This window comes from Motiliproteus sp. SC1-56 (genome assembly GCF_017309075.1).
Taxonomy (GTDB): Bacteria; Pseudomonadota; Gammaproteobacteria; order Pseudomonadales; family Balneatricaceae; genus Motiliproteus.
The window spans coordinates 1-56725 of record NZ_JAEMGS010000007.1 but is presented as its reverse complement, the minus strand read 5'-3'; the positions used below and the strand labels follow the sequence as shown (position 1 = coordinate 56725).

At 62.7% G+C, this 56725-nt stretch carries 52 protein-coding genes and 5 tRNA genes (1 of these 57 cut by a window edge); 18 read left to right on the top strand and 39 right to left on the bottom strand.

The window, feature by feature from the left end:
* Together JGZ97_RS09150 and JGZ97_RS09145 are read left to right on the top strand one after the other, a co-directional pair.
* Positions 1–1797, top strand: the 3' portion of a protein-coding gene (locus JGZ97_RS09150) for a bifunctional diguanylate cyclase/phosphodiesterase (protein WP_207062322.1). It extends 267 nt beyond the left edge of the window; 1797 of the gene's 2064 nt are visible here — the last part of the coding sequence; its start codon lies beyond the left edge, outside the window; its stop codon occupies positions 1795–1797.
* A gap of 185 nt (positions 1798–1982) precedes the next feature.
* Entirely contained in the window at positions 1983–2480 is a 498-nt protein-coding gene (locus JGZ97_RS09145) for a TIGR02281 family clan AA aspartic protease (RefSeq protein WP_207062321.1), read from the top strand.
* A 150-nt stretch (positions 2481–2630) separates the two neighbouring features.
* Here the strand turns inward: JGZ97_RS09145 and JGZ97_RS09140 are convergent, their stop codons facing one another.
* The 26 genes from JGZ97_RS09140 to JGZ97_RS09015 form a co-directional block, all read right to left on the bottom strand.
* Positions 2631–3398, bottom strand: coding sequence for a hypothetical protein (locus tag JGZ97_RS09140; RefSeq protein WP_207062320.1), 768 nt, complete (start codon positions 3396–3398; stop codon positions 2631–2633).
* Positions 3399–3746: 348 nt separating this feature from the next.
* Positions 3747–4973 (bottom strand): elongation factor Tu, encoded by a 1227-nt coding sequence (gene tuf / locus JGZ97_RS09135; RefSeq protein ID WP_207062319.1) that lies wholly within the window; start codon positions 4971–4973, stop codon positions 3747–3749.
* 32 nt (positions 4974–5005) lie between these two features.
* The gene (gene fusA / locus JGZ97_RS09130; protein ID WP_207062318.1) at positions 5006–7102 is read right to left on the bottom strand and encodes an elongation factor G; all 2097 of its coding nucleotides are present in this window, start codon (positions 7100–7102) and stop codon (positions 5006–5008) included.
* 15 nt (positions 7103–7117) lie between these two features.
* Positions 7118–7588 carry a 30S ribosomal protein S7 gene (gene rpsG, locus JGZ97_RS09125; RefSeq protein WP_207062317.1) on the bottom strand — a complete coding sequence of 157 codons (471 nt, stop codon included), beginning with the start codon at positions 7586–7588 and terminating at the stop codon, positions 7118–7120.
* 131 nt (positions 7589–7719) lie between these two features.
* Entirely contained in the window at positions 7720–8091 is a 372-nt protein-coding gene (rpsL, locus tag JGZ97_RS09120; RefSeq protein WP_207062316.1) for a 30S ribosomal protein S12, read from the bottom strand.
* 143 nt (positions 8092–8234) lie between these two features.
* Positions 8235–12476: a DNA-directed RNA polymerase subunit beta' gene (rpoC, locus tag JGZ97_RS09115; protein ID WP_207062315.1), complete on the bottom strand. Its 4242-nt coding sequence runs from the start codon at positions 12474–12476 to the stop codon at positions 8235–8237.
* 66 nt (positions 12477–12542) lie between these two features.
* Positions 12543–16622 (bottom strand): DNA-directed RNA polymerase subunit beta, encoded by a 4080-nt coding sequence (gene rpoB, locus JGZ97_RS09110; protein ID WP_207062314.1) that lies wholly within the window; start codon positions 16620–16622, stop codon positions 12543–12545.
* A 179-nt stretch (positions 16623–16801) separates the two neighbouring features.
* Positions 16802–17173, bottom strand: a complete 372-nt coding sequence (gene rplL / locus JGZ97_RS09105; protein ID WP_207062313.1) for a 50S ribosomal protein L7/L12 — start codon at positions 17171–17173, stop codon at positions 16802–16804.
* Positions 17174–17236: 63 nt separating this feature from the next.
* The gene (rplJ, locus tag JGZ97_RS09100) at positions 17237–17731 is read right to left on the bottom strand and encodes a 50S ribosomal protein L10 (RefSeq protein WP_207062312.1); all 495 of its coding nucleotides are present in this window, start codon (positions 17729–17731) and stop codon (positions 17237–17239) included.
* Positions 17732–17988: 257 nt separating this feature from the next.
* Entirely contained in the window at positions 17989–18684 is a 696-nt protein-coding gene (gene rplA, locus JGZ97_RS09095) for a 50S ribosomal protein L1 (protein WP_207062311.1), read from the bottom strand.
* Positions 18684–19118: a 50S ribosomal protein L11 gene (gene rplK, locus JGZ97_RS09090; RefSeq protein WP_207062310.1), complete on the bottom strand. Its 435-nt coding sequence runs from the start codon at positions 19116–19118 to the stop codon at positions 18684–18686. Before rplK ends, rplA begins: the two co-directional genes overlap by 1 nt.
* A gap of 95 nt (positions 19119–19213) precedes the next feature.
* A complete protein-coding gene (nusG, locus tag JGZ97_RS09085; protein ID WP_207062309.1) occupies positions 19214–19756 on the bottom strand; it encodes a transcription termination/antitermination protein NusG in 543 nt (180 codons plus the stop codon).
* A gap of 11 nt (positions 19757–19767) precedes the next feature.
* On the bottom strand, positions 19768–20136 hold the full coding sequence (secE, locus tag JGZ97_RS09080; protein WP_207062308.1) for a preprotein translocase subunit SecE: 369 nt from the start codon (positions 20134–20136) through the stop codon (positions 19768–19770).
* Positions 20137–20216: 80 nt separating this feature from the next.
* Positions 20217–20292: transfer RNA gene (locus tag JGZ97_RS09075), tRNA-Trp, on the bottom strand.
* A 52-nt stretch (positions 20293–20344) separates the two neighbouring features.
* Positions 20345–21571, bottom strand: a complete 1227-nt coding sequence (tuf, locus tag JGZ97_RS09070) for an elongation factor Tu (protein WP_207062307.1) — start codon at positions 21569–21571, stop codon at positions 20345–20347.
* 95 nt (positions 21572–21666) lie between these two features.
* Positions 21667–21741 (bottom strand) — tRNA-Thr (locus tag JGZ97_RS09065).
* Positions 21742–21762: 21 nt separating this feature from the next.
* A tRNA-Gly gene (locus tag JGZ97_RS09060) sits at positions 21763–21837 on the bottom strand.
* 22 nt (positions 21838–21859) lie between these two features.
* Positions 21860–21943: transfer RNA gene (locus JGZ97_RS09055), tRNA-Tyr, on the bottom strand.
* A 43-nt stretch (positions 21944–21986) separates the two neighbouring features.
* Positions 21987–22062, bottom strand: a tRNA-Thr gene (locus JGZ97_RS09050).
* A gap of 29 nt (positions 22063–22091) precedes the next feature.
* Positions 22092–22805, bottom strand: coding sequence for a hypothetical protein (locus tag JGZ97_RS09045; protein ID WP_207062306.1), 714 nt, complete (start codon positions 22803–22805; stop codon positions 22092–22094).
* Positions 22806–22814: 9 nt separating this feature from the next.
* Complete coding sequence (locus JGZ97_RS09040; protein ID WP_207062305.1) at positions 22815–23531, bottom strand: type III pantothenate kinase; 717 nt, start codon at positions 23529–23531, stop codon at positions 22815–22817.
* On the bottom strand, positions 23528–24502 hold the full coding sequence (gene birA, locus JGZ97_RS09035; RefSeq protein ID WP_207062304.1) for a bifunctional biotin--[acetyl-CoA-carboxylase] ligase/biotin operon repressor BirA: 975 nt from the start codon (positions 24500–24502) through the stop codon (positions 23528–23530). The genes JGZ97_RS09040 and birA overlap by 4 nt, the downstream gene beginning before the upstream one ends.
* 4 nt (positions 24503–24506) lie before the next feature.
* Positions 24507–25013 carry a dihydrofolate reductase gene (locus tag JGZ97_RS09030; RefSeq protein ID WP_207062303.1) on the bottom strand — a complete coding sequence of 169 codons (507 nt, stop codon included), beginning with the start codon at positions 25011–25013 and terminating at the stop codon, positions 24507–24509.
* A gap of 91 nt (positions 25014–25104) precedes the next feature.
* Complete coding sequence (locus tag JGZ97_RS09025; protein ID WP_207062302.1) at positions 25105–25899, bottom strand: thymidylate synthase; 795 nt, start codon at positions 25897–25899, stop codon at positions 25105–25107.
* Positions 25896–26702, bottom strand: coding sequence for a prolipoprotein diacylglyceryl transferase (lgt, locus tag JGZ97_RS09020; RefSeq protein WP_207062301.1), 807 nt, complete (start codon positions 26700–26702; stop codon positions 25896–25898). Before lgt ends, JGZ97_RS09025 begins: the two co-directional genes overlap by 4 nt.
* Positions 26703–26717: 15 nt before the next feature.
* A complete protein-coding gene (locus JGZ97_RS09015; protein ID WP_207062300.1) occupies positions 26718–27506 on the bottom strand; it encodes a sulfite exporter TauE/SafE family protein in 789 nt (262 codons plus the stop codon).
* Positions 27507–27606: 100 nt separating this feature from the next.
* On the opposite strand from JGZ97_RS09015, the gene JGZ97_RS09010 reads away from it, so the two are divergent.
* Positions 27607–28377, top strand: coding sequence for an NRDE family protein (locus JGZ97_RS09010; protein WP_207062299.1), 771 nt, complete (start codon positions 27607–27609; stop codon positions 28375–28377).
* A 48-nt stretch (positions 28378–28425) separates the two neighbouring features.
* On the opposite strand, the gene ptsP is transcribed toward JGZ97_RS09010, so the two are convergent.
* Both ptsP and rppH read right to left on the bottom strand, forming a co-directional pair.
* Positions 28426–30708, bottom strand: coding sequence for a phosphoenolpyruvate--protein phosphotransferase (gene ptsP / locus JGZ97_RS09005; protein ID WP_207062298.1), 2283 nt, complete (start codon positions 30706–30708; stop codon positions 28426–28428).
* 5 nt (positions 30709–30713) lie between these two features.
* Positions 30714–31217, bottom strand: a complete 504-nt coding sequence (gene rppH / locus JGZ97_RS09000) for an RNA pyrophosphohydrolase (protein ID WP_207062297.1) — start codon at positions 31215–31217, stop codon at positions 30714–30716.
* A gap of 144 nt (positions 31218–31361) precedes the next feature.
* Here rppH and JGZ97_RS08995 point away from each other — a divergent pair, with 144 nt between their 5' ends.
* On the top strand, positions 31362–32021 hold the full coding sequence (locus tag JGZ97_RS08995) for an HAD family hydrolase (protein WP_207062296.1): 660 nt from the start codon (positions 31362–31364) through the stop codon (positions 32019–32021).
* Between the two features lie 226 nt (positions 32022–32247).
* Here the strand turns inward: JGZ97_RS08995 and JGZ97_RS08990 are convergent, their stop codons facing one another.
* Together JGZ97_RS08990 and JGZ97_RS08985 are read right to left on the bottom strand one after the other, a co-directional pair.
* Positions 32248–32901, bottom strand: a complete 654-nt coding sequence (locus tag JGZ97_RS08990) for a ChrR family anti-sigma-E factor (protein WP_207062295.1) — start codon at positions 32899–32901, stop codon at positions 32248–32250.
* The gene (locus tag JGZ97_RS08985; protein ID WP_242521650.1) at positions 32898–33485 is read right to left on the bottom strand and encodes a sigma-70 family RNA polymerase sigma factor; all 588 of its coding nucleotides are present in this window, start codon (positions 33483–33485) and stop codon (positions 32898–32900) included. Before JGZ97_RS08985 ends, JGZ97_RS08990 begins: the two co-directional genes overlap by 4 nt.
* Before the next feature lie 147 nt (positions 33486–33632).
* Here JGZ97_RS08985 and JGZ97_RS08980 point away from each other — a divergent pair, with 147 nt between their 5' ends.
* Genes JGZ97_RS08980 through JGZ97_RS08940 form a run of 9 tightly spaced genes read left to right on the top strand, consistent with a single transcriptional unit; the run spans position 33633 to position 41272 of the window.
* Entirely contained in the window at positions 33633–34988 is a 1356-nt protein-coding gene (locus JGZ97_RS08980) for an NAD(P)/FAD-dependent oxidoreductase (protein WP_207062294.1), read from the top strand.
* Positions 34988–35761 carry a DUF1365 domain-containing protein gene (locus JGZ97_RS08975; RefSeq protein WP_207062293.1) on the top strand — a complete coding sequence of 258 codons (774 nt, stop codon included), beginning with the start codon at positions 34988–34990 and terminating at the stop codon, positions 35759–35761. The genes JGZ97_RS08980 and JGZ97_RS08975 overlap by 1 nt, the downstream gene beginning before the upstream one ends.
* A 1-nt stretch (position 35762) precedes the next feature.
* Positions 35763–37004: a cyclopropane-fatty-acyl-phospholipid synthase family protein gene (locus tag JGZ97_RS08970; protein WP_207062292.1), complete on the top strand. Its 1242-nt coding sequence runs from the start codon at positions 35763–35765 to the stop codon at positions 37002–37004.
* The gene (locus tag JGZ97_RS08965; RefSeq protein WP_207062291.1) at positions 36970–38295 is read left to right on the top strand and encodes an MFS transporter; all 1326 of its coding nucleotides are present in this window, start codon (positions 36970–36972) and stop codon (positions 38293–38295) included. The genes JGZ97_RS08970 and JGZ97_RS08965 overlap by 35 nt, the downstream gene beginning before the upstream one ends.
* A 50-nt stretch (positions 38296–38345) precedes the next feature.
* A complete protein-coding gene (locus tag JGZ97_RS08960; RefSeq protein WP_207062290.1) occupies positions 38346–38825 on the top strand; it encodes a DUF3833 domain-containing protein in 480 nt (159 codons plus the stop codon).
* A complete protein-coding gene (locus tag JGZ97_RS08955) occupies positions 38822–39514 on the top strand; it encodes a DUF6134 family protein (RefSeq protein ID WP_207062289.1) in 693 nt (230 codons plus the stop codon). The genes JGZ97_RS08960 and JGZ97_RS08955 overlap by 4 nt, the downstream gene beginning before the upstream one ends.
* Before the next feature lie 28 nt (positions 39515–39542).
* Entirely contained in the window at positions 39543–40322 is a 780-nt protein-coding gene (locus JGZ97_RS08950; RefSeq protein ID WP_207062288.1) for an SDR family oxidoreductase, read from the top strand.
* Between the two features lie 2 nt (positions 40323–40324).
* On the top strand, positions 40325–40753 hold the full coding sequence (locus JGZ97_RS08945) for a nuclear transport factor 2 family protein (RefSeq protein WP_207062287.1): 429 nt from the start codon (positions 40325–40327) through the stop codon (positions 40751–40753).
* Positions 40754–40771: 18 nt separating this feature from the next.
* A complete protein-coding gene (locus JGZ97_RS08940; RefSeq protein ID WP_207062286.1) occupies positions 40772–41272 on the top strand; it encodes a pyrimidine dimer DNA glycosylase/endonuclease V in 501 nt (166 codons plus the stop codon).
* Here JGZ97_RS08940 and JGZ97_RS08935 read toward each other — a convergent pair.
* From JGZ97_RS08935 to JGZ97_RS08925, 3 genes are all read right to left on the bottom strand, one after another.
* Positions 41253–41624 (bottom strand): hypothetical protein, encoded by a 372-nt coding sequence (locus JGZ97_RS08935; RefSeq protein WP_207062285.1) that lies wholly within the window; start codon positions 41622–41624, stop codon positions 41253–41255. The two genes, JGZ97_RS08940 and JGZ97_RS08935, sit on opposite strands and share 20 nt — an antisense overlap.
* A gap of 142 nt (positions 41625–41766) precedes the next feature.
* Positions 41767–42327: a hypothetical protein gene (locus tag JGZ97_RS08930; RefSeq protein WP_207062284.1), complete on the bottom strand. Its 561-nt coding sequence runs from the start codon at positions 42325–42327 to the stop codon at positions 41767–41769.
* A gap of 44 nt (positions 42328–42371) precedes the next feature.
* Entirely contained in the window at positions 42372–43367 is a 996-nt protein-coding gene (locus JGZ97_RS08925) for a DUF523 and DUF1722 domain-containing protein (RefSeq protein ID WP_207062283.1), read from the bottom strand.
* Positions 43368–43687: 320 nt separating this feature from the next.
* Between JGZ97_RS08925 and JGZ97_RS08920 the strand changes: the two genes are divergently transcribed.
* The 3 genes from JGZ97_RS08920 to JGZ97_RS08910 are packed head-to-tail and all read left to right on the top strand — an operon-like array spanning position 43688 to position 47200.
* Positions 43688–44890, top strand: a complete 1203-nt coding sequence (locus JGZ97_RS08920; protein ID WP_207062282.1) for a CaiB/BaiF CoA-transferase family protein — start codon at positions 43688–43690, stop codon at positions 44888–44890.
* 27 nt (positions 44891–44917) lie between these two features.
* Positions 44918–46378, top strand: coding sequence for an NAD-dependent succinate-semialdehyde dehydrogenase (locus tag JGZ97_RS08915; protein ID WP_242521649.1), 1461 nt, complete (start codon positions 44918–44920; stop codon positions 46376–46378).
* 42 nt (positions 46379–46420) lie between these two features.
* Positions 46421–47200: a TSUP family transporter gene (locus JGZ97_RS08910; RefSeq protein ID WP_207062280.1), complete on the top strand. Its 780-nt coding sequence runs from the start codon at positions 46421–46423 to the stop codon at positions 47198–47200.
* A gap of 12 nt (positions 47201–47212) precedes the next feature.
* Here JGZ97_RS08910 and JGZ97_RS08905 read toward each other — a convergent pair whose 3' ends face one another.
* The 6 genes from JGZ97_RS08905 to dapB form a co-directional block, all read right to left on the bottom strand.
* Positions 47213–47488: a hypothetical protein gene (locus JGZ97_RS08905; RefSeq protein ID WP_207062279.1), complete on the bottom strand. Its 276-nt coding sequence runs from the start codon at positions 47486–47488 to the stop codon at positions 47213–47215.
* Between the two features lie 388 nt (positions 47489–47876).
* Entirely contained in the window at positions 47877–48353 is a 477-nt protein-coding gene (greA, locus tag JGZ97_RS08900) for a transcription elongation factor GreA (RefSeq protein ID WP_207062278.1), read from the bottom strand.
* Positions 48350–51571: a carbamoyl-phosphate synthase large subunit gene (gene carB, locus JGZ97_RS08895; protein WP_207062277.1), complete on the bottom strand. Its 3222-nt coding sequence runs from the start codon at positions 51569–51571 to the stop codon at positions 48350–48352. The genes greA and carB overlap by 4 nt, the downstream gene beginning before the upstream one ends.
* Before the next feature lie 77 nt (positions 51572–51648).
* Positions 51649–52779 carry a glutamine-hydrolyzing carbamoyl-phosphate synthase small subunit gene (gene carA / locus JGZ97_RS08890; RefSeq protein WP_207062276.1) on the bottom strand — a complete coding sequence of 377 codons (1131 nt, stop codon included), beginning with the start codon at positions 52777–52779 and terminating at the stop codon, positions 51649–51651.
* 263 nt (positions 52780–53042) lie between these two features.
* Positions 53043–53894, bottom strand: a complete 852-nt coding sequence (locus JGZ97_RS08885; RefSeq protein WP_207062275.1) for an OmpA family protein — start codon at positions 53892–53894, stop codon at positions 53043–53045.
* Between the two features lie 225 nt (positions 53895–54119).
* Positions 54120–54923, bottom strand: coding sequence for a 4-hydroxy-tetrahydrodipicolinate reductase (gene dapB / locus JGZ97_RS08880; RefSeq protein ID WP_207062274.1), 804 nt, complete (start codon positions 54921–54923; stop codon positions 54120–54122).
* 174 nt (positions 54924–55097) lie between these two features.
* Here dapB and JGZ97_RS08875 point away from each other — a divergent pair, with 174 nt between their 5' ends.
* Positions 55098–55463, top strand: a complete 366-nt coding sequence (locus tag JGZ97_RS08875) for a PA2779 family protein (RefSeq protein ID WP_207062273.1) — start codon at positions 55098–55100, stop codon at positions 55461–55463.
* Positions 55447–56463, top strand: a complete 1017-nt coding sequence (locus tag JGZ97_RS08870) for a PA2778 family cysteine peptidase (protein WP_207062272.1) — start codon at positions 55447–55449, stop codon at positions 56461–56463. Before JGZ97_RS08875 ends, JGZ97_RS08870 begins: the two co-directional genes overlap by 17 nt.
* Positions 56464–56725: the final 262 nt, after the last annotated feature.

Genomic DNA, 56725 nt, shown 5'->3' with positions numbered 1-56725 from the left:
GCCGACGTAGAGCACCGCCTGGAAGGCATGAAGAACCGCGCCAGCGCCGTGGTCCCCTTTGACCAGAAGGAGCTTCTAACCCTGGTGATCCGCCGGGAACTCTACCACCTGAAGAACCGCCGTCGCCGGCGTCAGGCCGAATTCCACCTGGTCGAATCCGAGAAGCGCCTACGCGAGCTGCTGCACTCCTCCAGCGAGGCCATTGCCTTCGTCAACAAGGAGCACGAGCTGATTTACCTGAACCCGGCCTTCATGGAAATGACCGGTTTTGAGGACAGCAAGGAGCTCCTTGGCAGCCCCCTGGAACAACTCGCCGACGGCGAAGAAAAACAGAAACTGAGCCAGGGGCTGGACGATTTTCGCAGCGACAGCGACGTTGAACAGGATCTGGACCTGCTGATCCGTCGCAAAGACAACAGCCGCTTCAATGCCAGCCTGAACCTGCACCGCTCCCGGTTCGAGCGGACCGCCTGCATCCAGGTCACCATGCACACCCCCCACCAGGACGCGGTGATGGAGTCCCTCGCCGAGCAGGACCTAGTGACCGGCCTCAAGAACCAGGTGTTTCTCGCCAAGAAGCTGGACCAGGCGGTGCAGTCGGCAGTCAGGGCTGGGCAAGGGCTACACCTGTTCTACATCACCCTCGACAATTTCAACAGCCTCAAAGCGGAGGTGGGGGTCAACGGGGCTGACACCATCGTCCGTGACGTGGCCAACACCCTGAAAAAACTGGTCAACCGGGCCCATGTCCTGACCCGTTACAACCTTGACGCCTTCGCCCTGATTTACGGCGATCCAGACTCCAGCAAGGCCATGGAGGTCGCAGAGCGGATCCGCGCTGCGGTGGAGAGCAACCTCTCCACCGTTGCCGGCCAGAGCATCCAGACCACCTGCAGCATCGGCGTCACCCCCATTACCGCCGACTCGCCCAGCTCCCAGGAAGTACTGCGTCTGGCACAGGCCGCCTCCGAGGGGGTGAGCAGCGAAAGTCAGCGCGGCAACGGCGTCAACCTGCTGGTTCCGGAGGAGCAGGAGGAAGACGAAGGCCTCTCGGTCAAAAAGCTCCGCGCCGCCATCAAGGACAATAGCTTCAAGCTCCTGTTCCAGCCGGTGGTCAGCCTTCGCGGCGACCACCAGAGCCTGTACGAAGTACTGCTGCGCCTGATCGACAAGGACGATAACGAAGTCTCCCCCAACATGTTCCTCACCATGCTGGATCACGCGGAGCTGAGCGTGGAGCTCGACCGCTGGGTGATCCAGGAGAGCATTCGCCAGCTGGCCGAGGAGCACCGAGAGGGCAAGCGCAACCGCCTGTTTATCAACCTGACCGGGCGTTCCCTGGAGGACCCGCGGCTGCTGCAGTGGATTGCGGAGCAGCTCAAGGCGTTCGAAGTGCCAGGCGACTCGCTGATTTTCCAGTTCAGCGAAGCCGACGCCTCCTCCTACCTCAAGTACGCCAACATCTTCGCCCAGGGGCTGGTGCAACTCCATGCCAGCGCCTGCATCAAGCACTACGGCAGCTCCATCGACTCGGAAAATGTGCTGCGCCACGTCCCGGCCGAGTACGTGAAGCTGGACGGCTCCTTTGTCCAGGAGCTGGAAGACCCGGCCAAGCACGAGGCGTTCGACAAGCTGATCGAGCCCTTGCGCCTCGGTGAAAAAACCGTGGTCGCCCCCCTGGTGGAAGGGACCAACGTTATGACCAAGCTGTACCGGGCCGGGGTCCACTATATCCAGGGCTACTACCTCCAGGCGCCGCGATCCCGCATGGATTACGACTTTTTCAGTGGCGCCTGAGCAGGCTGTTTTTTGATCAAAACGGGCGTTTGCCTGACATCCGTCAATGCCCACCTGTGGGAAACTCGCTACTCTAGCCGGTACAGATTGAGCGGTGACCTACCGCATGCCAGAGGATGGCCAAACGGGCAAGCGCAGTCGCCTAAGGCGTGCCCAGAGACTCAGCTACCGTGAGATTTTCTACGATGAAGAAACTGCTGCCCCTCTTTGCCCTCCTGGGTCCCCTGACCTTCTCCGCCGCGAACGCCAACGAAGCGAGCAATACCATTCCCATGTGGCAAGGGAATGCGACCACCTTCTACGTTCAGGCAGAGGTCGGCGAGATGGGTGCAATGGATTTCATGGTCGACACAGGCTCGGGCTACATGACCATCAACGAAACCACCCTGGCGGGGCTGAAAGAGAGCGGTCAGGCCGAGTACCAGCGCGAGCTGCGAGGAGTGCTGGCCAACGGCTCGGAGATCGTGGTCCCGGTTTACGAACTGGCCGAGATGAACATCGGCAACTGCAGGCTCACCAACGTCGAAGCCGCGGTGTTCCCGGGCAAGACACGCCAGATTCTCGGGCTTAATGCCCTCAAGCAGGCCGGCAACTTCACCTTCTCCTTCAACCCGCCCCAGCTCGCCCTCTCCGGGTGCCAGGGCGCCGAAATCCTGGCCGACGCTTCGGACCAGCAGCAATAAGACCCGCCGGCTGGCGGCGCACAATCGCCGCTAGCCGCAACTTCCCGGCTTTCCCCTCTCCTTTTATTTCTGCCCTGCTACCTGGGTACCTCCTCGCGGCGTAGCGCTGATCGCGCACCGATACGCCACAAGCCTCAAAGAACGCCCAGCCTAAGGCTGCGTCGGACTGCCGGGCTTGATCACCCAGCCGTGGTTACTGCGGATGGCGCGGTTCGAGGTGCCACAGGTCGATTCCACCGTGATCTCGACAAATCCGGAGCGAAAGCCCCGCAGCAGCGACGAGGGTAACTCCAGCGAAAGCTGCTTGGAGGAGTTCCCCACACGACTGGTCGTCCGGTAGACCCGCGTCTGAGTGCCGTCCCGCCCGACCATCACCACTTTCATGTCCCAATAGGCGAAACCACAGGGATGCTCGCTCACCACGCTGCCACCAAGCAGCACACCGCCTGAGCGCTGCCCGAGGGTCAGCCCCCGGAAATCCAGGCTGGGCAGCTGGTGGCCGTGGATATCGCAACAGGTAGGATCGGGCTCCACCACCTCAACCGGTTGCGGCTTCTCGGGAAGCGGCGTTACCGGTTCACTCTCCGTCTCATCCGGCGGCGTCTCGCTCCCGGGCTCCGGCTCGTCGCCATTCTCCGATGTCTCTTCGACCTCTTCAGGCTGCTGCGACTCATCGCAGGCGCGGATAATTCTTGTGCGCAGCACCTGCAGATCCCGGTAGGCCTGGGTTTCTGCACCGGTCATACCGCTGATCGCCGTATCCTGCGCAATCCTGAGCAGCAGGCGATTCAGGAGGTTGATGAGATAGGCACAGGTAATATCCGGCGCTGCGGCCGCCACAGACGCCGCCTCCCCGAACGGGGCCGCGGCCGTCGCCACCTCCTCAAGCCACATCTGCAGTTCTTCCTGGGTCGGCATAAAGGCCTCCTTCAACTGGTTTGGAAAAAGCGATTGAGGACAGGACTGCCGATAACGGGCCAAACAGCCGATTAAGGCGATGCGAGGGAACGCGGCCTGGCTAGATACATACGTAGCAGACCGGCCAATAAGGCTGCTGGTTAACTTCTTCGATGCCAACTCACTGGCCCGCGTATGAAACTATAGCGCAGGCAGCCAGCGGGTGACCTGAGGGAGACCTAGGCCTTTGTGCGCAGGATGGCGGCAGGGACGTCTTGATGTCCCTAGGCAATAAAAAAGCCGCGCCTCCTGGGAGACGCGGCTTTTCGAGAAGGCGGTGAAGGGCGAGCCCCTCACCTGCCACCAAGATTACTCGATGATCTTGGATACAACGCCGGCACCGACGGTACGGCCGCCTTCGCGGATCGCGAAGCGCAGACCTTCGTCCATGGCGATCGGAGCGATCAGCTCGACAGACATCTGGATGTTGTCGCCAGGCATAACCATCTCAACGCCTTCAGGCAGTTCACAAGAACCGGTGACGTCAGTGGTACGGAAGTAGAACTGGGGACGGTAGCCCTTGAAGAAAGGCGTGTGACGACCACCTTCGTCCTTGCTCAGTACGTAGACTTCGCCTTCGAACTTGGTGTGAGGAGTGATAGAACCGGGCTTAGCCAGTACCTGACCACGCTCAACGTCGTCACGCTTGGTACCACGCAGCAGAACACCAACGTTCTCACCGGCACGGCCTTCGTCCAGCAGCTTGCGGAACATCTCGACACCAGTACAGGTAGTCTTGGTGGTTTCCTTGATGCCGACGATCTCAACTTCTTCGCCAACCTTGATGATACCGCGCTCAACACGACCGGTAACAACGGTACCACGGCCCTGGATGGAGAATACGTCCTCGATGGGCATGATGAAGGCGCCGTCGATGGCACGCTCAGGCTCGGGGATGTAAGAGTCCAGAGTTTCTACCAGCTTCTTAACAGCGGTAGTACCCATTTCGTTGTCGTCTTCGCCGTTCAGCGCCATCAGGGCAGAACCGGGGATGATCGGGGTGTCGTCGCCGGGGAAGTCGTACTCGGACAGCAGGTCACGCAGTTCCATTTCGACCAGTTCCAGCATCTCTGCGTACTCTTCGCTGTCAGCGCCGCCACAGTCGTCAGCCAGCAGGTCAGCCTTGTTCAGGAACACGACGATGTAAGGAACACCCACCTGACGGGACAGCAGGATGTGCTCACGGGTCTGGGGCATGGGGCCGTCGGTGGCGCCGCAAACCAGGATCGCGCCGTCCATCTGGGCAGCACCGGTGATCATGTTCTTGACGTAGTCGGCGTGGCCGGGGCAGTCAACGTGAGCGTAGTGACGCTCGGGAGAGTCGTACTCTACGTGAGAGGTAGCGATGGTGATACCACGCTCACGCTCTTCGGGCGCGTTATCGATCTGGTCGAAAGCGCGCAGCTCACCGGTGCCCCATACTTCGGCGCAAACGCGGGTCAGAGCGGCGGTCAGAGTGGTCTTGCCGTGGTCAACGTGGCCGATGGTACCAACGTTGACGTGGGGCTTGTTACGTTCAAAAGTTTGCTTAGACACGGTATATAACCTCTTAGTCTCGTAATCAGTGATTAAGATTCAGCGTTGATAACAGCTTCGGCGATGTTCTGCGGCGCCTCGGCGTATTTCTCAAACTCCATGGCGTAGGTCGCACGACCCTGGGTCGCAGAGCGCAGGTCGGTTGCATAACCGAACATTTCACCCAGCGGCACCTCGGCCCGGATAACCTTACCGGAGGGGGTATCCTCCATGCCCTGAACGATACCGCGGCGACGGTTCAGGTCGCCCATGACGTCGCCCATGTAATCCTCAGGGGTGACCACCTCGACCTTCATCATCGGCTCGAGCAGGCAGGGATTCGCTTGCGCGGCGTACTTCTTCAGTGCCTGAGAGGCAGCGATCTTGAACGCCATCTCGTTGGAGTCCACCTCGTGGAAGGAGCCGTCGTACAGACGCGCTTTCAGGCCCAGCAGCGGGTAGCCCGCGATGACGCCGTTCTGCATCTGCTCGGTGATCCCCTTCTCGATCGCGGGAATGTATTCCTTGGGAATAACACCACCGACGATCTCGTTGACGAACTCCAGACCGTCCTCCTCGGAGGGAGAGAACTCGATGACCACGTGACCGTACTGGCCGCGACCACCGGACTGACGGGCAAACTTGTGGTTGGCGTCGACAGAGCTGCGGATCTTCTCGCGGTAGGCCACGCGGGGCTTGCCGATGTTGGCCTCTACCTTGAACTCGCGCTTCATGCGGTCGACGATGATGTCCAGGTGCAGCTCACCCATACCGGAAATGATGGTCTGTCCGGATTCCTCGTCGGTCTCGACACGGAAGGAGGGGTCTTCCTGGGCCAGCTTGCCCAGCGCGATACCCATCTTCTCCTGGTCGGCCTTGGACTTGGGTTCAACGGCTACGGAGATTACCGGATCGGGGAACTCCATGCGCTCGAGAACGATCTTGTTGTCGATATCGCACAGGGTGTCACCGGTGGTAACGTCCTTCAGGCCGATGGTGGCGGCGATGTCGCCGGCCAGCACTTCCTTGATCTCCTCGCGGTTGTTGGAGTGCATCTGCACCATACGGCCGACGCGCTCTTTCTTCTGCTTGACGGAGTTGTAAACCGCATCACCGGACTTGAGGGTACCGGAGTAGACCCGGATAAAGGTCAGGGTACCGACGAAGGGGTCGGTGGCGATCTTGAACGCCAGGGCGGCGAAGGGCGCCTTGTCGTCGGCCTCACGGGTAGCCACGGTGCCTTCGGCGTCGTCCAGGGTACCTTCGATCGCCTTAACGTCCAGGGGCGAGGGCATCAGCTCGATAACCGCATCCAGCATGGCCTGCACACCCTTGTTCTTGAACGCGGAGCCTGCCAGCATGGGCACGATCTCGTTCGCCAGGGTGCGGGCACGGATACCGGCCTTGATCTCGTCGTTGGTCAGGTCGCCCTCTTCGAGGTACTTCTCCATCAGCTCTTCGGAGCCTTCGGCGGCGGCTTCGACCAGCTGCTCGCGCAGTTCTTCGGCCTTGGCCTGCAGGTCGGCGGGGATGTCCGCCTCTTCGTAGGTCATGCCCTGGTCTTCTTCGTTCCAGAGAATCGCCTTCATCTTGACCAGGTCGACCACGCCCTTGAACTCGTCCTCGGCACCGATCGGGAAGTTGATCGGCACGGCGACGGCGCCCAGACGGCTTTTCAGCTGCTCAACAACCATGTCGAAGTCAGCGCCGGCACGGTCCATCTTGTTGACGAACACCATGCGGGGCACTTCGTACTTGTTGGCCTGACGCCAGACGGTCTCGGTCTGGGGCTGTACGCCGGAGGAGGCACAGAGCACGACCACAGCGCCGTCGAGAACCCGCAGGGAACGCTCAACTTCGATAGTGAAGTCAACGTGCCCGGGGGTGTCGATGATGTTGACGCGGTGCTGGTCGAACTGCTGGTTCATACCAGCCCAGAAACAGGTCGTCGCGGCGGAGGTGATGGTGATACCCCGCTCCTGCTCCTGCTCCATCCAGTCCATGGTAGCGGCGCCGTCGTGTACCTCACCGATCTTGTGGGACAGACCGGTGTAGAACAGGACGCGCTCGGTAGTGGTGGTCTTACCGGCGTCAACGTGGGCACAGATGCCGATGTTGCGGTACCGGTTAAGCGGTGTTTTACGAGCCACGGAATTGTCCTCTGTTTAGAAGCGGTAGTGGGAGAAAGCCTTGTTGGCTTCCGCCATGCGGTGTACGTCTTCACGCTTCTTGACGGCGGCGCCACGGCCTTCGGCGGCATCGCCGATCTCGCCGGCCAGACGCAGTGCCATGGACTTCTCGCCACGCTTACGGGCTGCGTCTACCAGCCAGCGCATGGCCAGGGCAGAGCGGCGTGAGGGGCGCACTTCTACGGGGACCTGGTAGGTGGCACCACCAACGCGGCGGGACTTAACCTCAACCATCGGCTGCACGGCTTCCAGGGCCTTGGTGAATACTTCAACGGGATCGCTGGCACCACGCTCCTGGAGCTTGTCCAGGGCGCCGTATACGATTTTCTCGGCGACGGATTTCTTACCGCTGACCATGACGTGGTTCATGAACTTGGCCAGGGTCTGGTTGCCGAACTTGGGATCCGGCAGGATTTCGCGCTTAGCGACAACGCGTCTTCTAGGCATGATAAGCCCTCTAAATTAGGTCTTCAGGTTAGTCCGGGCACCTACACGTAGCATAAAGGCCCGACCTTACTCTTATCGTCAACAATGTCCGGGTAGCGTAGCCGCTACATCAGGCAGGGTTTCCGAACGTCTTACTTGGGACGCTTGGCACCGTACTTGGAACGGGCTTGCTTACGATCGGCAACACCGGAGGTATCCAGGGCGCCGCGAACAGTGTGGTAACGCACACCGGGCAGGTCCTTAACACGACCGCCACGGATCAGCACAACACTGTGCTCTTGCAGGTTGTGACCTTCACCACCGATGTAGGAAGACACTTCATAGCCGTTGGTCAGGCGCACACGACATACCTTCCGCAGGGCCGAGTTCGGCTTCTTCGGGGTAGTGGTGTAAACGCGAGTGCAAACGCCACGACGCTGAGGACAGGCCTCGAGGGCACGTACGTCACTCGGAGCGACCTTGCGCTTGCGCGGCTTACGAACCAATTGGTTAATAGTAGCCATTCAGCTTAACTCCACGCTTTTGAATAAAAAGCACCATACAAAAAGACAGGATCTGCGACCCTGCCACGAAGGGGCGAAATTTTAATCATCTCGCCCGCCTGAGTCAATAAGGGCCCGAACCCAAGGGTTCAGGCCCTTACCGATCAATTTTCCGAGTTCAGGGCCTCGGCCAGAGCCGCTTGGATCTCCTCGGCGCTCACCGTGCTGGTGCCGCTGGCCTGAGCCGCTTCCTCACGCTGACGCTTGCGCTCGGCGTGGTAAGCAAGCCCGGTACCGGCAGGGATCAGACGGCCCACCACCACGTTCTCCTTCAGACCACGCAGGGAGTCGGACTTGCCGGTCACCGCGCCTTCGGTCAGCACCCGGGTAGTCTCCTGGAAGGAGGCTGCGGAAATGAAGGACTCGGTGGCCAGGGACGCTTTGGTGATACCCAGTAGCACCCGCTCGAACTGAGCCTGAGCCTTGCCTTCGGCCTCCGCCTTCTCGTTGGCCTCCAGCAGCTGGTTGTACTCCACCTGGTCGCCCTTGATCAGGCTGGTGTCACCACCGCCGAGGATCTCGACCTTACGCAGCATCTGACGCACGATCACTTCGATGTGCTTGTCGTTGATGCCAACACCCTGCAGGCGGTAAACGTCCTGAATCTCTGAGGTGATGTAGTTGGCCAGCGCCTCGACGCCCAGGATCCGCAGAATGTCGTGCGGGTTGGAGGGACCGTCGGAGATCACCTCGCCCTTCTCCACCTGCTCGCCTTCGAACACGTTCAGGGTACGCCACTTGTGGATCAGCACCTCGTAGGGCTCGCCCTCGTTGGGGGTGATCACCAGACGCTTCTTGCCCTTGGTCTCCTTGCCGAAGCTGACCACACCGGAGATCTCCGCCAGGATGGAGGACTCCTTGGGCTTACGGGCTTCGAACAGGTCGGCAACCCGGGGCAGACCACCGGTGATGTCCTTGGTCTTGCCGCTTTCCTGGGGAATACGGGCAATAACGTCACCCACTTCCAGGGGCGCGCCGTTGTCAATGTTCAGCCAGGCGCCACCGGGCATCATGTACTGCACCGGGCTGCCGCTGGCGGGGTGGATCAGCTCGTTGCCGGCGTCGTCCACCAGGGTGATCATCGGCCGCAGGTCCTTACCGGAGGTAGGACGGTCCTTGGGATCCAGCACCTCGATGGCGGTCAGACCGGTGAGCTCATCGGTCTTACGGGTGATGGTGAGCCCCTCCTCCATGCCGGAGAAGGCCACCTTACCGGCCACTTCCGCGACGATCGGGTGGGTGTGGGGGTCCCAGTTGGCAACCACGTCGCCCGCTTCCACCTTCTCGCCGTCCTTGACCTTAATCAGGGCGCCGTAAGGCACCTTGTAACGCTCGCGCTCACGACCGTGGGCATCGGTGACACCCAGTTCGCCTGAACGGGAGGTGGCAACCAGGTTACCGTCCTGCTTGGAGACGTACTTGAGGTTGTGCAGGCGGATTTCGCCGCCGTTCTTAACCTGAATGCTGTCCACCGCTGCGGCACGGGAGGCCGCACCACCGATGTGGAAGGTCCGCATGGTGAGCTGGGTTCCCGGCTCACCGATGGACTGGGCAGCGATAACGCCGACCGCCTCGCCCTGGTTGACCAGGTGACCACGACCCAGGTCACGGCCGTAACACTGGGCACAGACACCGTGACGGGTCTCACAGGTGATGGCAGAACGTACCTTGATCTCGTCGATGGAGGAGAGCTTCTCGTCGGTCTCCAGGCGCAAGACCCAGGCTTCGTCGATCAGTTCGCCGGCGGGGATCAGGGTCTCCTGGGTGCCGGGGTCGATCACGTCGGTAGCGACCACTCGGCCCAGCACGCGCTGACCCAGAGGCACCACCACGTCACCGCCTTCGATCAGAGGCGCCATGGTCAGCCCGCTCTCGGTGCCACAGTCACGCTCGGTGATCACCAGGTCCTGGGCGACGTCCACCAGACGACGGGTCAGGTAACCGGAGTTAGCGGTCTTCAGAGCCGTATCGGCCAGACCCTTACGGGCACCGTGGGTGGAGATGAAGTACTGGAGTACGTTCAGACCTTCACGGAAGTTGGCCACGATGGGGGTCTCGATGATGGAGCCGTCGGGCTTGGCCATCAGGCCCCGCATACCGCCCAGCTGACGCATCTGCGCCACGCTACCCCGGGCGCCGGAGTCGGCCATCATGTAGACGGAGTTAAAGGACTCCTGCTGCTTGGGGTTACCCTCTTCGTCCAGCACCGGGTTGCCATCAGCATCCAGTACGTCATCAACTTTGAGGTCCGCCATCATCGCTTCGGTGACCTTCTCGTTGGCACGGGACCAGAGGTCGATCACCTTGTTGTACTTCTCGCCGGCGGTGACCAGACCGTCGGCGTACTGCATTTCGATCTCCTTCACCTCGGCTTCGGCGTCGCCGATGATGTCCTTCTTCAGGGCCGGAATAACGAAGTCGTTCACACCCACGGACGCGCCGGAACGGGTGGCGAAGGCGAAACCCATGTACATCAGCTGGTCGGCGAAGATGACGGTATCCTTCAGGCCGCAGCGACGGTAAGCCTCGTTCAGTATCTTGGAGATGGCCTTCTTCTTCATCGGCTGGTTGACCATTTCGAAGGGCAGCCCCGCGGGAACGATCTCGAACAGCAGCGCACGGCCGACGGTGGTGTCGACGATGCGTGTCGCTTCGCTGACGTTACCCTCGATGTCGCGCACGGTTTCCTTGATGCGCACCTTGACCTTGGCCTGCAGCTCAACCTGCTTGCCGTGATAGGCGCGATGCACCTCCTCGTGGTCGGCAAAGGCCATGCCTTCACCCTTGGCGTTGATCTTTTCCCGGGTCATGAAGTACAGACCCAGCACCACGTCCTGGGAAGGCACGATGATCGGTTCGCCGTTGGCCGGAGAGAGGATGTTGTTGGTGGACATCATCAGGGCACGGGCTTCGAGCTGGGCTTCCAGGGTCAGCGGCACGTGGACCGCCATCTGGTCGCCGTCGAAGTCGGCGTTGTAGGCGGCACAGACCAGCGGGTGCAGCTGGATCGCCTTACCCTCGATCAGGACCGGTTCGAACGCCTGAATACCCAGACGGTGCAGAGTCGGCGCCCGGTTCAGCATGACAGGGTGCTCGCGAATGACCTCGGCGAGGATATCCCACACCTCGGGGGTCTCGCGCTCGACCATCTTCTTGGCCGCCTTGATGGTGGTGGCTAGGCCGCGCAGCTCCAGCTTGGAGAAGATAAACGGCTTGAACAGCTCCAGGGCCATCTTCTTGGGCAGGCCGCACTGGTGCAGGCGCAGGTAGGGGCCAACCACGATAACGGAACGGCCGGAGTAGTCGACCCGCTTACCCAGCAGGTTCTGACGGAAGCGACCCTGCTTACCCTTGATCATGTCGGCCAGGGACTTCAGCGGACGCTTGTTGGAGCCGGTGATGGCACGGCCGCGACGGCCGTTGTCCAGCAGCGCGTCCACGGACTCCTGCAGCATACGCTTCTCGTTACGCACGATGATGTCGGGCGCGGAGAGCTCCAGCAGGCGCTTGAGGCGGTTGTTACGGTTGATTACCCGACGGTACAGATCGTTCAGGTCGGAGGTGGCGAAACGGCCACCGTCCAGGGGCACCAGCGGACGCAGATCCGGCGGCAGAACCGGCAGCACCTTGAGAATCATCCACTCGGGCTTGTTGCCGGACGCCACGAAGGCCTCCATCAGCTTCAGCCGCTTGGAGATCTTCTTGATCTTGGTCTCGGAGTTGGTGCTGGGAATCTCCTCGCGCATCTGGGCGATTTCGCCCTCCATGTCGAGGGAAGCCAGCAGGGCCTGGATCGCCTCGGCACCCATCTTGGCCTCGAACTCGTCGCCGTACTCCTCGAGCTTCTCGAAGTACTCCTCGTCGTTGAGCAGCTGACCTTTTTCCAGGTCGGTCATGCCGGGCTCGGTCACCACGAAGGATTCGAAGTAGAGCACCCGCTCGATGTCACGGAGGGTCATGTCCAGCAGCAGGCCGATGCGGGACGGCAGCGACTTGAGGAACCAGATGTGGGCCACGGGGCTGGCCAGCTCGATGTGGCCCATGCGCTCACGACGCACTTTGGCCAGGGCGACTTCAACGCCGCACTTCTCACAGATCACACCACGGTGCTTGAGCCGCTTGTACTTGCCGCACAGGCACTCGTAGTCCTTGACCGGGCCAAAGATCTTGGCGCAGAACAGACCTTCACGCTCGGGCTTGAAGGTACGGTAGTTGATAGTTTCCGGCTTCTTGACCTCACCATAGGACCAGGAGCGGATCATCTCGGGCGAAGCCAGGGAGATTCGAATGGAATCGAACTCGTTACTCTGGCCTTGCGATTTCAACAGGTTAAGCAAATCTTTCATCGGCGGCTCCTAACGGAGTTATCGGTTGTGAGGGGCGAAGCCCCTCACCTCGTTGATAACTGCGGCTTATTCGTTTTCCAGTTCGATGTCGATACCCAAGGAACGGATTTCCTTGACCAGCACGTTGAAGGACTCGGGCATGCCCGGCTCCATGTGGTGGTCGCCGTCCACGATGTTCTTGTACATCTTGGTCCGGCCGTTGACGTCATCGGACTTGACGGTGAGCATTTCCTGCAGGGTGTAGGCGGCGCCGTAGGCCTCCAGGGCCCAGACCTCCATCTCACCGAAGCGCTGGCCACCGAACTGGGCCTTACCACCCAGCGGCTGCTGGGTAACCAGGCTGTAGGAGCCAGTGGAACGGGCATGCATCTTGTCGTCGACCAGGTGGTTGAGCTTGAGCATGTACATGTAGCCCACGGTCACCGGACGATCGAAGGGCTCGCCGGTGCGGCCGTCCATCAGCATCCGCTGACCGCTGGTGTCCAGTCCGGCCAGTTCCAGCATGCTCTTGATCTCGGTCTCGTTGGCGCCGTCAAATACCGGTGTCGCAAAGGGCACACCCTCGCGCAGGTTGCGGGCCAGTTCCAGCACCTCGTCGTCGCTGAGGCCGTCGATGTCCTCTTTGATCAGCCCGCCGACCTGGTTGTAGATCTCAACCAGCAGCTCGCGGATCTTGGCGATTTTCTCCTGCGCCTCGAGCATGGCGTTGATGCGATCCCCGAGCCCCTTGGCGGCAGCGCCGAAGTGGGTTTCCAGCACCTGGCCCACGTTCATACGCGAGGGAACACCCAGCGGATTCAGCACGATGTCAACCGGCTCGCCGTTCTCGTCGTAAGGCATGTCTTCCACCGGCATGATGGCGGAGATAACACCCTTGTTACCGTGACGACCGGCCATCTTGTCACCGGGCTGGATGCGACGCTTAACGGCCACGTAGACCTTGACGATCTTCAGTACGCCCGGCGCCAGGTCATCGCCCTGCTGCAGCTTGCGCTTCTTGTCTTCGTAGCGGTCTTCCAGCATCTGGCGACGCTCGGCCAGCTGCTCCTGGGCACGCTCCAGGGTCTGCACCAGCTCCTCGTCGTCGACGCGGATCTTGAACCAGTCGGAACGCGGCAGGCCGGACAGGTACTCCTCGGTCAGGGTGTCGCCTTTCTTCAGGTTGGGACCGCCGTTGACCTTGGCGCCGACCAAGGCACGCTGCAGACGCTCAAAGGTCGCCCCTTCAACGATACGGAACTCGTCGTTAAGGTCCTTGCGAATGCTGGTCAGCTGCTCTTCTTCGATCTGCACCGCGCGCTTGTCCTTCTCCACGCCGTCACGGGTGAAGACCTGCACGTCGATAACGGTGCCCTTGGTGCCGGTCTTGACCCGCAGGGAGGTGTCCTTCACGTCGGACGCTTTCTCACCGAAGATGGCACGCAGCAGCTTCTCTTCCGGTGTCAGCTGGGTCTCGCCCTTGGGCGTGACCTTGCCCACCAGGATGTCACCGGGGCCGACCTCGGCTCCGATATAGACAATACCGGACTCATCCAGTTTCCCGAGCGCGCTCTCACCGACGTTGGGAATATCGGAGGTGATCTCCTCCGGCCCCAGCTTGGTGTCACGGGCGACACAGGTCAGCTCCTGGATGTGGATGGTGGTGAAACGGTCTTCCTGGGCCACCCGCTCGGAGATCAGGATGGAGTCCTCGAAGTTGTAACCGTTCCAGGGCATGAAGGCGATACGCATGTTCTGACCCAGGGCCAGCTCACCCATATCGGTGGAGGGGCCGTCGGCCATGATGTCGCCACGGGCAACCTTCTCACCGGTGCGCACCAGCGGACGCTGGTTGATGCAGGTGTTCTGGTTGGAGCGGACGTACTTGGTCAGGTTGTAGATGTCCACACCCGCCTCGCCTGCGACCACCTCGTCGTCGTTGACCCGGACCACGATACGGCCGGCGTCGACGGACTCGATCTCACCGCCGCGACGGGCGACCACGCAGACCCCGGAGTCACGGGCGACGTTGCGCTCCATGCCGGTGCCGACAATGGGCTTCTGAGATTTCAGGGTCGGCACGGCCTGCCGCTGCATGTTCGATCCCATCAGGGCCCGGTTGGCGTCGTCGTGCTCAAGGAACGGAATCAGAGAGGCGGCCACGGAAACCACCTGACGCGGGGAGACGTCCATGAACTGGACCTTCTCCGGGGGCATCACGCTGAATTCGTTCATGTGACGGACGGAAACCAGATCCTCGGCCAGACGGCTGTCATCATCCAGCTTGGCGTTGGACTGGGCGATCACGTACTGGGCTTCATCAATGGCCGACAGGTACTCGATCTCGTCGCTGACCACGCCGTCCACCACCTTACGGTAGGGGCTCTCCAGGAAGCCGTAGCTGTTGGTGCGGGCGTAGGTGGAGAGCGAGTTGATCAGGCCGATGTTCGGACCTTCAGGGGTCTCGATGGGACATACACGGCCGTAGTGGGTCGGGTGCACGTCGCGCACTTCAAAGCCTGCGCGCTCACGGGTCAGACCGCCCGGGCCCAACGCGGAAACACGGCGCTTATGAGTCACCTCGGACAGCGGGTTGTTCTGGTCCATGAACTGGGACAGCTGGCTGGAACCGAAGAACTCCTTGATCGCCGCGGCGACAGGCTTGGCGTTAATCAGGTCCTGAGGCATCAGGCCGTCGCTTTCCGCCATGGAAAGGCGCTCGCGCACAGCGCGTTCAACGCGGACCAGGCCGACGCGGAACTGGTTCTCGGCCATCTCCCCAACGGAACGCACACGGCGGTTACCCAGGTGGTCGATGTCGTCGACGATGCCCTTGCCGTTACGGATGTCCACCAGGGTCTTGAGGACCTCGATGATGTCATCCTTGTCCAGAGTGCCTTCGCCGGTGACTTCTTCACGGCCCAGGCGACGGTTGAACTTCATCCGGCCCACTTCAGAGAGGTCGTAGCGGTCCAGGGTGAAGAACAGGTTCTCAAACAGGGCCTCGGCAGACTCCTTGGTGGGGGGCTCGCCGGGGCGCATCATGCGGTAGATCTCAACCAGGGCTTCCAACTGGTTGCGGGTCGGATCGATGCGCAGGGTGTCGGAAACGAAAGGACCGCAGTCCAGGTCGTTGATGTACAGGGTTTCCAGGGTGTCGATGCCCGCATCCTGAACGGCGTCCAGAATGTCCTGGGTAATCAGGGCGTTGGCCTCGGCCAGCACCTCACCGGTGGAAGGATGAACCAGGTCGTGAGCCAGCACCTTGTCGATCAGGTAATCGCGGGGAACGTCCAGCTCGGTCAGCCCGGCCTTTTCCAGGTTGCGGATATGACGGGCGGTAATCCGGCGGCCTTCCTCAACCAGCACGTTGCCGTCGGCATCCTTGAGGTCAAAGGTGGCGGTTTCACCACGCAGACGGGAGGCCACCAGCGCCAGCTTCACCTGGTCACCCTTCAGGCTGAAGCTATCGGTATCAAAGAAGAGATCCAGCATCTCTTCGCTGCCCAGGCCCAGGGCCCGCAGCAGGATGGTCGCCGGCAGTTTGCGGCGACGGTCGATCCGCACGAACACGTTGTCCTTGGGATCGAATTCGAAATCAAGCCAGGAGCCACGGTAAGGAATCACCCGCGCGGAGTAAAGCAGCTTACCGGAGGAGTGCGTCTTACCCTTGTCGTGGTCGAAGAACACACCCGGGGAACGGTGCAACTGGGAAACGATAACGCGCTCGGTACCGTTAATGACGAAGGTACCGTTTTCAGTCATCAGGGGCATTTCGCCCATGTAGACTTCCTGCTCCTTGATATCCTTGACCGCCTTGGTCGAAGAATCGCGGTCATAAATGATCAGGCGAACCTTGACGCGCAGGGGGGCTGAATAGGTAACGCCGCGGAGCTGACACTCCTTGACGTCGAAAGCCGGCTCACCCAGCTTGTAACCAACATATTCCAACGCTGCGTTTCCGGAGTAGGAAACGATTGGAAACACGGACTTAAACGCAGCGTGCAAACCTACATCTTTCTTGTCTTCTGCTGATGCCGCACCGGTCTGTAAAAACTTGCGGTACGAATCGATCTGAATGGCCAGCAGGTAAGGCACATCCATGACATGAGGCAATTTAGAGAAATCCTTGCGGATACGTTTTTTCTCTGTGAACGTGTAAGCCATCAGCATTCCCCAGCTTGTGCACCGAAACAAAGGACAGAGCGCGACCGGCGGTCACCTCCGTCAAGAGCCGTCAAGACGCAATGTCTTGTTATAACGGCAAAAAGGCCGGTGGCTTCTAGCCACCGGCCATATGCGCATCTTGCGATTACGCAGTAGCCAACGCGCAAGGCGTTTCGCTATTACTTGACTTCAACAGAAGCGCCGGCTTCTTCCAGAGCCTTCTTGAGCTCTTCGGCTTCGTCCTTGCTGACGCCTTCCTTAACAGGCGCAGGCGCACCGTCAACAACCGCCTTGGCTTCTTTCAGGCCCAGGCCGGTAGCAGCACGTACGGCCTTGATGACGTTAACCTTCTTGTCGCCAGCGGCAGTCAGAATGACGTCGAACTCAGTCTGCTCTTCAGCAGCGGCGCCACCCTCGGCACCGGGGGCAACGGCAACGGCAGCCGCGGCAGAAACGCCGAACTTCTCTTCCATGGCGGAAACCAGCTCAGCAACGTCCATGACGGACATTTCGGCGATGGCGTTGATGATATCTTCTTTAGTCAGAGACATGGTACAAATCCTGATTTATCTAGAGCAATTGCTCGTTAAAGTCGTTACAGGCAGAAGCGGCGCTTAGGCGGCTTCCTGCTCTTTCTGATCGCGAACGGCCGCAAGGGTGCGGACCAGCTTGCCAGCGGAAGCTTCTTTCATGACGCTCATCAGCTTGGCGATGGCTTCGTCGTATGTCGGCAGGCTTGCCAGAACACCGATCTCTACCTTTTCGCCTTCGAAGGCGGCAGCTTTCAGCTCGAGCTTGTCGTTTTCCTTGGCGAACGCTTTGAGGATGCGCGCGCCGGCACCCGGGTGTTCGGTAGAAAACGCGATGATGCTCGGGCCAACCAGGGTGTCGGTCAGACACTCATAGCTGGTACCTTCGAGCGCACGACGGGCCAGGGTGTTGCGCACGACGCGCAGCCAGACTCCGTTTTCGCGCGCTTGCTTGCGCAGCTCTGTCATTTTACCTACGGTCACGCCGCGGGAATCCGCAACTACCGCAGACAGAGCTCCCTGAGCAGCTTCCTGGACTTCAGCGACGATCGCTTTTTTGTCTTCGAGTCCTAGTGCCACTAGTTTTACTCCTGGATTCAAGCCAGCCCCGTGGGCGCTGACTTCGTTACTCTTCCCTCCCCGAGGGGAGAAACTAAGTACGGTGCAGGATCCAGTATCAATTCTGAATCGGGTCACCATCTGCGCAGGCTGAGTATTAAGGAGGACCTCTTAGAGAGACACTTCCGCCTGCGGTCTTTGACGGCCCCCGCCAGCGCAACGCTGGCGAAGACCCCAAAGTTCGTCGGCCGACCCGAGCCCGGGCCAGCCTAAATGCCTTAGATGTCCAGGCTACCCTGGTCCAGGGTCAGACCCGGGCCCATGGTCGTGGACAGGGTAACCTTCTTCAGGTAAACACCCTTGGCAGAAGCGGGCTTGACCTTCTTCAGGTCAGCGATCAGCGCTTCGAGATTCTGCTTAACGGCAGCGGCTTCAAAGCCCACCTTACCCAGCGGGGCGTGGATGATGCCGTTCTTGTCGGTGCGGTAACGCACCTGGCCGGCCTTGGCGTTCTTGACCGCAGTCTCGACGTCAGGCGTGACGGTGCCCACCTTGGGGTTGGGCATCAGGCCGCGGGGACCGAGGATCTGGCCCAGCTGACCCACGACGCGCATGGCGTCGGGAGTCGCGATGACAACGTCAAAATCCAGCTCGCCACCCTTGACCTTCTCGGCCAGGTCTTCAAAACCAACCACGTCAGCACCGGCCGCGGTCGCCTTCTCTGCGTTGGCGCCCTGGGCAAAAACCGCAACGCGGACATCCTTGCCAGTACCGTTGGGCAGCACAGTTGCGCTACGCACTACCTGGTCAGATTTACGCGGATCGACACCCAGGTTCACAGCCACGTCGAAGGATTCGGTGAACTTGACGGTGGACAGCTCAGCCAGCAGGCTGACCGCTTCGTCGATTGCGTACTGCTTGCCAGAGTCGACCTTCTCGGCGATCACCTTGGCACGTTTTGTCAGCTTAGCCATTACTCTACCCCCTCCACGTTCAGACCCATGCTGCGCGCACTGCCTGCGATGGTGCGTACGGCGGCATCCATATCAGCAGCGGTCAGGTCGGGCATCTTGGCGGTGGCGATCTCTTCCAGCTGCGCACGGTTAACCGTGCCTACCTTTTCAGTGTTGGGGCGAGCAGAGCCGCTCTTGAGGCCGGCCGCTTTCTTCAGCAGTACAGACGCAGGAGGCGTCTTGGTAACAAAGGTAAAGCTGCGGTCGGCGTAAACGGTAATGACCACCGGCGTCGGCAGACCCGGCTCAACGTTCTGCGTCGCCGCGTTAAAGGCCTTACAGAACTCCATGATGTTAACGCCGTGCTGACCCAAAGCAGGACCAACAGGGGGGCTGGGGTTAGCTTTACCCGCTGCAACCTGCAGCTTGATATAAGCTTCGACTTTCTTAGCCATGGTTTCTCTCCAAATGGGTAGTAGCGCCTTTCGGCTCCCCGGTTACAACAAGACAGCGGGCCCGCACCGCAGACCCACTGCCTCTCGAATTTTGTTTAGTCTTTCTCGACTTGACCGAACTCCAGCTCCACAGGGGTAGAGCGACCGAAGATCAGCACCGCGACCTGGACGCGACTCTTCTCGTAATTGACCTCTTCCACCACACCGCTGAAGTCGGCGAAAGGACCGTCGGTAACCCGCACCATCTCGCCGGGCTCGAAGATCGTCTTGGGCCGCGGCTTGTCCACACCGGCCTCTACACGCTGCAGGATGGCATCGGCTTCTTTTTCAGTGATGGGAGAGACCTTGCCCGGATTCTTGGGATCCTCTCCGATAAAGCCCATCACGCGGGGCGTGCCCTTGACCAGGTGCCAGGACGCCTCGGTCAGCTCCATCTGCACCAGCACGTAGCCGGGATAGAATTTACGCTCAGACTTGCGCTTCTGCCCGGACCGCATCTCGACCACTTCCTCGGTCGGAACCAGAATCTCACCGAAGAGGTCCTGCATACTCTGCAGCTCGATACGCTCTTTCAAAGATTGCATCACACGCTTTTCATAGCCTGAATAAGCATGCACAACATACCAACGCTTCGCCACGCGAGAACCCCTTAACCGATAACGCCGGACACGATCCAGCTCAACAGCGAGTCGATCGCCCAGAGCAGCAGCCCGACCAGCAAAACGAACACCACCACGATCGCAGTGGTCTGCAAGGTCTCCTGCCGCGTCGGCCAGACCACCTTGCGAATCTCTAGCTTGGCCTCCTTGAACAGATCAAAGAACGCCTTCCCCTTGGCGGTCTGCAGGGCAACAAAACCCGCGACCAGCGCCAGCGCCAGCAACGCCAGCACCCGATACAGCAGGGACTGATCGGAATAATACGAATTGCCGGCAACACCTACTGCTACCAGCAGCACAACCACAATCCACTTCAAAGAATCAAGCTTGGATTCACCAGAATCAGCTTTCGCACTCATGCGCTGGAGCCTCTATACAGACAGGACCGAACTTGAACGCCGGTTCAGGGACACTTGCCATTCCTTATCAAGCTAAGAAATGGCAGGCCAGGAGGGACTCGAACCCCCAACCTGCGGTTTTGGAGACCGCTGCTCTGCCAATTGAGCCACTGGCCTGTCGCAATGGGAGGCAGATTATATCTGCGCCCCCAACCCTTTGCAACCGGTATTACTCAATGATCTTAGATACCACGCCGGCACCCACGGTACGGCCGCCTTCGCGGATCGCGAAGCGCAGACCTTCGTCCATGGCGATGGGCGCAATCAGGTTTACTTTCATCTGCACGTTATCACCAGGCATCACCATCTCCACCCCCTCGGGCAGCGTGACAGAACCGGTAACATCCGTGGTACGGAAATAGAACTGGGGACGGTAGCCGTTAAAGAAAGGGGTGTGACGACCACCCTCATCCTTGCCCAGCACGTACACCTCGCCCTCAAACAAAGTGTGCGGCGTAATCGAGCCAGGCTTGGCCAACACCTGGCCACGCTCAACGTCGTCACGCTTGGTACCGCGCAGCAGAACACCTACGTTCTCACCGGCACGACCCTCGTCCAACAGCTTGCGGAACATCTCGACACCGGTACAGGTGGTCTTGGTAGTCTCCTTGATGCCGACGATCTCAACCTCTTCACCCACCTTGACGATACCGCGCTCAACACGACCGGTAACCACGGTACCACGCCCCTGGATGGAGAATACGTCCTCGATGGGCATGATGAAGGCACCGTCGATGGCACGCTCAGGCTCAGGAATGTACTCATCCAGAGTCTCCACCAGCTTCTTAACAGCGGTGGTACCCATCTCGTTGTCGTCCTCGCCGTTCAGCGCCATCAGGGCAGAACCGGGAATGATCGGGGTGTCATCGCCAGGAAAGTCGTACTCGGACAGCAGGTCACGCAGCTCCATTTCGACCAGCTCCAACATCTCGGCGTACTCTTCGCTGTCAGCGCCGCCACAGTCGTCAGCCAGCAGGTCAGCCTTGTTAAGGAACACGACGATAAAAGGCACGCCAACCTGACGGGACAGCAGGATGTGCTCACGAGTCTGAGGCATAGGGCCGTCGGTGGCACCGCACACCAAGATCGCACCGTCCATCTGGGCGGCACCGGTGATCATGTTCTTGACGTAGTCGGCGTGACCAGGGCAATCAACGTGAGCGTAGTGACGGACAGGCGAGTCGTACTCCACGTGAGAGGTCGCAATGGTGATACCCCGCTCACGCTCTTCCGGTGCGTTGTCGATCTGGTCGAACGCACGCAGCTCGCCGGTACCCCACACTTCGGCACAGACACGGGTCAACGCCGCGGTCAGCGTGGTCTTGCCATGATCGACATGACCGATGGTGCCGACATTGACATGGGGTTTTGTACGCTCAAAAGTTTCCTTGGACATCACCATCTCCCGATGCTTTAACTTTTTTGACCCAAACACAACAAAGGGCAGATATATTGCTATATCTGCCCTTTGTTCAGCGACTGCCTATGGAATGGAGCTCCAGGGCGGATTTGAACCGCCGGCCTCACCCTTACCAAGGGTGTGCTCTACCCCTGAGCTACTGGAGCCCAATTCCATAACCAGCAAGCTGGAGCGGGTAGCGGGAATCGAACCCGCATCTTCAGCTTGGAAGGCTGAGGTAATAGCCATTATACCATACCCGCATAAGCTTATTACCTGAGCAGCTGGTGGTGAGGGGTGGATTCGAACCACCGAAGCTCGCGCGTCAGATTTACAGTCTGATCCCTTTGGCCACTCGGGAACCTCACCACGCCTACCAACCTCTACGAGATCGTAGTCGCCCGCCTTGAGATGGTGCCGGCACCAAGAGTCGAACTCGGGACCTACTGATTACAAGTCAGTTGCTCTACCAACTGAGCTATGCCGGCGTGCCGCCTCAACTCAGGAGGCCGAAATATTACTCAGCGCCCTGTTCGCTTGCAACCCCCTCGCAGGATTTTTTTTCATTTTTTAAACCCGGGTTCCCAGGGGCCAGTTTCCGCTGCCAGCGCTGGTGCCATTCCTGCGAAGCTTTGGTCCGGATATCAACAAAATAAATCGGCTCAAAGCGCTCTTTTAGAAACATCTTGGCGGGGTAGCCCTTGTCCAGCAACGCGGCTAACAACGCCTCGGCCGACTCCTTATTGCGATACAGACCGATCGACAGCTGACCGCTCAACGGACCCTGTCTCACCAAGTAGCTATCCAGCCCGTCGACCCGGAGGGTGCGCCGCAAGGATTCGACCCGCAGCCCTCCCGCCGGGGCCTGCACATAAACCCAGTGATCAGGGGCAAGGGGACGCAGTCCCTTGGTCACTTGCGCCTGCAGCGTCCCGTTGCCCAACACGTCGACAAACGCCCCCGCGGCCCTGGCCTCCTCGAATTCGCCGACCCGGTAACAGACGTCCGGCGCCAGCGGCTCCTCCACCGGGACCTCCGCCGCCAACTCCTCGGGCACCTGCCGGGGCTTCAGCTGGTCTGCGGGCACCTCGGACAGCAAAGCCAGGGTATCCAGCCCGCTGTGATCCGGACGCGCCTGCTCACGCCGCAACTCCCGGGCCTGCTGCTCGGTAACGAACCAGGCGTAAAGGACCCCGTTCAGCAATACCAAAATCAAAAACAGCCAACGCATTGCAATTCCTCAGGGCAAGGCCCGCTCAAGCCCCTCGAGCACTAGGTCCGGTACCAGGCTGCCCACGCCGGCCAGCCGGTAGAACGTCTCGCCGTCGCCGCCGGTAATAAATAAAGCAGCCTCCGCTCCCAGCAGACGGTCGCAATCGGTCGCCACCCGCTCGGCGAGTCCCGCCAGCATAAGGTAGATTCCGTGATCGACACATTCCTCGGTACTCCGCCCCGGAGAGACCCGCTCCGCCAGGGGCTCACCCTCGGGCCGCACGCGCTGGGTGCGGCTCAACAGGCTCTCGCGCATCAAGCGCAGCCCCGGCATGATGTAGCCGCCCAGGTGACTGCCATTTTCATCAACCAGGTCGACGGTGATGGCGCTGCCGCAGTCCACGACACAACAGCCCCCCCGGGCCCGCTCATAGCCGGCCAGCATTGCCAGCCAGCGATCGACGCCCATCCGCCCAGGCACCTCGTAACTGTTAACGACGCCCGCGGCAGCGGCCTCGGTTCGCGCTTTTTCCAGCGACACCCCCCAGCGTTCATGGACCACCGCCTCGATCAACTGCTCGGCGCTCTCGCCGGCCACCGAGGCCAGACGCACCCGTGCCGGGGTCAGCGTCTGCCAGGCCTGCGCAAGGGCTTCGCCCGTCAATTCAGCACTGACACAGCGCCCCCGCTGATCGCCGCAGCGCCATTTGAGAAAAGTGTTACCCAGGTCAAGGTCCAGGATCATTCCAGCCCCCGCAGGCTCAGCTCGCCGCCGTGACAGGCCTGCACGCCGTCTTCGGTCTCGAGCAACAGCGCTCCCTTGTCGTCAACGCCCAGGCAGCGGCCCTGTATCTGGACCCGGCTGGTCTGCAACACCACCTGCCGCCCCTGGTGGGCATTGCACGCCTCCCACTCGGCACGAAAGGAGGCAAAACCCTGCTCGGAGAAACGCTCCAGGGAGGGAACCAGGCGGTTCAGCACCGCCGCCAGCAATAGGTTGCGCCCCGGGGATACGCCGCCGGCGGTACGCACGTCGATCCAGGGCTGGTCGATCTCCGCCGCCACCTCATCAGGCATCGCCACATTGATCCCCACCCCGATCACAACCTGGCACTGCCCCGAGGCATCACCGGTCATCTCCAGCAGGATGCCGCCCAGCTTGCGCCCGTCCACCAGCAAGTCATTGGGCCATTTGAGATCAATCCCCTCAACGCCGCTATCCATCAGCCCGTGGCGAACCGCCAGCCCCACCACCAAGCTCAGCCCCTCCAGCGCGGCGGCTCCCCCGGCGAAGTCCCAGACCAGGGAAAAATAGAGGTTACGGGCAAAAGGGCTGACCCAGGTACGCCCGCGCCGACCCTTGCCCGCGGTCTGGCGCTCGGCGAGGTAAAGACGTCCGCCTCCGCCCCCCTGAGCGCTCCCCTGCAGCGCCGCCTCGTTGGTCGACGGCAGGCTCAATGCCAGCGCAATAGGCCCCAGGCGAGCGCGCACGCCATCCTCAAGGCCGGCCTCGATCCGCTGCGGATCCAGCAGATCCAGACCTCCGGCGACCCGGTAGCCCCGCCCCTTGACCGAGTGCAACCGCACACCCAGCTCATCCAGCTTTTTCAGCTGCTTCCAAATCGCCGCACGGCTCACGCCAAGCGCCTCACCCAACGCCTGCCCCGAGTGAAATTCGCCGTCCGCAAGGGTGCTTAACAAGGATCGCAGCGTCACCGGCTTATCCCCGCCGGTCCAGCACGATAAAGCTGTAGGGGTATGGGTTCGGCTCCTCAGCGGGGTAGTCCTCCCGGGCCACCTCCTGCCACTGCGCAGCCTCCAGCGCTGGGAAGTAGGCATCGCCACAGACATCCGCGTGGACCTGGGTCAGGTAGAGACGCTGCGCCCGTGGCAGCGCCTGCTGATAGAGCTCGCCGCCGCCAATGACCAGCGCCTCCTCGGCGCCGTTGATCAGGGAAACCGCCTCGGCCTTGGCCAGGGCCTCCTCCAGGGAGTGCGCCACCTCGATACCGGGGCGGCTGTAGCTGGCATCCCGGGTCACCACGACATTGGTGCGCCCAGGCAGGGGCCGACCGATGGACTCGAAGGTTTTGCGCCCCATGATAATGACCTTGCCCAGCGTGACCGACTTGAAGTACTGCAGGTCTTTGGGCAGGTGCCAAGGAAGTTTATTGTTCCGCCCGATCACACGGTTGCGCGACTGGGCAACGATAAGCGCCAACTGCATATGAAGAACTCAACCCGAAAAAGGGTTGAGTGTATTCGCCGCAGCGGTCACTGGCAATCGAGGGGCACGCTGCCCCTGCTGCTGCCGGCACTCAGACCGCCACGGGCGCGGCGATATGGGGGTGCGCCTGGTAGCCCTGCAGCTCAAAGTCTTCAAAGCGGAAGGCGAATATGTCCTTCACCTGCGGGTTGAGCTTCATGGTCGGCAGCGGCAGCGGCTCGCGGGTGAGTTGCAGGTCCGCCTGCTCCAGGTGATTGGTATAGAGGTGGGCATCCCCGAAGGTGTGCACAAAGTCTCCCGGCTCCAGATCGCAGACCTGGGCCACCATCATGGTCAACAAGGCATAGCTGGCAATATTGAAGGGCACCCCGAGGAAGATATCGGCGCTGCGCTGGTAAAGCTGGCAGGAGAGCCGTCCCTCACTGACGTAGAACTGGAACAGGGTATGGCAGGGCGGCAGCGCCATGCGGTTCACCTCGGGCACGTTCCAGGCGCTGACGATCAATCGGCGCGAGTCCGGGTTGTTGCGAATCTGATCGATCAGCAGCCGGATCTGGTCAACGGTGCCGCCCTCCGGTGTAGGCCAGGAGCGCCACTGGTGCCCGTAAACCGGCCCCAGGTCACCATTTTCATCGGCCCACTCGTCCCAGATCCGCACCCCGTTCTCATTCAGGTAGGCGATATTGGTGTCGCCCTTCAGGAACCAGAGCAGCTCATGAATGATCGAGCGCAGGTGACACTTTTTGGTCGTCACCAAGGGAAACCCCTGGCTCAGGTCAAAGCGCATCTGGTGGCCGAAGATACTGAGGGTCCCGGTGCCGGTGCGGTCGCCCTTGAAAACGCCGTTTTCCCGCACATGACGCATCAGGTCCAGATACTGTTTCATTGCTTTACTCCCTTTTCGGTGGCTGCTTGGCGGTGGTAGGCGGCCAGCAGCATAAAGACGCCCAGAGCGATCATTGGCAGCGACAGCAATTGGCCCATGGTCAGCCATTCAAAGGCGATGAAGCCGATATGGGCGTCGGGCTGCCGGAAAAACTCAACGATGAAGCGGAAGCTTCCGTAACACGCGAGAAAAAGCCCGGAGACCGCCATGGCCGGACGGGGCTTGGACGAAAACCACCAGAGAATGGTGAACAGCGCCACCCCCTCCAGCGCGAACTGGTATAGCTGCGACGGATGCCGCGCCAGACCATCGCTGCCGGGGAACACCATGGCCCAGGGCACATCGCTGGCCCGGCCCCAGAGTTCGCCGCCGATAAAGTTGCCGATTCGGCCCAGCCCCAAGCCGATGGGCACCAGAGGCGCTGTGAAATCAGCCACCTGGAAAAAGCCCTTGCCGTGACGCCGGGCAAACAGCCAGAGACCCACGCAAACGCCGAGCAGGCCACCGTGGAAGGCCATCCCCCCCTCCCAGACCCGGAACAGCCACAGCGGGTCGGCGAGAAACTGATCGAAATTGTAAAAGACCACGTAGCCAAAACGTCCGCCGAGGATCACCCCCAGCGCCCCGTAAAAGATCAGGTCGGAGACCTGCTCCCGGTTCCAGCCGGAGCCGGGCCGCACCGCGCGACGGTTGGCCAGGAGCCAGGCGGCGGCAAAGCCCGCAAGGTACATCAGGCCGTACCAGTGGACCTTCAGCGGCCCGATTTCCAGGGCAACGGGGTCAATGGCGGGATAGGTCAACATGATCGCAGGCTTCCTTTAGTTCGCGAGTAAAAAGCGCAGCCCCACGCTAAACAGCAGCAGGGCGAAAATTCGACGCAGTATCGTTGCCGGGAGGCGATGAGCCAGCAGGGCGCCAAGTCGGGCAAAGTAAGCGCTTGCCAACACGATCCCAAGGAACGCCGGAAGATACACATACCCCAGGCTCCAGGGCATCAGCTCGGGGTTGCCCCAGCCTTCTTCGACGTTGGCCAGGGCACCCATCAGGGCAATGGGCAGACCGCAGGCGGCGGAGGTTCCCACCGCTTCTTGCATGCGCACCCCTTTCCAGCTCAGGTAAGGGACCGTCAGCGAGCCACCGCCGATGCCGAAGATCGCCGAGGCCCAGCCGATCACGCCACCGGCACCGACCAGCGCCGGCCGGCCGGGAAGGCGCTGCGCTCCCTTGGGACGCAGGCCCAGCGCCATCTGGATAGCGATCAGCACCGCGAACACGCCGATCGCGGTCTGCAAGGCGGGACCGCTGAGCCGCCCCGCGGTCTTGACCCCGAGAATGGCCCCCAGGCAGATCCCCGCCGCCAGGGGCCAGAACAGGTTCCAGCTGACCGCCTGCTTGAGGTGATGACTGCGAATGGAGCTGAGCGAGGTCACGATGATGGTCGCCAGGGAGGTGCCCACCGCCACATGGGTCAGCACCTCCGGCGACATGCCCTGCAGTTCGAAAGAGATCACCAGCACCGGCACGATAATCAGGCCGCCGCCGATGCCAAAGAGACCGGCCAGCAGGCCGGCGCAGGCACCCAGAATAAGATATGAGAGAAACAGCAACGACTTGGGCCTATGTTTGAGCGAATTTCAGCAGGGCGCTATTATCCCCTATCAAGCAACCCTCTATCCACCCGTTACGCCTGTCCCGGTTCGAGGCCCCATGTGCCTGATCGCCTTCGCCTACCGCGTCCATCCCCGCTACCCCCTGATCCTGGTCGCCAACCGGGACGAGTTCTACGAGCGCCCCACGCGACGGGCACATTTCTGGCCGGAACACCCCGACCTGCTCGCCGGGCAGGACCTGGTCCAGGGCGGCACCTGGCTGGGTGTCACACGGCAGGGTCGCCTTGCCGCCGTGACCAACGTACGGGACGGCCGTCGGCCGGCCGACCCCAGGCACCGTTCCCGCGGCAGCCTGACCCGGGGATTTCTGCAGGGGGCACAGCCGGCAGCGCCGTTTCTGGAGGAGCTGACCCGCGAGCCTGACGCCTACGGTGGCTTCAACCTGCTGCTGGGCGATGGCGACGGGCTCTATTTCTACAGCAATCGCGACGGCTGCCCGCCGCAGCCCCTGGGGCCCGGGGTGTATGGACTCAGCAACGCCACCCTGAACACACCCTGGCCCAAGGTGCAGACCCTCAAAGCGGGCCTTGAAAAGGCGCTGTCCAGGGACGTGCTGGCGGCACGGGACCTGCTTCCCCTGCTGCAGAACCGTCATTCACCGGAGGATGCCCAGCTCCCCGACACCGGCGTGGGGCTGGACCTTGAACGCACCCTGGCCCCCTGCTTTATTCACGGCGAAACCTACGGCACCCGCGCCAGTACCGTACTGACGATCAATGCGGACAATGAGGTTGAGTTTCTGGAGCAGAACTACGACGCCACCGGCGCCGGCGATCGCCACTGCGAGCGGCTCACCCTGACCGGTTGAGTTCCAGCGTACCCAGGCAAGGGTATCGGAGAAGCCGCCGCCAACGCCTCAGGGGCCGTCGTGAGTCACCGGCCGGGTCAGGCGCCCCAGCCCTACCCGGTGCAGGGTGTCATTGATCTCGGCCTGGATCGCCTCCGGGTCCTCCATCGCCATCACCGTGTCGAGCAGGGTCCGTGCCTGGGGCATGGAGACCCCGCGAATGGCGGACTTGACCCGCGGCAGATTGGTGGCGTTCATGGACAGCACGTCGTACCCCATCGCCATCAGCAGCAGCGCGCCACCGGGGTCGCCCGCCATCTCGCCACAAATACTGACCTGCACCTGCTCCTTGTGCGCCTCGCTGACGATACCCTGCAGGGCCTGCAGCACCGCAGGATGAAAGGAGTAGTAGAGTCCCGCGACGCGGGGGTTGTTGCGATCGACCGCCAGCAGGTACTGGGTCAGGTCGTTGCTGCCCACGGAGATGAAGTCCACCCGCCGGGCAAAGGCCCGCACCTGGTAAACCGCCGCCGGCACCTCCACCATCACCCCCACTTCCGGCTGCAGGATCTGGTGCCCCTCGTCCATCAGCTCGGCGAACGCCTGGTTGATCAGCGCCACCCCCTCGTCGATCTCCATTACGTTGGAGACCATCGGGAGCATGATGCGCAGGTTATCGAGCCCTTCGCTGGCCAGAAGCATGGCCCGCACCTGGACCAGGAAGATCTCGGGATGATCCAGGGTGACACGGATGCCGCGCCAGCCCAGGAACGGGTTGTCCTCGACAATGGGGAAGTAGGGCAGGGACTTGTCGCCGCCGATGTCCAGGGTCCGCATGGTGACGGGGCGCGGTGCGAAAGGCTCGAGCTGCTTGCGGTAGCTCTTCTTCTGCTCCACCTCGCTGGGAAAGAACTCCTTGATCATGAACGGGACTTCAGTCCGGTAAAGACCAATCCCCTCGGCCCCCTTGTCCAGCGAAAGGGCCACGTCGGTAACCAGGCCGGTGTTGACCCACAGCGGCATCTTGTAACCGTCCTGGGTCACGGAAGGCTGGTCCTTGAGCGCCTCCAGGCCCGCCGTCAGCTGCTGCTCGTTGCGCAGGATGTCGTCGTAGAAATGCAGCAATTCGGAGGAGGGGTTGGCAAAGATACGTCCGGAGAAACCGTCCAGGATCAGTTCACGCCCGTGCATCTGCGTCGTAGGGAAATCCACCGCTCCCATGACCGTGGGTATCCCCATGGAGCGGGCCAGAATGGCCGCGTGGGAGTTCCCCGAGCCCATGACGGACACCAGCCCGACCAGCTTGTCGGTGGGCACCTCGCCCAGCATCGCCGGGGTGATCTCCTCGGCCACCACGATGGTGTTGTCAGGATACTGCGTCGGGCGCCCCGCGGTCTGCTTTTGCAGGTAAGCCAGCACACGCCGCCCCAGGTCCTTGATATCGGTGGCGCGCTCGCGCAGGTACGGGTCCTCCATCAGGCTGAACTTCTGCACGTGGCTCTGGACCACCTGGCGCAGCGCCCCCGGCGCCCATTGCCCCTGGCCGATCAGTTCCATCACCTCGCCCGCCAGGGCGTTGTCGTCCAGCATCCGCAGGTAGACGTCGAACAGGGCCTGCTCCTCGCCTTTCAGACGCTTGGCGAGGCTGCGCCCCACCACGCGAATATCGTGGCGCACCTGCTCCAGTGCTTCTTCAAAACGCTGCAGCTCCAGCTCCGGCGCCTCGCTCTGCTGATCGGGCACGCCGTCCAGGTCAGCCGGAGGCGCAATCACCACAGCGGTGCCGATCGCAACGCCCGGCGCGCCGGCCACACCGTCGAACTTGGCATCGCTGCGGGCCTTGTCGCTGTCGGGGGTGACGGTCACCCCGCCGGTCACTTCGGCATGGGCAATCACCCCGGCCAGCTGCGCCGACATGGTGACCAGGAACGCCTCCTCGCTTTCATTGAAGTGGCGCTGGCGCTGCTCCTGCACCACCAGCACGCCGAGCACCTTGCGCTGGTGGATGATGGGCACGCCGAGAAAGGAGGTGAAGTTCTCTTCGCCGCTGCCCGCGACGTAGTAGTAGGATGGGTGCTTGGAGGCATCTTCGAGGTTAATGGGCTCGGCCCTGGCGGCCACCTTGCCCACCACGCCCTCGGAGAGCGCCAGGCTCACCTGGCCCACCATCTTGGGGTTGAGCCCCTCGGTGGCCATCATCACGTATTGCTGGGAAGCGGGGTCGAGCAGGTAAACGGAGCAGACCTGGGTATTCATGGCCTGCTGGATACGCTTGACGATAATGTCCAGGGCCGCGTCCAAACTTTTGGCGGCATTTACCTGTTGCACTATCTTGCGCAGCATATCCAGCATGACGATTATCCGCTGCCGTTAAGAAGGTTCTGAGTCAAACGGGAGTGACGGCCGACCAGCTCTTTCATGGCCTTGCGATAGACCTCCCGCTTGAAGGAAATCACCTGGCTCAGCGGATACCAGTAGCTGACCCAGCGCCAACCGTCGAATTCAGGCTTGGGAGAGTGGGCAAAGGAGACCAAGCCCTCGTCGGCGATCAGCCGCAGCAGGAACCACTTCTGCTTCTGGCCGATGCACAGCGGACGGGAGTGGTAACGGATCATGCGCTTGGGCAGGCGGTAGCGAAGCCAGCCGCGGGTACAGGAGATCAGTTCCACATCGCCGGGATCAAGCCCCACTTCCTCCTTGAGCTCCCGGTACATGGCCTGCTCGGGCGTCTCGTTGTCGTTAATCCCCCCCTGCGGGAACTGCCAGGCATCCTGACCAATACGACGGGCCCAGAGCACCTGCCCCAGGTCGTTGCATAAGATGATCCCCACATTGGGACGAAATCCGTCTGAATCAATCACGTAGGTAAGTTCCGAGGGTTGATGAGCCTATTGTTCCACACTTTGAATGATTCACCAATCGCCCGCCGGCCACCCCGCCGCGTTATTGCCAGTTCCCTTAACAGTCTCTATGCTGAGCGCTCGTTTAACCACAGGAGTATAGCCGTGAGCCTGGCGATTTTTGACCTGGATAACACCCTGATCGCGGGGGACAGTGATCACGCCTGGGGCGAATTCCTGGTGGAACGCAAAGTCGTCGACGGCCAGGCCTTCAAGGAAGCCAACGACCGCTTCTATGCCGACTATAAACAGGGACAGCTGGATATTCACGCCTACCTGGCCTTCGCGCTGGCGCCCCTGGCACGCTTCTCACCGCAGGAGCTGCGCGCGCTGCACGACGACTTCATGGCCGACAAGATCGAGCCGATTCGACTCCCGGCCGCCGAGGCGCTGCTCGAACGCCACCGCAGGGCCGGCGACTTCCTGCTGATCATCACCGCCACCAACCGCTTTGTCACCGGCCCCATCGCCGAGCGCCTGGGTGTCGATGACATCCTGGCCAGCGAGCCGGAGGTCACCGCAGAGGGCTACTACACCGGAAAGCCTTTTGGCACGCCCTGCTACCAGGCGGGCAAGGTGGAACGGCTGCATGCCTGGCTCGAGGAGAGCCGCCACGACCTCGCCGGCAGCTACTTCTACAGCGACTCCCACAACGACATCCCCCTCCTTGAGGCGGTGGAAAACCCGGTGGCGGTGGACCCCGACCCGCAGCTGCTGGAGCACGCCCGATCCCGCGGATGGCAGGTCATCAGCCTGCGCGACTGACAGCCCGGAGCAGCACCGTGGCCCCTGAAGCGGGTCGCATCAGCTATGGCGATATAGAAAGAAGCCGCCCGATGCAGGAGCGGAGTCCGATCTGGCGGCTGAAGAACGCGATTGAAACGGGGTGGCGGCCTTTTTCCGCCCCCTGCTAACGCAAACAGGCCGCCCGCAACGGACAGCCTGCCAGCATCGACGAGCTGATTTCGCTTTGCCCCCTCTCAATACCTCCCTAAAGACGAAACAGGGGCTGCAATAACTGCGGTAGCCAGTCACGGAACCGGAGCGGCGCGTCGGTGGCCACCAGGCAGATGCAATCCTCGTCCCTATCGGCAATCGGCTGGTGCTCCACATCGTCGTCGAGGTCCGCCACATTCCCCGGCGTGAAACGGCCGATTTCGTCACTGAACGAGCCCCTCAGGACCATAGTCAGCTCATTGCCTTGATGGCTGTGCACCGGCAGGCAGGTGCCCGGTGCAATGCGCAGCAGGTTGAGCCGCCCCTGCGGTACCTCGATGGGAATCCGCCGAATTCCCGGCGCCATCGGTTTCCAGGGCAAAGCGTCCAAGTCTGCCTGCCTCCAGTTACGCAGTACCTCCAGGATCTTCGGCATCTCCTCGGGCGCCGGCGCAGGCGCTTTCACCCCGGGCGCTGGGGCAATACCGTCGAGCAGGGCCATCACCGCGGCCTTTTGCTCCTGGCCCAAGGGGGCAGCGGGCAGCGCCTGCAGCAACGCCCCGCCGATGTGGTCGGCGTCGCTGATGCGCTGCTGGCAGTGCCGGCACTCGCGGATGTGCAGGTCCAGCACGATGGAATAGTTTCGCTCGACCCCGCAGGCGGCATAGCTGGCCAGGGTGGCGTCGTCAGGATGAAAAAGCATATTCATAAGTGCGCTCCCAAACTGCAGCGGAGTTTCTCAAAAGCCAGTCGCAGCGATGACTTGACGCTGCCCAAGGGAATATCCATCTCGCCTGCGATCTCGACGTGAGTCTTGCCCTGGTAAAACGACATGTACAGCACCTGGGCTTGGCGGGAGGGCAGCTGCTTGAGTGCGTTTTCGACGCTGAGCCGCTCCCGCTCGACCTCCGTTTGAGTGCCACCGTGAACCTCCCGCTCAAACTCATCCTCCTGTTGCAGCCAGGCATCAGGCGGCGGTCGGTCCCGCACCCGCTCCCGGCGCAGGTGGTCAAAGTAGCGGTTGCGGGCAATGCGGTAGATCCAGGTCGACAGCGAACCCACCCGGGCATTGAACTGGCCCGCCTTCTCCCACACTTGCAAGAGCGCGGCCTGGAGCAGCTCATCGGCGAGCGCCTCCTGCGCACCCTGCCCCAGCAGATAGCTTTTCACCCGGGGAGCAAAGTGGTCGTAAACCCGGGAAAAGGCGTTTTTGTCCCGATTGTCGGCGATACGTGCCATCAGTTCAGCCCAGTGTGCATCACCTACGCGTTCGTTATTTGCCTGCGGCGACATCGCAACTCCCTTCTCCTTGTTCTCTACGCGCTTGTAAGGCTTCCGGATCACAGTCTTTACTCTAGGCCATAACCCCTTCTTCGCAGGTCCGTGATCCAAACCGGCGCAGCTCGCGTAAGAAGCTAAAAATAAAAGAGAGACACGCCCATGACTCACGCTGCGCTCAACATCGCCGTGATCGGCTCCGGAATCAGCGGCCTGAGCTGCGCCTGGCTGCTGAACCAGAATCACCAGGTCACGCTGTTCGAGAAAGACGACCGTTTCGGCGGCCACTCCAACACCCTGACGGTCGCTGGCCAAGACGGCCCCATCGACGTGGACACCGGCTTTATCGTCTTCAACCCAACCAGTTATCCAAACCTAGTAGCCCTGTTCGACTACCTGGGCATCCCGGTGATCCCCACGGAGATGTCCTTCTCGGTCTCCCTCGACGAGGGTCGGCTGGAGTACGCCGGCACCGACCTGAACGGGCTCTTTGGCCAGCGAAGCAACTTGCTGCGTCCCCGCTTCTGGCGCATGGTGCTGGACATTCTGCGGTTTTACCGGGAGTCCCCGGCGCTGCTGGATACCGTGCCGGACACGCTGTCCCTGGGCGAGCTGTTGCAGCAGCACGGCTACGGCGAGGCCTTTCGCGAGGAACACCTGCTACCCATGGGGGCCGCCATCTGGTCCACCCCGCGGGACAAGATGCTGGATTTCCCCGCCAAGAGCTTTTTGCGTTTCTGCCACAACCACGGACTGCTGCAGGTAAGCGACCGCCCCCAGTGGCATACGGTCAAGGGCGGCAGCCGGGTCTACGTCAACCGCCTGCTGGCCACCCTCGGCGAAGGCGCCCTTGCCAACCGGGGCGCACGCAGCGTCCGGCGCCAGGTCATGGGCGGCAAAACCCAGGTGATCGTCACCGACTGGCAGGGCCAGGCGCACTGGTTCGACCACGTGGTGCTGGCCTGCCACGCCGACCAGGCCCTGAAGTTGCTGGGCGACGCCGATGAACAGGAGCGACAACTGCTGGGGGCGTTCCGGTTCGAACGCAACCGCACCCTGCTGCACAGCGATGAGCGCCTGATGCCCCGGCGCCGGCGGGTCTGGTCCAGTTGGAACTACCTGCGCCAAAGCGCGGACAATCCCCAACTGGCAGTGACCTACTGGATGAACCGCCTGCAGCACCTGCCCGCTTCCACGCCCCTGTTCGTGACCCTGAACCCCTATCAGGAGCCGGACCCGGACAAGGTCCACGCGGCTTTTCTCTACGATCACCCGCTGTTCGACCTTCACGCGCTGCAGGCGCAGCAGCAGCTCTGGTCCCTGCAGGGTGTTCAACACACCTGGTTCTGCGGCGCCTGGTTCGGCTACGGCTTTCACGAGGACGGTCTGCAGTCGGGGCTGGCGGTCGCCGAAGCCCTGGGCGGCCAGGATCGTCCCTGGCAGGTGGACGGCATGTATGACCGCCTGCACCTGCCCCTCGACTGGCGCCGGCGCGGACAGCACCCGGAGGCGGCCTGATGCACTCCTGCCTCTATGCAGGCGAAGTGATGCACCAGCGGCTGCGGCCGCGCCGGCACCGCTTCAGCTACCGTTTTACCGGCTGGTACCTGGATCTGGACGAGCTAACGCTGCTCGACCAGACCCTGCAGGGATTCAGCTTCCGGCGCCGGGGGCTGTTTCGTTTCGAGCCCCGTGATTTCGGACCCGGGAACCGGGATGACCTCAAGGCCTACATCAGCGAGCAGCTGCTGGCCGCCGGGCTGAGCGCGCCTCATCGTGTATGCCTGCTCTGCCAGCCCCGCTGCCTGGGCTACCTCTTCAACAGCCTGAGCGTCTACTTTTGCTATAACCGGGAGGGGACGCTGACCGCCACCCTGTACGAGGTGAGCAACACCTTTGGCGAGCGCCACCTCTACCTGATTGCCGCGGATGCCTGCCGCCCCCTCCGGCAGCAGGCAGACAAAGCCATGTACGTGTCGCCTTTCATAGCCATGGACTGTCGCTATCGGTTTCAGGTCCAGCCCCCGGCCGAGCGCTTCAGCCTGTTGATTTTGCAAGACGATTCCTCGGGGCCGCTGTTTCAGGCGCGCTGGAGCGGCGAACGGCGCCCCCTCGAATTTTCGGCGCTGGCGCGGTTGCTGCTTACGCCGTCCATGTCGTTCAAGACCCTGGCAGCCATCCACTGGGAGGCGCTGAAGCTGTGGATCAAGCGCGTGCCCCTGGTTCGCTACCAAAAGACATCCCACTTTCAGGTCAGCCGAGGCCTGTGCAAATGGCAAGAGGAAAACTGAGATGAAACAACGCCTGAGCGAGAGCGAAGCCGCCGTCAACCTGACTGTCCCTTCAGCCCCTGCGCGCAGGCTGCCGCTGCTCTACCGCGCCCTCATCAGTCGCCTGGAACAGGCGGAGGTCTCCCGCCTGCGACTGGTACTGCCCGATGGCCGCGAGCTGGCATTGGGGCAGACCCGCGACGGCGTCCCCCTGCCCCGGCTCAGAATCCGCCGCGCTAAGGCGTTACTGCGGGGTTGGTTCGGCGGCCTGACCGGCTGGGCCGAGGGTTTTATGGCCGACGACTGGGCGTGCGACGACCTGGTGGCCCTGACCGACTGGGCGATGGCCAACGAAGCGGCGCTGGACCGGGCCTTTGCCGGCTCCTGGCTGGCGACAGCGGTCAATCGACTGCTGCACCGGCTCAATGCCAATACCCGTCGCGGCAGCCGGCGCAATATCGCCTACCACTATGACCTGGGCAACGACTTCTACCGCCTCTGGCTCGACCCCTCCATGACCTACTCCTCGGCCCTCTTCGCCACCCCCGATGAGCCCCTGGAGCTGGCCCAGCAGCGCAAGTACCGGCGCATTCTGCAGCTGCTGGCGCCCCAGCCCCGGGACCGGGTGCTGGAGATCGGCTGCGGCTGGGGCGGCTTCGGGGAGGCCCTGCTCAGGGACCACGACAGCCACTGGTACGGCGTGACCCTCTCTCAGGAGCAGTTGGCCTGGAGCCGCGAGCGCCTCGCCTCCTTTGGTGAACGCGCCCGCTGCAGCCTGACCGACTACCGGGACCTGCAGCAACGCTACGACGGCATCGTCTCCATCGAGATGCTCGAAGCGGTGGGGGAAGCCAACTGGCCGCTCTATTTTCAGCGCCTGCGGCAGCTCCTCAAGCCGGGCGGCAGGGCGGTGGTCCAGGTGATCACCATCGATGACGCCCGTTTTGAGACCTACCGTCGCGGCAGTGACTTCATTCAACGCTACATTTTCCCCGGCGGCATGCTGCCCTCCCCCTCGCGCATGCGCGAACAGATTCAAGGCGCGGGCCTGCGGCTGCTGCACGAAGAGGGCTTCGGCGCCGATTACGCCCGCACCCTGGCCCATTGGCACCGGGCCTTTGTCGAGGCCTGGCCGCGCATTCGGAAACAGGGCTTCGATGAGCGCTTCTACCGGCTCTGGCGCTACTACCTGGCTTACTGCGAGAGCGGCTTTCGCGCCGGCTCCATCGATGTCCGCCTCTACCAGATCGGCACTGAGTCCTAGCCAGCGCTGGAGTTACGCCCTGCCGGCGGTGGCCATGGCCCTGCCGACCCTGCCGCTGTACGTGCTGCTGCCGGTCTATTACGCCGAGACCACGACACTGGGCCTCGCCGAGGTGGGCACCTGGCTGATGTTCGCCCGCCTGCTCGATGTCGCCAGCGACGCCTTCGCCGCGAGGCTCTGCGACCGCCCCCTGGGACGCGCCGGACGCAAGGGCTGGCTGGTGCTGGGTGCGCTGATCCTGGCCCCCGGCCTGGTGGGGCTCAGCATCCCGCCAGCAGATGCCGGCGGGCTCTGGCTGCTGGGCTTCAGCAGCCTGCTCTTTACCGGCTGGACCCTGGTCCAGGTGCCCTACACGGCCTGGCTGGCGAGCCTGGGCAACAGCAACCAGGAGCGCCTGCAACTGAGCACCCTGCGCGAAGGCGCCGGCATGGTGGGGCTGGTGCTCTCGGCCCTGTGGCCGGCGCTGGGCGGCTGGCTGCAGTGGAGCCAGCAGCAGATTTTCTTTTCCCTGTGCCTGGCCACCCTGGGCTGGGGCGCCCTCAGCCTCAGCGCCATGCTGCGCCTCCTGCCCTCACCCCGCCCCCGGTTTGAGCGGTACGACTGGCGAGCCCTGTTTCGCCTGGCGCCGCAACGACGGCTGCTCGCGGTCTGGTGGCTGAACGGGCTGGCCAACGCCGTGGCGGCGGTCCTGTTTCCCCTGATGATCACCCATTGGCTGGGGCTGGCGGAGACCCAGCGGGGCGTTTTCCTGTTGCTTTACTTCTGCGCCGGGCTGGCGTTTCTCCCGCTATGGCGGCGGCTGGCCCGCAGACACTCCCAGCCCCGGGTCTGGTGCAGCGCCATGGGGCTGGCCATCGCCGCGTTCGCCCTGCTGCCCCTGCTCCCCGCCGACCCGGCTATCTATGCCCTGGTGGTACTGATAACCGGCGCCACCCTGGGCGCCGACCTGGCCCTGCCCCACAGCATTCAGGCCCAGGTGGTGCGCTGGGAAGAAGCCCAGACCGGCCGCCACCAGCCGGCCCTGCACTACGCCGGCGCGAGCCTGGTGATCAAGCTCTCGCTGGCTGTGGGGGTGGGGCTGGGCCCTCTCCTGCTGAACCTCACAGGCTGGGAGGAGGGCGCAACCACCCAGCGCGAATCAGCCCTTGTCGCCTTGGCGGTGATCTACGCCTGGCTGCCCTGCGTAGTAAAAGGTATGGCGGTCTCGCTCATGTGGGGTTTTAACCTGGCGGGGTCCGCCGCCCCGACCACCGCGCCTCAGGCGCAGACAAGGGAGGCGCACCGTCCGTGAAAGCGCTACTGACCGCCATCGCGTTAACATTCCTTCTAGGGTGCAGCGACATGAACATCAGGCAGTTCGAGGGCCAGCAACCGCTGTTCAAGCCGGAAACCTACTTTCAGGGAAAAACCTGGGCGTGGGGCGTGTTTGAAGACCGCTTCGGCAACCTTAAACGCCAGTTCCAGGCAGAAATTCAAGGCGACTGGGATGGACAGACGCTGACCCTGGACGAGCACTTTGTCTACAGCGACGGCGAGACCGAGCAACGCATCTGGCGCATCGTGCGGGGCGACGACAACCTTTACACGGGCACCGCCGGCGACGTGGTCGGCGAGGCCCGGGGACAGACCGCGGGCAACGCCTTTCAGTGGCGCTACCAGCTTAACCTGCCGGTGGGCGAAAACCACTGGGTGGTCAATTTCAATGACTGGCTCTGGCTGCAGCCCGGCGGGGTGGTGGTGAGCCGCACCTCGGTGACCAAGTGGGGCCTGGAGCTTGGCACCCTGACGGTCTTCTTCAGCAAGCGGGGACCGGCTTCATGAGCCCAAGACTGCTCGCAGCGCCCCTCGTGCTGGGCCTGTTACTGGGTGCAGGTCACGCCTGGTCAGCGCCGCAGCAACCCGAATCTGCATCACCCCATCCTTGGCGCGACCTCTACGGCGACGCCCTGATCTTCGATGTGCTGCGCGATGGCAAAGCGGTGGGACGTTACGAAACCCGCTTTCACGGAGACGATCGGCAGTGGCGCGTCGAGGCGCGGATGGAGCTGGATGTGCGCTGGCTGCTCTGGCGGTTCTCGTTCCGCTACCAGGGGATCGAGCGCTGGCGCGACGGCCGGCTCGAGACGCTGGAGGTGCGCATCGACGAGGACGACGACACCCGCCGCCATCTTTTCACCCGCCAGGGCCAGTGGCTGCATTCCAGCGACGGCGAAAAGATCCGGCTGCCGGTGCTGCCCACCCACCATTACGATGCGGCGGTGGTGAACAGCGAACGGGTGGTCAACACCCTCACCGGCGAGGTCAACCAGGTAGACGTGGAACCGGTCGGACGGGAAATGCTGGAGGCCGAAGGGCGGCGTCTCGAAGCCATGCGCTACCGTTACCGGGGCGAGCTCGACAACACCGACGTCTGGTACGACCGGAAAGGACGCTGGGTCGGACTCAGTTTTCTGGACAAGAAGGGGGTGGAAGTCACCTTCCGCTGCCGACGCTGCGGACAGGGAACCTAACTTGAGGCTGGGCTTAGAGACAACAACCATGAAGCACGAGGGATCCGATACCCCCAGACCCGTCGCCTGGATCACCGGCGCCAGCCAGGGCATCGGCGCGGCCCTGAGCCTGGAGCTGGCACGACGGGGCTGGCGGGTCGCCGCCAGCGCCCGCAGTGAAGAGAAGCTGGCGGCCCTGGCCCGTCACAGCGAGGCGCCGCCCGGTGCCATTCGCCCCTATCCACTGGACGTGCTGGATCCCGCGGCCTGCCTCCACACCATCGAGCAGATCGAGCGCGACTGGGGCCCGGTGGGGCGGGCGGTGCTCAACGCCGGCACCCATCGACCGATGACTGCCGCCGACTTTGACCGTGAAGCCTTCTACGAGCTGCTTGAGCTCAACGTGATGGGCACCGTCAACAGCCTGCAGCCGCTGCTGCAATCGATGCGCCGGCGCCAGCACGGGCAGATAGCGGTAGTGGCCTCGCTGGCCGGCTACCGGGGACTTCCGACTGCCAGCGCCTACGGCGCCAGCAAGGCGGCGCTGATCAACCTCTGCGAGTGCCTGCGACCGGAGCTGGCCCGGGATGGCGTGAAGCTGCAGGTGATCAACCCCGGCTTTGTCAAAACACCGCTCACCGATCGCAACACCTTTCCCATGCCCTTTCTGATCGAGGCCCCGCAAGCCGCCCGCCACATCGCCCGGGGGCTCGACCAGTCCCGGTTTGAGATACGCTTTCCGCGCCGCTTCGCCTTGATAATGGGGCTGCTGCGCCACCTGCCCTATCCCGCCTACTTCGCCATCACACGGCGCATGCTGGAGGACTGAGCATGGCCAACGACAGCCAGCGCGCCGGCCTGGAAGCCTATATCAAACTCTTCAACCGCCTGGAGCAGGGTTGCGAGGGGCTCGAGGCCTGCGTCACCGAGGACGTCCATTTCAGCGATCCGTTTCACCAACTGGAGGGACGTCAGCCACTGGCCGATTACCTGGCATTTTTTGCCCGCCAGGTGGAAACCCCCCGCTTTCGAATTCGCTACCGGGGCTGGGACGGGGATGTCTGTTTATTGCGCTGGCAGTTCAGCGGCCAGCTGCGGGGCCAACCCTGGAGTTTCCCCGGCGTCAGCGAGCTGCATTTTACCGAGGACGGCAAGGTCCGCGCCCATATCGACCACTGGGACGCAGCCAGCCACTTTTACCAGCGGCTGCCGCTGCTCGGCAGCCTGATCCGGCTGATCGCGCGACGCCTCAAGCCCTGAGCAAACCCTCAAAAAACCATGAATATCTTTATCCTGGATCTTGAGATCGAGCCTTGCGCCCGCTACCACTGCGACCAGCACGTGGTGAAGATGATCCTCGAGCAGGTGCAGATTCTCTGCACCGCCCTGCACCACCACGGCTTCACGCCCCCCTACCGCCCCACCCACGACAAGCACCCCTGCGTGCGCTGGGCCGCCGAGTCCTACGACAACATGCGCTGGCTCAGGGCGCTCACTGAAGCCTTGAACCGGGAGTATCGCTACCGCTACCGGAAGGAGCGGGATCACGCTTCCATGAAGGTGCTGCAAGAGGTCAGCCGGTTTCGAATCGAATCTCAGGGACTGACCCCCTTCGCCCAGGCCATGCCCGAGACCTATCGCCAGCCGGGCGACCCGGTGGCGGCCTACCGCGCCTTCTACCGCCATGAGAAAGCCGCCTTCGCCCGCTGGACCCGGCGTGCAGCGCCGGCGTGGATGCAGACGTCGCTGACGTCGGCTATCAGGAAATCGGTCGTTTAACCGCCCCCGGCCAGCGCCGGCACAGCCAGGCAAAACCAAAGCCGATGACGATGCCCACGCCATTGGCGGCCAGATCCAGCCACTCGCCGTAGCGGTTGGCCCAGGGCTGGGCCAGTTCGATCAGCCCGCTCCAGCCCCAGAACGACAGCAGCCAGAGACCCCAGGCGCGGGGACGGGCCAGCGCGGCCGGAAAGGCAACCGCCGCGTAGGCAATCAGGTGGTGGGTTTTGTCGCTGCCCGGCACCGGCGGCAGGCTGTCCAGGGGCCAGAGCGAAAGCAGGGTAACGGTGCTTAATAGCAGTAGGCTGCAGGCGCACCAATGACGCCCAATGAAAGAGAAAAGAGCTCGCATAACCCGTGTCCCAGATCGTGAAGGAGCGATAATAGCGGCTCTTACAGCTTTTCCCAAAAGGGGCTGCTCAACCTATGAAGCCCCCTCCTATCTGGAAGGGGGGACCGCCCGCCCTTTACCCGTTACAGCGCCCGGGTCTGAATCAGGGATCACTGCTGGCGATATCGAACTCGTCCAGGGCACGGTGCCACGCCTCCAAGTACGCTTCAAACCCATCGACCTCACCGCGAATCCGGTAATAGACACCGGTTTCAAACGCATTCTGGGCGCTGGCCTCGGGATCCAGCTCAGCCAGCCCCTCGATCAACCCGCTGCTCAGCTCAGGTTCGGCAAAGCTCGCCGCCAGAAGGCCCTGACGATCGCAGGTGCGCTGGTACAGCGCCTGGTCATCGTGCATATCCACGATCAGGCGCACCAGCCCAGGCGACAGCGCAGGTCCGGCACTCTCCAGGGTCAGTTCAGCCGGGTCCTGGTAGTTGAACATGAACGCCGGCAGGCGACTGTAACCGCAGGCGTAGAGCAGGCCGTAACCCAGGCTGTACTGGTGAAGGAATTGAGTCGCGTGCTCCCGGCTGCCCTCGAAGGGCACGCCCGGCTCCGCAAAAGCGAAGCTGCTGGCGCAGCAGAGCGCCAGCAGCGGACAGTTGAGACAGCGAGCCGGAGACGCTTCACACGATCTCAAGACGGGCTTGATGATCGCCATGGCGTGTCTCCCTGGACGCATCCCGCGCCCGGTTTAAAGCCCCCCTAGAGCTGGTTACGTAATCCGAGGGGGGCGGGGTAGGGTTCTAAATAACGTTGCGCCTGAATGTAATCACTGCCGCAACGACGTACGTAGTGGCTGATCAAGGTCAGCGGCGTGGCCAGGTTCACCTCGCCACGGCGGTACTGCTCGATCACGCCCATGATGTCGCGGCGGGTGGCACCGTCCAGCGCGCGCTTGAGGTATCCCAGTATATGCAGCAGCACGTTGCAGTGACTGCGACGGGTCGCAGGCTTTGCAAGCGCCGCCATAAAACGCTTCTTGTAGGCGGCCTGCAGCGTCCCGATGTCCGCCTCCTTGCCCGCCTGCGCCAGCAGGCGCCCCAGAGCGCGGTACTCCTGCTGGTTGTGGGCCATCAGGATATATTTATAGTCCCGGTGAAAGCCCATCAGGCGCCCCAGCGAAGGGGCGTCCTCCACCACCCGACGGAAGTGGTGGTGGGCAAACACGCGCAGAATGAAGTTTTCCCGCAACCTCGCGTCGTTCAGCCGCCCCTCTTCCTCCACCGGCAGATCCGGGAATCGCTGGCGCAGGGCGGCGGTGAACAGCCCTTGCGTGCGCTCGGTGTGGGGATACCCGTTGTCGCGGTACACCTTGATACGCTCCAGGCCACAGCTGGGCGAGTTCTTCATCAGTATATATCCGTCCAGCCCGGCCAGCCCCTCAATCTTGTCTGCAACCGCCGTTTTGAAGCGGTCGGTCACGTCCTTCGAAGCGTCGTTGGAAAACACCATCCGCGGATCGGAGGGGTCGCCGGTCAGGCGCAGGGTCGGGCGCGGGACACCGAACCCCGCCTCCAGCTCGGGACAAAAGGCGCGGTAGTCAAAGTGGCGGCTCAACTCGCCCAGGCAGAGCCGTGACTGGCTGTGCCCACCGTTGTAGCGAACCGGCTTACCCAGCAGGCAGGCGCTGATGCCAACCGGGATTTTATCTCCGCCCTGGGGTGAAGCATCAAGGTTGCGGGTGGCAATGGTCTTCATGGTCAGCATCCTCTCGAGGTTATTCTGTCCGTACCGCGTTTACCCCTGAATACGCCCGAGCCTTTCCGCCGGATCACTTTTGCCGCTGCAATGCGGCCGGGCCGGAGGCTCCGGCGTGAAACTGCAGAGCCTCGCGGCGACAAGAGCGTCCCACGGGCGCGCCCGGACATTCCAGTGTGAACGAGCCATTGGCGCTCTGCCGACTTCAACGGTACCCTGAGCGGTGCCGCAGCTGACGTACGGCACAATAACGGGAGCACTATACGGATGGATGTTCTGAACCAAGGGCGCCTAACCCCAGACGATGGGCGTCGCGATCAATGAAAGGGGCACTGGACGGGTTTCGGGTACTGGACCTGAGCCGTATCCTGGCTGGCCCCTGGGCGACCCAGATGCTGGCCGACTGCGGCGCCGAGGTGATCAAGATCGAGCGCCCCGGCAGCGGCGACGATACCCGCGGCTGGGGACCGCCCTACATGGGTGATGGCGAGGGCGATGCCGCTTACTTCCATTGCGCCAACCGTGGCAAACAGTCACTGGCGGTGGACATCACCCATCCCGAGGGGCAGGCGCTGGTCCACCAGTTGGCCCGGGAAGTGGATGTGGTGGTGGAAAATTTCAAGGTGGGGGCGCTGAAGCGCTACCACCTGGACTACGCCAGTCTGAAAGCCACCAACCCGCGGCTGGTGTACTGCTCCATCACCGGCTTCGGCCAGAGCGGTCCCTACCGGGAGAGAGCGGGCTACGACTTCATGATCCAGGCCATGGGCGGCTTGATGAGTGTCACCGGCGAGCCGGATGGCCAGCCCACCAAGGTCGGCGTCGCCCTGACCGACGTGATGACAGGGCTCTACGCCTGCAACGCGATTCAGGCGGCCCTGCTCCACCGCGAACGCCACGGTGTAGGCCAGCATATCGACCTGGCGCTGCTGGACGTGCAGGTGGCCACCCTTGCCAACCAGGCCATGAATTACCTCGCCAGCGGCGAAGCGCCCGGTCGCCTGGGCAATGCCCACCCCAATATCGTTCCTTACCAGGCGTTCGCCACCGCCGACGGTTACATCGTGCTGGCGGTCGGCAACGACACCCAGTTTGCCCGGTTCTGCGAGCTGGCGGGAGAGCCCGGCTTAGCGCGCCGCGCGGAATTTGCCACCAACCGCGATCGGGTCCGCCACCGCCAGGCGCTGGTGCCCATTATCGAGCAGCTGGTGCGCCGCCAGAACAGCGCCTGGTGGCTGGAGCAGCTTTCCCGGCAGGGGGTCCCCTGCGGCCCCATCAACACCCTGGACCAGGTCTTTGCCGATCCCCAGGTCCAGCACCGCCAGATGCGCCTGGAGCTTGTGAAAGACGACGGCAGCCGCAGCCCCTCCGTGGCCAACCCGGTCAAATTTTCCGCCACGCCGATTGAATACCGCGGTCCGCCGCCCGCCCTGGGCCAGCACAGTGACCAGGTCCTGCGCGAGCTGCTGCACTTTGACGATGATCGAATAACAGCCCTGAAAAACAAGGGTGTCGTGGCCTGAGCGGCCCAGAAGATGAGGAAAACAACCATGCAACTGAGCGATTCCGCCCTGCTCAAACAGCAGGCCTATATCAACGGCGAATGGGTAGACGGCGCCGCGGGGGCAACCCTGGCCGTCACCAACCCGGCCAACGGCGAGACCCTGACCCGGGTCGCCGATATCGATGCCGCCGGCACCCGCGCCGCCATCGAGGCAGCCGAACGGGCCCTGCCGGCCTGGCGGGCGAAGACCGCCAAGGAGCGCGCGGCGCTGATGCGACGCTGGTACGAGCTGATCATCGCCGCCAAGGACGACCTGGCGATGATCATGACCTGCGAGCAGGGCAAGCCCCTGTTCGAGTCCGCCGGCGAAGTCATGTACGGCGCCTCCTTTATCGAGTGGTTTGCCGAGGAGGGCAAGCGCATCTACGGCGACGTGATCCCCAGCCACGCCAGCGACAAACGCATCCTGGTAACCAAGGAGCCGGTGGGGGTGGTGGCCGCCATCACCCCCTGGAACTTCCCCAACGCCATGATCGCCCGCAAGGCGGCCCCGGCCCTGGCCGCCGGCTGCAGCATCGTGGTCAAACCCGCCAAAGAGACCCCGCTATCGGCCCTGGCCCTGGCTGAGCTGGCCCACCGCGCCGGCATTCCCGAGGGAGTGATCAACGTCGTCGTGGGCTCTGACTCCAGCGCTATCGGCGCCGAACTGACCGGCCACCCGGCGGTGCGCAAATTCACCTTCACCGGCTCCACGGCGGTAGGCAAGGTGCTGCTCAAGCAGTGCGCCGACACGGTCAAGAAGACGTCCATGGAGCTGGGCGGCAATGCCCCCTTTATCGTCTTTGACGATGCGGACCTGGATGCCGCAGTGGAAGGGGCACTGGTCTCCAAGTACCGCAACGCGGGCCAGACCTGCGTCTGCGCCAACCGGATCCTGGTGCAGGAGAGCGTCTACACCCGCTTTGTCGAGAAGCTAACGGCCCGGGTCGCCGAGTTCCAGGTCGGCCCCGGCCTGAAGGAAGGCACCCTGATCGGCCCGCTGATCAACCCGGGCGCGGCGAAAGATGTCCACACCCTGGTCCAGGATGCTCTCGACAAGGGGGCCGAGGCCGTCATCGGCGGCGCGCCGGGCGCGCAAGGCGAGTGCTTCTACCAGCCCACCGTGCTGACCGGCGCCACCCCTGAGATGCGGGTGTTCCGCGAGGAGATTTTCGGCCCCGTCGCGCCGGTGTTCGCCTTCAAGGACGAGGCCGAGGCCATCGCCATGGCCAACGATACCGAATACGGCCTGGCCGCCTACTTCTATGCCCGGGACCTGGGCCGGGTGTGGCGGGTCATGGAAGGGCTGGAGTACGGCATGGTAGCGGTCAACGAGGGGATTCTCTCCACCGAGATCGCCCCCTTCGGCGGGGTCAAGGAGTCCGGCACGGGCCGCGAGGGCTCCAAGTACGGCATCGAAGACTACATCGAGATGAAGTACGCCCTGATCGGCGGCATCCAGAGCTGATGCGTGGGCGGTGACGGTTCGCGTCCGAGGTAAACGCTTGCGATGGACCTGAGCCTGGCCGCCCCTGATCCGCTGCTCTTTGCGCTGCTGGTGCTGCTGGGGGGCACGGCCGGCTTTATCAGTTCCATCGCCGGCGCCGGAGGAGTGCTGGTGCTGCCGATGCTGCTGACCCTGGGCCTGCCCCCGGGTCTGGCCCTGGGCACCAACAAGCTGCAGAGCGTCTTCGGCACCGCCTCCTCGGCCTGGAATTTCTTTCGCAAGGGGCAGATTCGACTGCCCGGCATGGGCCCCGCCATCGCCTGCGCCCTGCTGGGCGCCGCGCTGGGCACCAGCGCCGTGCAACGGGTCGATCAGCAGCAACTGGCGACCCTGCTGCCCCTGCTCCTGATCGGCGTCGCCCTCTACCTGCTGTTCTCCCCCCGGGTCGGCGACATCGACCAGCAGCCGCGCCTGGGCGAGCGCAGCTTTGCCCTCAGCGCTGCGCTGGGCATCGGCTTCTACGGCGGATTTTTCGGCCCGGGCATGGGCTCCCTGTTCGCCGCCGCCTTCGTCGGCCTGCGGGGGTTCAACCTGGTGCGCGCCACCGCCCATACCAAGGTGCTGGTGCTGGCCACCAACGTCTGCTCGCTGGCCCTGTTCGTCGCGACCGGCCAGGTGGCCTGGTTGGTCGGGCTGGCCATGGCGCTGGGACAGGTGCTGGGTGCCCGGCTGGGCTCCAACCTGGTGATCAGTCGCGGCACCCGCCTGGTCAAGCCGCTGATTATCCTTGCAACCCTTGCCCTGGCCGGGCGGCTGCTCTGGCAGAGCCTGGCCAGCGGGTAATCGACCTGGAGCTCAGGAGAGCAGCTCGCGCGGCAAGGCGCTGTAGCTGCAGATCCAGTGGGGGTAGAGGCGGGCGGAATGGCGGGGAATGTTGGACTCCACGAGAAAACTCTGCACCCCGGTATCGGAGCACTGCTTCTCGACCACCACGTATTCGCGGCCCGGGCTGAGCAGCTCCACGCCCGCTTCGATGATGGCGTCCTCGACCAGAATCTGGTCGCCCACGGCGATTTCACGCCACAGAAAATCGGCCTCGATCATCACATCTGAGAAGTCTCGCTGGTACATAATCCACCTCCGTGCTGATCGAACCCTGAGTCTTACTATAACCAAAAGGGTGTGGCGCTGCGCAATCCCCAATACCCTTCAACAGACACCGGGAGCAGGCGCGAGTGCCATCGAGCCGGGCAATCGTCACCCTCCCCCGGCCCCACTGTACCGCTGAACACCTTGTCGCCGTGCCCGTATAAGGCAGGATCCCCGGTATCAACGACAGGGTCCCGGCCAGCAAAACGCAGCGGCTGCTGGCCGGCGGCGGCACCGGCCTTCGGGTCAACTGACGCGGCGCGAGACAGGGATAGCGATCCACACGCCATGCCGATACGGGCAAGAGCAACAAAAAAAGCCGGCGCGGGGGGCTCCCGGCCGGCCTTTGCCAAACGCACTTTCGATTTAGTTAGAGGTGGCGTACCTGGTCGATTTCGTACTCGACGGCGCCGTTGGGGGTCTTGACCACCACCACCTCACCCTCTTCCTTGCCGATCAGGGCGCGGGCGATGGGCGAATTGACCGACACCTTCTTCTCCTTGAGATCCGATTCGTCGTCACCGACGATCTGGTAGGTCACTTCCTCGTCGGTATCCAGGTTGATCAGGTCCACGGTGGTACCGAAAATCACCTTGCCGCTGTGGGGAATCAGGGTGACGTCGATGACCTGGGCCCCGGCCAGCTTGCTCTCGATCTCCTTGATCCGACCCTCGGCAAAGCCCTGCTGTTCACGGGCGGCATGGTACTCCGCGTTCTCTTTCAGGTCGCCGTGCTCGCGGGCCTCGGCGATGGCCTGGATGATGCGGGGACGCTCCACGCTCTTGAGATGCTTGAGCTCGGCGCGCAGCTTCTGCTCACCGTGCACGGTCATGGGAATCTTACTCATTGGGTAACACCTGCATGCAAATCCTGTAGTCGACGAACTGTCTTTTCCTCACCGAATTGCAGCGCCTGGACTTCCGCCTCGGCACCGGCAAGGGTGGTGGTGTAAGGGATCTTGTGCTGCAGCGCCGAGCGGCGGATGGCCGCCGAATCGGCGATGGCGCGACGTCCCTCGGTGGTGTTTACCACGTAGACGATTTCGTCATTCTTAATCATATCGACAATGTTAGGCCGACCTTCGGTCACCTTGTTCACCCGACCTGAGGTGATGCCGTTCTCGGCCAGCAGCTTATGGGTACCTTCGGTGGCCACCAGCTCAAAGCCCAGCTCGACCAGGTCGCGGGCAACGCTCACGACCCCGGCTTTGTCCACGTCCCGGACGCTGATGAAGGCCTTGCCCGGCGCCGGAAGAACTTCGTTGGTGCCCACGTGGGCCTTGGCGAAAGCTTCGCCAAAGGTAGCGCCGACCCCCATCACCTCACCGGTGGATTTCATCTCCGGGCCGAGAATCGGGTCGACACCGGGGAACTTGTTGAAGGGGAAGACCGCCTCTTTGACACTGTAGTAGGTGGGCACGATCTCGCGGGTAAAGCCCTGCGCCTCCAGGCTGACGCCGGCCATCACCCGGGCGGCGATCTTGGCCAGAGAGGCGCCGATGCACTTGGAGACGAAGGGCACGGTGCGCGAAGCGCGGGGATTCACCTCGATCACGTAGATCTCGCCGTCCTGATAGGCCAGCTGGGTGTTCATCAGCCCCACCACGCCCAGCTCCAGGGCCATGGCGGCGACGATCTCGCGCATCTGGTCCTGCACTGCAGCGTCCAGGTTGTAGGGCGGCAGCGAACAGGCCGAGTCACCGGAGTGAACGCCGCACTGCTCGATGTGCTGCATGATGGCGCCGATCACCACCCGCTCGCCGTCGCAGACGGCGTCGATGTCCACCTCGATGGCGCTGGAGAGGAAGCGATCCAGCAGCACCGGGGCGTCGTTGGAGACCATTACCGCCTCGTTCATGTAGCGACGCAGCTCCTTCTCCTTGTAGACGATCTCCATGGCCCGGCCACCCAGCACGTAGGAGGGGCGCACCACCAAGGGGTAGCCAATCTGCTCGGCCTTGACCACGGCCTCCTCCAGGGAGCGCACGGTGGCGTTTTGCGGCTGCTTGAGCTCCAGCTTCTGGATCATCTGCTGGAACTGCTCCCGGTCCTCGGCCCGGTCGATGGCTTCAGGGGTGGTGCCGATAATGGGTACGCCCGCCTGCTCCAGGGCCACCGCCAGCTTGAGCGGGGTCTGGCCGCCGAACTGGACGATCACGCCCTTGGGCTTCTCCACCTCGACGATGGCCAGCACGTCCTCCAGGGTCACCGGCTCGAAGTAGAGACGGTCGGAGGTGTCGTAGTCGGTGGAGACGGTCTCGGGGTTACAGTTGACCATGATGGTTTCAAAGCCGTCCTCACGCATGGCCAGCGCCGCGTGCACACAGCAGTAGTCAAACTCGATGCCCTGGCCGATCCGGTTGGGGCCGCCCCCCAACACCATGATCTTGTCGCGCGCAGACGGGTTGGCCTCGCACTCCTCCTCGTAGGTGGAGTACATGTAGGCGGTGTCGGTGGCGAACTCGGCGGCGCAGGTGTCGACCCGCTTGTAGACCGGGCGCACCCCCAGGCTCTGGCGGCGCTTGCGGAACTCCTTCTCGGACACGCCCAGCAGCTTGGCCAGGCGGGCATCGGAGAAGCCCTTGCGCTTGAGGGCGAAGACCCGCTCCTCGTTCAGCTCGTGCAAGCCCAGCTTGGCGACGGCGGCCTCCTCGGCGATCAAATCCTCCACCTGCACCAGGAACCAGGGGTCGATGCCGCTGATCTGGTAGATGCGCTCCACGCTCATGCCGTAGCGGAAGGCATCGCCCAGGTACCAGATGCGGTCTGCCCCGGGGTTCTTCAGCTCACGGACCAGAATGTCCTCGGCATCCTCGGCGTCCAGGTCCAGGATCGGATCAAAGCCGTCCACACCCACCTCCAGGCCGCGCAACGCCTTATGCATGGACTCCTGCAGGGTGCGGCCGATGGCCATGACCTCACCCACGGACTTCATCTGGGTGGTGAGGCGGTCGTTGGCCTGGGGGAACTTCTCAAAGGCGAAGCGGGGAATCTTGGTGACCACGTAATCGATGGCCGGCTCAAAGGAGGCCGGGGTGCGACCGCCGGTGATGTCGTTCTGCAGCTCGTCCAGGGTGTACCCGACGGCCAGCTTGGCCGCCACCTTGGCGATGGGGAAGCCGGTGGCCTTGGAGGCCAGGGCCGAGGAGCGGGAAACCCGCGGGTTCATCTCGATCACCACCAGGCGCCCGGTCTTGGGGTCCATCCCGAACTGCACGTTGGAGCCCCCGGTCTCGACGCCGATCTCGCGCAGCACCGCCAGGGAGGCGTCGCGCATGATCTGGTACTCCTTGTCGGTGAGAGTCTGGGCCGGGGCTACGGTGATGGAATCGCCGGTATGCACACCCATGGCGTCGAAGTTCTCGATGGAGCAGACGATGATGCAGTTGTCGTTCTTATCGCGAACCACCTCCATCTCGTACTCTTTCCAGCCGATCAGGGACTCGTCGATCAGCAGCTCGTTGGTGGGCGAAAGCTCCAGCCCACGCTCGCAGATCTCGACGAACTCCTCCTTGTTGTAGGCGATACCGCCGCCGGAGCCGCCCATGGTGAACGAGGGACGGATGATACAGGGGAAGCCCAGCTGGGCCTGTACCTGCAGCGCCTCTTCCAGGCTGTGAGCGATGGCGGCGCGGGGGCACTCCAGGCCGATGGACTTCATCGCCTGGTCGAAACGGTCGCGATCTTCCGCCTTGTCGATGGCATCGGCCGTGGCGCCGATCATCTCGACGCCGTACTCCTCGAGCACGCCCTCGCGGGCCAGGTCCAGGGCGCAGTTAAGCGCGGTCTGCCCGCCCATGGTGGGCAGAATGGCGTCGGGGCGTTCCTTGGCGATGATCTTGGCCACGGTCTTCCAGTTAATCGGCTCGATGTAGGTGGCATCGGCCATGGCCGGGTCGGTCATGATGGTGGCGGGGTTGGAGTTCACCAGGATGACGCGGTACCCCTCCTCCCGCAGCGCCTTGCAGGCCTGGGCACCGGAGTAGTCGAATTCACAGGCCTGGCCGATGACGATGGGGCCGGCCCCGAGGATCAGAATGCTTTGAATGTCTGTACGCTTTGGCATGGTTACAAAACCGGATCTTGAGGTTCTATTCGGCGCGGCAGCGCTCATCGCTTGCCGCGCATCCCAGGGTCGAGCGGCTAGCGCCGGGCCTTCATCAGTTCGATAAAGCGATCGAACAGGGGCGCCACGTCACGGGGACCGGGGCTCGCTTCCGGGTGCCCCTGGAAGCTGAAGGCCGGTTTATCGGTGCGCTCGATGCCCTGCAGGGAACCGTCGAACAGGGACTTGTGGGTGGGCCGGAGGGTCGCGGGCAGGCTCTCTTCAGCCACCGCGAAGCCGTGGTTCTGGCTGGTGATCATCACGGTGCCGTCGTCCAGGTTCTGCACCGGGTGGTTGGCGCCGTGGTGACCGAACTTCATCTTCTCGGTCTTGGCGCCGCTGGCCAGGGCCAGCAGCTGGTGGCCCAGGCAGATCCCGAACACCGGCAGCTCGGTCTCCAGCACCTGCTGAATCGCTTCGATAGCATAGGTGCAGGGCTCCGGGTCACCGGGTCCGTTGGAGAGGAAAACCCCGTCGGGGTTCATCGCCAGCACCTCGCTGGCCGGGGTCTGGGCCGGCACCAGAGTGAGCCGGCAACCCCGCTCCACCAGCATCCGCAGGATGTTGCGCTTGCAGCCGTAGTCATAGGCCACCACGTGGTAGGGCTGCTCGCCCTCGGGAGTGGTGTGGCCCTGTCCCAGTTGCCAGGTGCTCTCGGTCCAGGAAGTGGTCTGGGCGGTGGTCACCTCTTTGGCCAGATCCATCCCCTTGAGCCCCGGAAAGGCCTTGGCCGCGGCCAGCGCCTGGGCCTCATCGACCGTCTCACCGGCGATGATGCAGCCGTTCTGGGCGCCTTTCTCCCGCAGGATCCGGGTCAGGCGGCGGGTATCGATATCGGCGATACCGACGATGTTGTGATCCTTGAGGTACTGGTCCAGGCTCTTTTCGTTACGCCAGCTGCTGGCCAGCAGGGGCAGGTCGCGGATAACAAGGCCGGCGGCATGCACACTGTCAGACTCTTCGTCTTCGCTGTTGGTGCCGGTGTTGCCGATATGGGGGTAAGTCAGGGTGACAATCTGCCGGGAATAGGAAGGGTCGGTAAGAATCTCCTGATAACCGGTCATGGAGGTGTTGAACACCACCTCGCCGCTGGTCTGCCCGTCGGCCCCGATAGCCTTGCCCTTAAAGATACTTCCATCGGCCAAGGCCAGAATGGCTGTCTTACTCAATGTCGCCCCCTCCATTTACCTGCAAAAACCCGACTGCTATCTGCAAAAAAGCGAGATGCGAACCTGTGAGTCGCATCCCGCTTTTTATCGATCCTTTCTCGAACCACTTTACTGTGGCCAAACTGGCGGTATGTTACAGCAAAGGCGCCGCCTTATCCATCTTTAGTCGCTGTTTAAGTGTCTAAAAGCCAAGCAAATATTGACCGTTCGGATGAAAAAAGACCGCCTGAAAAGGCGGCCTTTTAACCGTAGGCAGGCGCTCGCTACTCCTCCACTTTACCTTTCACGTCGGCCTCGACCCGACGATTGAGGGCGCGCCCTTCGGCAGTGGCGTTATCGGCAACAGGCTGCGTCTCACCGTAGCCGACCGCCCGGAGCTGGCCGCGATCGACATCGTAGTTTTCGACCATGTAATCCACCACGGCCTGCGCCCGCTTCTCCGACAGCTGCATGTTGTAATCAGCGTCACCGACACTGTCGGTATGACCATTGATATGCACGCGGATATTGGGATTGGACTTGAGCACATGGGCCAGGGCCTGCATCTGCAACGTCTGGGCCGAGCTGACTTCCGCCGAGTTGTTGCCGAAGGTGACCCGCAAATTCACGGAGACACTCTTGAACTTCGGTATGGGGCAACCCTTGGCATCCACTTCCACACCGCTGCGGGTGCCGGGGCAGCTGTCTTTGCTGTCCACCACGCCGTCGCCGTCGCTGTCGCGCTCACAGCCGCGGCTGTCTACCGGCGTCCCCGCCGGCGTATTGGCGCACTGGTCGCTGCTGTCCACGACGCCGTCATTATCGCTGTCCAGTTCGCAGCCGCGACTGTCCACCCGGGTCCCCGGGGGGGTGTTGGCGCACTGGTCGATATCGTCCGTCACCCCGTCACCGTCGGCGTCCTTGGGCAGGATGACGTCACAGCCTTCAATCTGGGTTCCCTCGAACCAGCTGGAGGTCCTGACACAGTCACCGTCGCTGTTCTTGACATACTTCCCGTCGGAATTATGCCAATACGCGCAGTGCTCAGGGTTTTCATCGCAGGAGCCATGGGCCCATACAGTTGCGGGAAGCGCCATGCAGGCAGCGACCGACGAGGCTAGCAGTAGCTTTCTCATTACAGATCTCCTTGTAGATACGATCGGATGCCAGCCCTTGCAGCCAACACCCGCGACATATACTTCTGCAATTCTGCCCTCGTGCTCCCGCGATATTGTGAGAGGGAGGGGTGCGCCAAGCGCAACATCAGTGATGATGTTATAGACGCCGCCCTATAGAAACACAAAAAATTCAAGGAAGATCAATGGCCGACGAGCGTCGGCCGAAAGGAACGGTTCGCGGGGTCAGCGCAGCCCGAGTACATCCTGCATATCAAACAGGCCACGCTCATGCTGGCGCAGCCATTCCGCGGCCCGCACGGCCCCCTTGGCGAAGGTCATGCGACTGCTGGCCTTGTGGGTAATCTCTACCCGCTCACCCTCGGTGGCGAACAGCACGGTGTGATCCCCCACCACGTCGCCGGCCCGAATGGTTTCAAACCCGATTTCGGTGGCCGTGCGCGGCCCAATCTGACCTTCGCGCCCGTAAACGGCGCACGCGTTCAGATCCCGCCCCAGGGCATTAGCCACCACCTCGCCCAGGCGCAGGGCGGTCCCGGAAGGCGAATCCACTTTATGCCGGTGGTGCGCCTCGATCACCTCGATGTCGTAGCCCTCCCCCAAAACCCGCGCGGCCAGATCCAACAGTTTGAAACACAGGTTGACGCCAACGCTCATGTTCGGGGCAAAGACCACGCCGATCTTTTCAGCCGCCTGGGCGATCAGCGCTTTCTGGGCCTCGTCAAAACCGGTGGTCCCGATCACCAGCTTCTTGTTGTGGCGGGCGCACCAGTCGAGGTTCTTCAAGGTCAGGTCGATGGTGGTGAAGTCGATGAGCACATCGAACTGGTCGGCCACCGCATCCAGGCTGCCGACGGTCTTGATCCCCAGCTTACCGACGCCGACCACCTCGCCGATATCGGCCCCCAGCAGGCTGCTCGCCGGGTTGATCACGGCAGCCCCGAGACTGACGCCTTCGGCCTCCAGTACGGCCTGCACCAAGTTCTTACCCATGCGTCCGGCGGCCCCGGTAATCGCGATGCGCGTCATGCCCTACCCCTTATCAACGCTGAAAGCCGCCCATTATAGACAGAACCGGCAGTTGCGAGAACCGAACCCTCTGCTAACCTCAAACTATTACCCCGCAACCCCTTGTAAGCTGGTGCCTTTCGATCGCCAAACCCGGCAATCAAAGGGTCCTAGCCTGAAGCCCAGGAGAAACCTATGAAAGCCCTTATCCGCGTGTTGATTTTCGCTTTTGTCTTTACCCCACTGAGCCTGACCCATGCCGCGCCGGTCAGCTCCCAGGCCCTGCTGGGCGAAATCGCGCCGCCGCAACTCAGCGAGCTGCAGTCCGCCCTTCAGGATCAGCAGATCCGCGACCAGCTAATTGAGCGCGGAGTCGATCCGGCCCAGCTCGAACAGCGTCTGGCCACACTGACCCCCCAGGAGTTGCAGACCCTCAACGCACAGATCGATGAACTCCCCTCCGGTGGCCTCCTCGGCGCCCTGGTGCTGATCTTTATCGTCCTTATCATTACCGACGCCATCGGCGCCACGGATGTGTTCAACTTTGTCGACCCGGTTTAAACCCTGGCTGACGGCGGCGCTGCTGAGCCTGGCAGCGCTGTCCGGTTGCACCAGCGCCCCCCAGACCACCCAGCTGCTAGCAACTCCCGACCCGAACCGGGCCCTCGCGGTCGCGTTGGACGAGGTGCCTTTTTTCGCCCAGGAAGAATACCAATGCGGCCCCGCCGCCCTGGCCATGACGTTGAGCGCCAGCGGCATTCACACCCGCCCCGAGGCGCTGGTGGAACAGGTTTACCTCCCCGCCCGCAAGGGCAGCCTGCAACCGGAAATGCTGGCCAGCGCACGTCGGGCAGGCCGACTCCCCTATGCCCACCCACCGCGCCTTAAAGCACTGCTGGCGACCCTGGATGCCGGATATCCGGTGCTGGTATTGCAGAACTTAGGGCTGGACAGCCTGCCGCACTGGCATTATGCCGTCCTCATCGGCTACGACCTGAATACCGCCACCGTACGCCTGCACTCGGGCGTCACCCAGGCGATGACCCGTCCGATGGACCTATTTGAGCAGACCTGGCGCAGGGGCGGCTACTGGGCCATCAGCCTGCTTGATCCGGCCCACGTGCCGCCCTCTCACCTGGAACCAAAACGCTACCTCAAGGCCGCCCTGGAACTGAACCAGGCAGGTCTTCAGCATCAGGCCGAGCAAGCCCTGGCCAGCGCCACCGAAGCCTGGCCGCAATCCCCGCTACCCTGGCTGCTGAGCGGCAATCAGCTCCACGCCCGGGGACGCTATCCCGAGGCCGAGGCCGCGTTTCGCCGCGCGCTCGATACCGACCCACAGCAAGCGCCGGCTTGGAACAACCTCGCCTACAGCCTCGCCGCCCAAGGGTGCGTCAACCAGGCTCGAGAAGCCGCCGCCTGCGCCGTGCAGCTCGCCCCTGATTCAGACAATTTCAAAGCCAGCCTGGCGGAGATGGCGGGACTTTCGCAGCCGCCGGTAGCCCAATGCCTATCGATCGCCTGCCCCACGCCGGCTAGCAGCCAACGTCAGGCGCAATAAGCCCTAGCCCGCATTTTTCATGAACCTTCGGCTGGGCGTCGGATTTTGGTGATTCGGGCTTGATGGCCCTATTTGGCGGCTTTCTGGGCCAATATTGGCCCATTTTCAGCCCTGCAGACACAGCGCCCCCTTTCCCCCCATTCGTGCAAGCCGGGGGCGCTCGCCACCACTACCCCGGCGAAAGGGTTTGGGTCAGGCGGATAAATTCCTGCTGATCGGGACAATGCTCGTTGAGGAGGAAGCGGATGCGCCGGGTGTTGCG

Excerpts from the sequence above, each read along its gene's own strand:
- JGZ97_RS09040 (WP_207062305.1), bottom strand. The coding sequence starts at position 23,531 with ATGATCCTGGACCTTGACCTGGGTAACACTTTTCTCAAATGGCGCTGC.
- rplK (WP_207062310.1), bottom strand. The coding sequence starts at position 19,118 with ATGGCTAAGAAAGTCGAAGCTTATATCAAGCTGCAGGTTGCAGCGGGT.
- JGZ97_RS08910 (WP_207062280.1), top strand. The coding sequence starts at position 46,421 with ATGGACCTGAGCCTGGCCGCCCCTGATCCGCTGCTCTTTGCGCTGCTG.
- rpsL (WP_207062316.1), bottom strand. The coding sequence starts at position 8,091 with ATGGCTACTATTAACCAATTGGTTCGTAAGCCGCGCAAGCGCAAGGTC.
- JGZ97_RS09045 (WP_207062306.1), bottom strand. The coding sequence starts at position 22,805 with ATGCGTTGGCTGTTTTTGATTTTGGTATTGCTGAACGGGGTCCTTTAC.
- JGZ97_RS08925 (WP_207062283.1), bottom strand. The coding sequence starts at position 43,367 with ATGAAGACCATTGCCACCCGCAACCTTGATGCTTCACCCCAGGGCGGA.
- JGZ97_RS08980 (WP_207062294.1), top strand. The coding sequence starts at position 33,633 with ATGACTCACGCTGCGCTCAACATCGCCGTGATCGGCTCCGGAATCAGC.
- JGZ97_RS08950 (WP_207062288.1), top strand. The coding sequence starts at position 39,543 with ATGAAGCACGAGGGATCCGATACCCCCAGACCCGTCGCCTGGATCACC.
- JGZ97_RS08960 (WP_207062290.1), top strand. The coding sequence starts at position 38,346 with ATGAACATCAGGCAGTTCGAGGGCCAGCAACCGCTGTTCAAGCCGGAA.
- greA (WP_207062278.1), bottom strand. The coding sequence starts at position 48,353 with ATGAGTAAGATTCCCATGACCGTGCACGGTGAGCAGAAGCTGCGCGCC.
- dapB (WP_207062274.1), bottom strand. The coding sequence starts at position 54,923 with ATGACGCGCATCGCGATTACCGGGGCCGCCGGACGCATGGGTAAGAAC.
- JGZ97_RS09145 (WP_207062321.1), top strand. The coding sequence starts at position 1,983 with ATGAAGAAACTGCTGCCCCTCTTTGCCCTCCTGGGTCCCCTGACCTTC.
- JGZ97_RS09025 (WP_207062302.1), bottom strand. The coding sequence starts at position 25,899 with ATGAAACAGTATCTGGACCTGATGCGTCATGTGCGGGAAAACGGCGTT.
- JGZ97_RS08990 (WP_207062295.1), bottom strand. The coding sequence starts at position 32,901 with ATGAATATGCTTTTTCATCCTGACGACGCCACCCTGGCCAGCTATGCC.
- JGZ97_RS08885 (WP_207062275.1), bottom strand. The coding sequence starts at position 53,894 with ATGAGAAAGCTACTGCTAGCCTCGTCGGTCGCTGCCTGCATGGCGCTT.
- JGZ97_RS08930 (WP_207062284.1), bottom strand. The coding sequence starts at position 42,327 with ATGGCGATCATCAAGCCCGTCTTGAGATCGTGTGAAGCGTCTCCGGCT.
- JGZ97_RS08975 (WP_207062293.1), top strand. The coding sequence starts at position 34,988 with ATGCACTCCTGCCTCTATGCAGGCGAAGTGATGCACCAGCGGCTGCGG.
- JGZ97_RS08985 (WP_242521650.1), bottom strand. The coding sequence starts at position 33,485 with ATGTCGCCGCAGGCAAATAACGAACGCGTAGGTGATGCACACTGGGCT.
- JGZ97_RS08905 (WP_207062279.1), bottom strand. The coding sequence starts at position 47,488 with ATGTACCAGCGAGACTTCTCAGATGTGATGATCGAGGCCGATTTTCTG.
- rpsG (WP_207062317.1), bottom strand. The coding sequence starts at position 7,588 with ATGCCTAGAAGACGCGTTGTCGCTAAGCGCGAAATCCTGCCGGATCCC.
- JGZ97_RS08940 (WP_207062286.1), top strand. The coding sequence starts at position 40,772 with ATGAATATCTTTATCCTGGATCTTGAGATCGAGCCTTGCGCCCGCTAC.
- JGZ97_RS08875 (WP_207062273.1), top strand. The coding sequence starts at position 55,098 with ATGAAAGCCCTTATCCGCGTGTTGATTTTCGCTTTTGTCTTTACCCCA.
- JGZ97_RS09010 (WP_207062299.1), top strand. The coding sequence starts at position 27,607 with ATGTGCCTGATCGCCTTCGCCTACCGCGTCCATCCCCGCTACCCCCTG.
- JGZ97_RS08945 (WP_207062287.1), top strand. The coding sequence starts at position 40,325 with ATGGCCAACGACAGCCAGCGCGCCGGCCTGGAAGCCTATATCAAACTC.
- lgt (WP_207062301.1), bottom strand. The coding sequence starts at position 26,702 with ATGTTGACCTATCCCGCCATTGACCCCGTTGCCCTGGAAATCGGGCCG.
- rplA (WP_207062311.1), bottom strand. The coding sequence starts at position 18,684 with ATGGCTAAGCTGACAAAACGTGCCAAGGTGATCGCCGAGAAGGTCGAC.
- JGZ97_RS08965 (WP_207062291.1), top strand. The coding sequence starts at position 36,970 with ATGTCCGCCTCTACCAGATCGGCACTGAGTCCTAGCCAGCGCTGGAGT.
- JGZ97_RS08970 (WP_207062292.1), top strand. The coding sequence starts at position 35,763 with ATGAAACAACGCCTGAGCGAGAGCGAAGCCGCCGTCAACCTGACTGTC.
- ptsP (WP_207062298.1), bottom strand. The coding sequence starts at position 30,708 with ATGCTGGATATGCTGCGCAAGATAGTGCAACAGGTAAATGCCGCCAAA.
- secE (WP_207062308.1), bottom strand. The coding sequence starts at position 20,136 with ATGAGTGCGAAAGCTGATTCTGGTGAATCCAAGCTTGATTCTTTGAAG.
- carB (WP_207062277.1), bottom strand. The coding sequence starts at position 51,571 with ATGCCAAAGCGTACAGACATTCAAAGCATTCTGATCCTCGGGGCCGGC.
- rpoB (WP_207062314.1), bottom strand. The coding sequence starts at position 16,622 with ATGGCTTACACGTTCACAGAGAAAAAACGTATCCGCAAGGATTTCTCT.
- JGZ97_RS09140 (WP_207062320.1), bottom strand. The coding sequence starts at position 3,398 with ATGCCGACCCAGGAAGAACTGCAGATGTGGCTTGAGGAGGTGGCGACG.
- JGZ97_RS08920 (WP_207062282.1), top strand. The coding sequence starts at position 43,688 with ATGAAAGGGGCACTGGACGGGTTTCGGGTACTGGACCTGAGCCGTATC.
- JGZ97_RS08955 (WP_207062289.1), top strand. The coding sequence starts at position 38,822 with ATGAGCCCAAGACTGCTCGCAGCGCCCCTCGTGCTGGGCCTGTTACTG.
- tuf (WP_207062307.1), bottom strand. The coding sequence starts at position 21,571 with ATGTCCAAGGAAACTTTTGAGCGTACAAAACCCCATGTCAATGTCGGC.
- JGZ97_RS08915 (WP_242521649.1), top strand. The coding sequence starts at position 44,918 with ATGCAACTGAGCGATTCCGCCCTGCTCAAACAGCAGGCCTATATCAAC.
- rpoC (WP_207062315.1), bottom strand. The coding sequence starts at position 12,476 with ATGAAAGATTTGCTTAACCTGTTGAAATCGCAAGGCCAGAGTAACGAG.
- JGZ97_RS08935 (WP_207062285.1), bottom strand. The coding sequence starts at position 41,624 with ATGCGAGCTCTTTTCTCTTTCATTGGGCGTCATTGGTGCGCCTGCAGC.
- JGZ97_RS09030 (WP_207062303.1), bottom strand. The coding sequence starts at position 25,013 with ATGCAGTTGGCGCTTATCGTTGCCCAGTCGCGCAACCGTGTGATCGGG.
- rplL (WP_207062313.1), bottom strand. The coding sequence starts at position 17,173 with ATGTCTCTGACTAAAGAAGATATCATCAACGCCATCGCCGAAATGTCC.